This window comes from Pseudomonas sp. NBRC 111132, from assembly GCF_001320565.1.
GTDB lineage: Bacteria > Pseudomonadota > Gammaproteobacteria > Pseudomonadales > Pseudomonadaceae > Aquipseudomonas > Aquipseudomonas putida_P.
Genome location: NZ_BCBI01000029.1, coordinates 1 through 56,378, shown reverse-complemented (window position 1 = coordinate 56,378; position 56,378 = coordinate 1). Strand labels below are relative to the sequence as shown.

Annotated in this window: 56 protein-coding genes and 1 tRNA gene (1 of these 57 running past the window's edge); 9 read left to right on the top strand and 48 right to left on the bottom strand. The window is 62.1% G+C overall.

Going from position 1 to position 56,378, the window contains the following annotated elements; genetic code table 11:
* From der to trmJ, 19 genes are all read right to left on the bottom strand, one after another.
* Positions 1-462, bottom strand: partial view of a ribosome biogenesis GTPase Der gene (der, locus tag APH35_RS15410; protein WP_060515064.1) — the beginning only. Its footprint begins 1,002 nt before the window's first position; only the first 462 of its 1,464 coding nucleotides appear in the window; the start codon lies at positions 460-462; its stop codon lies beyond the left edge, outside the window.
* Positions 463-578: 116 nt separating this feature from the next.
* The gene (bamB, locus tag APH35_RS15405) at positions 579-1,721 is read right to left on the bottom strand and encodes an outer membrane protein assembly factor BamB (RefSeq protein WP_012270601.1); all 1,143 of its coding nucleotides are present in this window, start codon (positions 1,719-1,721) and stop codon (positions 579-581) included.
* Positions 1,722-2,363 carry a tetratricopeptide repeat protein gene (locus tag APH35_RS15400; protein WP_012270600.1) on the bottom strand — a complete coding sequence of 214 codons (642 nt, stop codon included), beginning with the start codon at positions 2,361-2,363 and terminating at the stop codon, positions 1,722-1,724.
* Positions 2,364-2,402: 39 nt separating this feature from the next.
* Positions 2,403-3,692, bottom strand: a complete 1,290-nt coding sequence (hisS, locus tag APH35_RS15395; protein ID WP_003248516.1) for a histidine--tRNA ligase — start codon at positions 3,690-3,692, stop codon at positions 2,403-2,405.
* 25 nt (positions 3,693-3,717) lie between these two features.
* Positions 3,718-4,827, bottom strand: coding sequence for a flavodoxin-dependent (E)-4-hydroxy-3-methylbut-2-enyl-diphosphate synthase (gene ispG, locus APH35_RS15390; protein WP_012270599.1), 1,110 nt, complete (start codon positions 4,825-4,827; stop codon positions 3,718-3,720).
* A 3-nt stretch (positions 4,828-4,830) separates the two neighbouring features.
* On the bottom strand, positions 4,831-5,856 hold the full coding sequence (locus tag APH35_RS15385; protein ID WP_060515063.1) for a RodZ domain-containing protein: 1,026 nt from the start codon (positions 5,854-5,856) through the stop codon (positions 4,831-4,833).
* On the bottom strand, positions 5,853-6,614 hold the full coding sequence (gene pilW / locus APH35_RS15380) for a type IV pilus biogenesis/stability protein PilW (RefSeq protein ID WP_060515062.1): 762 nt from the start codon (positions 6,612-6,614) through the stop codon (positions 5,853-5,855). The genes APH35_RS15385 and pilW overlap by 4 nt, the downstream gene beginning before the upstream one ends.
* A gap of 14 nt (positions 6,615-6,628) precedes the next feature.
* Positions 6,629-7,774, bottom strand: coding sequence for a 23S rRNA (adenine(2503)-C(2))-methyltransferase RlmN (rlmN, locus tag APH35_RS15375; RefSeq protein ID WP_012270596.1), 1,146 nt, complete (start codon positions 7,772-7,774; stop codon positions 6,629-6,631).
* 28 nt (positions 7,775-7,802) lie between these two features.
* A complete protein-coding gene (gene ndk, locus APH35_RS15370; protein ID WP_008092560.1) occupies positions 7,803-8,228 on the bottom strand; it encodes a nucleoside-diphosphate kinase in 426 nt (141 codons plus the stop codon).
* A gap of 88 nt (positions 8,229-8,316) precedes the next feature.
* The gene (iscX, locus tag APH35_RS15365) at positions 8,317-8,517 is read right to left on the bottom strand and encodes a Fe-S cluster assembly protein IscX (RefSeq protein ID WP_003248529.1); all 201 of its coding nucleotides are present in this window, start codon (positions 8,515-8,517) and stop codon (positions 8,317-8,319) included.
* A gap of 10 nt (positions 8,518-8,527) precedes the next feature.
* Positions 8,528-8,869, bottom strand: coding sequence for an ISC system 2Fe-2S type ferredoxin (gene fdx, locus APH35_RS15360; RefSeq protein WP_012270595.1), 342 nt, complete (start codon positions 8,867-8,869; stop codon positions 8,528-8,530).
* Between the two features lie 3 nt (positions 8,870-8,872).
* Positions 8,873-10,735: a Fe-S protein assembly chaperone HscA gene (gene hscA, locus APH35_RS15355; RefSeq protein WP_060515061.1), complete on the bottom strand. Its 1,863-nt coding sequence runs from the start codon at positions 10,733-10,735 to the stop codon at positions 8,873-8,875.
* 42 nt (positions 10,736-10,777) lie between these two features.
* On the bottom strand, positions 10,778-11,299 hold the full coding sequence (gene hscB, locus APH35_RS15350; RefSeq protein WP_060493217.1) for a co-chaperone HscB: 522 nt from the start codon (positions 11,297-11,299) through the stop codon (positions 10,778-10,780).
* A gap of 8 nt (positions 11,300-11,307) precedes the next feature.
* Positions 11,308-11,631 (bottom strand): iron-sulfur cluster assembly protein IscA, encoded by a 324-nt coding sequence (gene iscA / locus APH35_RS15345; protein WP_003248536.1) that lies wholly within the window; start codon positions 11,629-11,631, stop codon positions 11,308-11,310.
* A gap of 25 nt (positions 11,632-11,656) precedes the next feature.
* Positions 11,657-12,043, bottom strand: coding sequence for a Fe-S cluster assembly scaffold IscU (iscU, locus tag APH35_RS15340; protein WP_003248539.1), 387 nt, complete (start codon positions 12,041-12,043; stop codon positions 11,657-11,659).
* A 46-nt stretch (positions 12,044-12,089) separates the two neighbouring features.
* On the bottom strand, positions 12,090-13,304 hold the full coding sequence (locus APH35_RS15335; RefSeq protein WP_060493218.1) for an IscS subfamily cysteine desulfurase: 1,215 nt from the start codon (positions 13,302-13,304) through the stop codon (positions 12,090-12,092).
* Positions 13,305-13,350: 46 nt separating this feature from the next.
* Positions 13,351-13,842, bottom strand: coding sequence for a Fe-S cluster assembly transcriptional regulator IscR (gene iscR / locus APH35_RS15330; protein WP_008092572.1), 492 nt, complete (start codon positions 13,840-13,842; stop codon positions 13,351-13,353).
* Between the two features lie 179 nt (positions 13,843-14,021).
* Positions 14,022-14,807, bottom strand: coding sequence for a serine O-acetyltransferase (gene cysE / locus APH35_RS15325; protein ID WP_012270590.1), 786 nt, complete (start codon positions 14,805-14,807; stop codon positions 14,022-14,024).
* 3 nt (positions 14,808-14,810) lie between these two features.
* Entirely contained in the window at positions 14,811-15,566 is a 756-nt protein-coding gene (gene trmJ, locus APH35_RS15320) for a tRNA (cytosine(32)/uridine(32)-2'-O)-methyltransferase TrmJ (protein ID WP_012270589.1), read from the bottom strand.
* A gap of 151 nt (positions 15,567-15,717) precedes the next feature.
* On the opposite strand from trmJ, the gene suhB reads away from it, so the two are divergent.
* Positions 15,718-16,536 carry a type III secretion system regulator SuhB gene (gene suhB, locus APH35_RS15315; RefSeq protein WP_012270588.1) on the top strand — a complete coding sequence of 273 codons (819 nt, stop codon included), beginning with the start codon at positions 15,718-15,720 and terminating at the stop codon, positions 16,534-16,536.
* A 107-nt stretch (positions 16,537-16,643) separates the two neighbouring features.
* On the opposite strand, the gene APH35_RS15310 is transcribed toward suhB, so the two are convergent.
* The 6 genes from APH35_RS15310 to queA all read right to left on the bottom strand — a co-directional run bounded on the left by APH35_RS15310 (position 16,644) and on the right by queA (position 22,707).
* A complete protein-coding gene (locus tag APH35_RS15310; protein ID WP_041166378.1) occupies positions 16,644-17,186 on the bottom strand; it encodes a glycine zipper 2TM domain-containing protein in 543 nt (180 codons plus the stop codon).
* Positions 17,187-17,304: 118 nt separating this feature from the next.
* On the bottom strand, positions 17,305-18,213 hold the full coding sequence (gene secF, locus APH35_RS15305; RefSeq protein WP_012270586.1) for a protein translocase subunit SecF: 909 nt from the start codon (positions 18,211-18,213) through the stop codon (positions 17,305-17,307).
* Positions 18,214-18,223: 10 nt separating this feature from the next.
* On the bottom strand, positions 18,224-20,086 hold the full coding sequence (gene secD, locus APH35_RS15300) for a protein translocase subunit SecD (protein WP_012270585.1): 1,863 nt from the start codon (positions 20,084-20,086) through the stop codon (positions 18,224-18,226).
* Positions 20,087-20,149: 63 nt separating this feature from the next.
* A complete protein-coding gene (gene yajC / locus APH35_RS15295) occupies positions 20,150-20,485 on the bottom strand; it encodes a preprotein translocase subunit YajC (protein ID WP_003248556.1) in 336 nt (111 codons plus the stop codon).
* A gap of 42 nt (positions 20,486-20,527) precedes the next feature.
* Positions 20,528-21,643 (bottom strand): tRNA guanosine(34) transglycosylase Tgt, encoded by a 1,116-nt coding sequence (tgt, locus tag APH35_RS15290; RefSeq protein WP_014589748.1) that lies wholly within the window; start codon positions 21,641-21,643, stop codon positions 20,528-20,530.
* 14 nt (positions 21,644-21,657) lie between these two features.
* On the bottom strand, positions 21,658-22,707 hold the full coding sequence (gene queA / locus APH35_RS15285; protein ID WP_012270583.1) for a tRNA preQ1(34) S-adenosylmethionine ribosyltransferase-isomerase QueA: 1,050 nt from the start codon (positions 22,705-22,707) through the stop codon (positions 21,658-21,660).
* Between the two features lie 106 nt (positions 22,708-22,813).
* On the opposite strand from queA, the gene APH35_RS15280 reads away from it, so the two are divergent.
* Positions 22,814-22,898 (top strand) — tRNA-Leu (locus APH35_RS15280).
* 122 nt (positions 22,899-23,020) lie between these two features.
* Here APH35_RS15280 and APH35_RS15275 read toward each other — a convergent pair.
* The 3 genes from APH35_RS15275 to APH35_RS15265 all read right to left on the bottom strand — a co-directional run bounded on the left by APH35_RS15275 (position 23,021) and on the right by APH35_RS15265 (position 27,062).
* Entirely contained in the window at positions 23,021-25,516 is a 2,496-nt protein-coding gene (locus tag APH35_RS15275) for a TonB-dependent siderophore receptor (protein ID WP_069942234.1), read from the bottom strand.
* 101 nt (positions 25,517-25,617) lie between these two features.
* Positions 25,618-26,559: a FecR domain-containing protein gene (locus APH35_RS15270; RefSeq protein ID WP_060515059.1), complete on the bottom strand. Its 942-nt coding sequence runs from the start codon at positions 26,557-26,559 to the stop codon at positions 25,618-25,620.
* A complete protein-coding gene (locus APH35_RS15265; protein WP_041166377.1) occupies positions 26,559-27,062 on the bottom strand; it encodes a sigma-70 family RNA polymerase sigma factor in 504 nt (167 codons plus the stop codon). The genes APH35_RS15270 and APH35_RS15265 overlap by 1 nt, the downstream gene beginning before the upstream one ends.
* Positions 27,063-27,366: 304 nt before the next feature.
* Between APH35_RS15265 and APH35_RS15260 the strand changes: the two genes are divergently transcribed.
* From APH35_RS15260 to APH35_RS15250, 3 genes are all read left to right on the top strand, one after another.
* Positions 27,367-28,014 carry a trypsin-like peptidase domain-containing protein gene (locus tag APH35_RS15260; RefSeq protein WP_041166376.1) on the top strand — a complete coding sequence of 216 codons (648 nt, stop codon included), beginning with the start codon at positions 27,367-27,369 and terminating at the stop codon, positions 28,012-28,014.
* Positions 28,015-28,117: 103 nt separating this feature from the next.
* Positions 28,118-28,597, top strand: a complete 480-nt coding sequence (locus tag APH35_RS15255; protein ID WP_012270578.1) for a GNAT family N-acetyltransferase — start codon at positions 28,118-28,120, stop codon at positions 28,595-28,597.
* A 96-nt stretch (positions 28,598-28,693) separates the two neighbouring features.
* On the top strand, positions 28,694-29,581 hold the full coding sequence (locus tag APH35_RS15250; protein ID WP_012270577.1) for a bestrophin family protein: 888 nt from the start codon (positions 28,694-28,696) through the stop codon (positions 29,579-29,581).
* A gap of 14 nt (positions 29,582-29,595) precedes the next feature.
* Here APH35_RS15250 and phnE read toward each other — a convergent pair whose 3' ends face one another.
* From phnE to APH35_RS15230, 4 genes are read right to left on the bottom strand one after another with little or no spacing between them, the layout of a single operon-like run.
* On the bottom strand, positions 29,596-30,363 hold the full coding sequence (gene phnE / locus APH35_RS15245; protein WP_012270576.1) for a phosphonate ABC transporter, permease protein PhnE: 768 nt from the start codon (positions 30,361-30,363) through the stop codon (positions 29,596-29,598).
* Positions 30,360-31,187, bottom strand: coding sequence for a PhnE/PtxC family ABC transporter permease (locus tag APH35_RS15240; RefSeq protein ID WP_012270575.1), 828 nt, complete (start codon positions 31,185-31,187; stop codon positions 30,360-30,362). The genes phnE and APH35_RS15240 overlap by 4 nt, the downstream gene beginning before the upstream one ends.
* The gene (locus APH35_RS15235; RefSeq protein ID WP_060494632.1) at positions 31,181-31,990 is read right to left on the bottom strand and encodes a phosphonate ABC transporter ATP-binding protein; all 810 of its coding nucleotides are present in this window, start codon (positions 31,988-31,990) and stop codon (positions 31,181-31,183) included. Before APH35_RS15235 ends, APH35_RS15240 begins: the two co-directional genes overlap by 7 nt.
* Positions 31,987-32,841: a putative selenate ABC transporter substrate-binding protein gene (locus APH35_RS15230; protein WP_012270573.1), complete on the bottom strand. Its 855-nt coding sequence runs from the start codon at positions 32,839-32,841 to the stop codon at positions 31,987-31,989. Before APH35_RS15230 ends, APH35_RS15235 begins: the two co-directional genes overlap by 4 nt.
* A gap of 138 nt (positions 32,842-32,979) precedes the next feature.
* Here APH35_RS15230 and selD point away from each other — a divergent pair, with 138 nt between their 5' ends.
* Positions 32,980-34,014, top strand: a complete 1,035-nt coding sequence (gene selD / locus APH35_RS15225; protein ID WP_060494633.1) for a selenide, water dikinase SelD — start codon at positions 32,980-32,982, stop codon at positions 34,012-34,014.
* On the top strand, positions 34,014-35,126 hold the full coding sequence (gene mnmH / locus APH35_RS15220) for a tRNA 2-selenouridine(34) synthase MnmH (RefSeq protein ID WP_012270571.1): 1,113 nt from the start codon (positions 34,014-34,016) through the stop codon (positions 35,124-35,126). Before selD ends, mnmH begins: the two co-directional genes overlap by 1 nt.
* A gap of 138 nt (positions 35,127-35,264) precedes the next feature.
* On the opposite strand, the gene APH35_RS15215 is transcribed toward mnmH, so the two are convergent.
* From APH35_RS15215 to hmpA, 16 genes are all read right to left on the bottom strand, one after another.
* The gene (locus APH35_RS15215) at positions 35,265-35,651 is read right to left on the bottom strand and encodes a lysozyme inhibitor LprI family protein (RefSeq protein WP_012270570.1); all 387 of its coding nucleotides are present in this window, start codon (positions 35,649-35,651) and stop codon (positions 35,265-35,267) included.
* Positions 35,652-35,671: 20 nt separating this feature from the next.
* Positions 35,672-36,211, bottom strand: a complete 540-nt coding sequence (locus APH35_RS15210) for a hypothetical protein (RefSeq protein WP_012270569.1) — start codon at positions 36,209-36,211, stop codon at positions 35,672-35,674.
* Between the two features lie 66 nt (positions 36,212-36,277).
* Positions 36,278-38,803, bottom strand: coding sequence for a TonB-dependent siderophore receptor (locus tag APH35_RS15205; protein WP_060515058.1), 2,526 nt, complete (start codon positions 38,801-38,803; stop codon positions 36,278-36,280).
* A 76-nt stretch (positions 38,804-38,879) separates the two neighbouring features.
* Positions 38,880-39,851 (bottom strand): FecR family protein, encoded by a 972-nt coding sequence (locus APH35_RS15200; protein ID WP_060515057.1) that lies wholly within the window; start codon positions 39,849-39,851, stop codon positions 38,880-38,882.
* Positions 39,848-40,375 (bottom strand): sigma-70 family RNA polymerase sigma factor, encoded by a 528-nt coding sequence (locus tag APH35_RS15195; RefSeq protein ID WP_012270566.1) that lies wholly within the window; start codon positions 40,373-40,375, stop codon positions 39,848-39,850. The genes APH35_RS15200 and APH35_RS15195 overlap by 4 nt, the downstream gene beginning before the upstream one ends.
* A gap of 56 nt (positions 40,376-40,431) precedes the next feature.
* Entirely contained in the window at positions 40,432-40,995 is a 564-nt protein-coding gene (locus APH35_RS15190; RefSeq protein ID WP_012270565.1) for a GNAT family N-acetyltransferase, read from the bottom strand.
* A 180-nt stretch (positions 40,996-41,175) separates the two neighbouring features.
* Complete coding sequence (locus APH35_RS15185) at positions 41,176-41,559, bottom strand: YkgJ family cysteine cluster protein (RefSeq protein WP_012270564.1); 384 nt, start codon at positions 41,557-41,559, stop codon at positions 41,176-41,178.
* A 125-nt stretch (positions 41,560-41,684) separates the two neighbouring features.
* Positions 41,685-42,812, bottom strand: coding sequence for a hypothetical protein (locus APH35_RS15180; protein ID WP_060515056.1), 1,128 nt, complete (start codon positions 42,810-42,812; stop codon positions 41,685-41,687).
* A 113-nt stretch (positions 42,813-42,925) separates the two neighbouring features.
* A complete protein-coding gene (gene alaC, locus APH35_RS15175; protein ID WP_012270562.1) occupies positions 42,926-44,134 on the bottom strand; it encodes an alanine transaminase in 1,209 nt (402 codons plus the stop codon).
* Between the two features lie 266 nt (positions 44,135-44,400).
* Positions 44,401-45,288, bottom strand: a complete 888-nt coding sequence (cyoE, locus tag APH35_RS15170; protein WP_012270561.1) for a heme o synthase — start codon at positions 45,286-45,288, stop codon at positions 44,401-44,403.
* An 11-nt stretch (positions 45,289-45,299) separates the two neighbouring features.
* On the bottom strand, positions 45,300-45,632 hold the full coding sequence (gene cyoD, locus APH35_RS15165) for a cytochrome o ubiquinol oxidase subunit IV (protein WP_012270560.1): 333 nt from the start codon (positions 45,630-45,632) through the stop codon (positions 45,300-45,302).
* Complete coding sequence (gene cyoC, locus APH35_RS15160; protein WP_012051225.1) at positions 45,632-46,258, bottom strand: cytochrome o ubiquinol oxidase subunit III; 627 nt, start codon at positions 46,256-46,258, stop codon at positions 45,632-45,634. The genes cyoD and cyoC overlap by 1 nt, the downstream gene beginning before the upstream one ends.
* Positions 46,259-46,261: 3 nt before the next feature.
* Positions 46,262-48,280 carry a cytochrome o ubiquinol oxidase subunit I gene (cyoB, locus tag APH35_RS15155; RefSeq protein WP_012270559.1) on the bottom strand — a complete coding sequence of 673 codons (2,019 nt, stop codon included), beginning with the start codon at positions 48,278-48,280 and terminating at the stop codon, positions 46,262-46,264.
* A 3-nt stretch (positions 48,281-48,283) separates the two neighbouring features.
* A complete protein-coding gene (gene cyoA / locus APH35_RS15150; protein WP_012270558.1) occupies positions 48,284-49,225 on the bottom strand; it encodes a ubiquinol oxidase subunit II in 942 nt (313 codons plus the stop codon).
* A 559-nt stretch (positions 49,226-49,784) separates the two neighbouring features.
* The gene (locus tag APH35_RS15145) at positions 49,785-50,291 is read right to left on the bottom strand and encodes a disulfide bond formation protein B (protein ID WP_012270557.1); all 507 of its coding nucleotides are present in this window, start codon (positions 50,289-50,291) and stop codon (positions 49,785-49,787) included.
* 388 nt (positions 50,292-50,679) lie between these two features.
* Positions 50,680-51,858: an NO-inducible flavohemoprotein gene (gene hmpA, locus APH35_RS15140; protein ID WP_060515055.1), complete on the bottom strand. Its 1,179-nt coding sequence runs from the start codon at positions 51,856-51,858 to the stop codon at positions 50,680-50,682.
* A gap of 154 nt (positions 51,859-52,012) precedes the next feature.
* Between hmpA and norR the strand changes: the two genes are divergently transcribed.
* Together norR and APH35_RS15130 are read left to right on the top strand one after the other, a co-directional pair.
* Positions 52,013-53,569, top strand: coding sequence for a nitric oxide reductase transcriptional regulator NorR (norR, locus tag APH35_RS15135; protein ID WP_060494574.1), 1,557 nt, complete (start codon positions 52,013-52,015; stop codon positions 53,567-53,569).
* Between the two features lie 191 nt (positions 53,570-53,760).
* Positions 53,761-56,378: Ig-like domain-containing protein (locus APH35_RS15130; protein WP_156341220.1), on the top strand; the 2,618-nt coding region annotated here is incomplete at its 3' end.

Below are 56,378 nucleotides of genomic sequence, written 5' to 3'. Positions count from 1 at the left end.
CAGGGCATTGATACCACGGCCCTGGGAACCCGCCACCGGAATGGCGTTACCCATGCCCATTGGCGAGAATTCGGCGCGGGCAACGTCGGGGTCGATGTTGTCGATCTTGTTGGCAACCAGAATCGCCGACTTGTTCCGCTTGCGCAGGTGCTCGGCGATCATCTGGTCTGCTGCGGTCATGCCCGTACGGGCATCGACCAGAAACAGCACATAGTCGGCTTCTTCGATGGCCATGAGCGACTGCTCGGCCATTTTCTCGTCCATGCCCACTTCGTCACCGGTGATACCACCGGTGTCGATCAAAATGAAGGAACGACCCTGCCAGGTGGCGTCACCGTACTGGCGGTCACGGGTCAGGCCCGACAAGTCACCGACGATGGCATCGCGGGTTTTGGTCAGGCGGTTGAACATGGTGGATTTGCCGACGTTCGGGCGGCCCACCAGGGCTATTACGGGAACCATCGGCTCTCCACTCTCGAATTCTTGAAAATGCAAAGGCCGCTGCAAGGCAGCGGCCGGAGTACGGGCGGCGTTTCCTACGCCGCGGCTTGAAGCCCGCCAAGGCTCCAAGCATAGCTTCAGCGGACGGTCAGTGCCTCGAGCTTGCCGCTGTTGCCGAAGACGTAGATGGTGTCACCGACCACAAGTGGCCGGGCGCGCAGGCCATCGCTGTCGATACGCTCACGGCCGACGAAGCGGCCATCGACCTGGCTCAGCAGGTGCAGGTAGCCTTCGAAGTCCCCTACAGCCACGTAGCTGGAGAACACTTCCGGTGCCGACAGCTGACGGCGGGCCATGGTGTCGTTGCTCCACAGGGCGCTGGAAGAGCGCTCGTCGACACTCTCGACAGTACCCGAGGCTTCGCTGACATAGACGTTGCCGTAACCCTGGGCGACACCCACATAGCTGGAGGCATCGCGCTGCCACAGCACGCGGCCGCTTTCCAGGTCCAGGCCCGCTACGCGGCCCTGGTAGGTGCTGACGTAGAGGGTTTCACCGGACAGCAGCAGACCGCCGTCGATGTCGACCACACGGTCCAGCTCGGAACGGCCCTGCGGGATGGCCACGCGGCTTTCCCACACCGGCACGCCGTTGTTGATGTCCACCGCGACCACCTTGCCAGTGGACAGGCCGGCAATGGCCAGACGGTTGGTGGCGATCGGCGCACCGGTGCCACGCAGGGTCAGTACGGCCGGGGTGTTTTCGTAGATCCAGCGGCGGTCGCCAGTGGCGGCATCCAGGCCGATCAGGCGGTCGTCCTGGGTCTGTACCACCACCACATCACCGTTGTTGGCCGGTGGTGCCAGCACTTCGCTGGTCACGCGGGAGCGCCAGCGCTCTTCACCGGTGCTGGAGTCCAGGGCAATGACTTCACCCTTGAGGGTACCGAGCATGACCAGGCCGTAGCCCACGCCAACAGCGCCGGAAACCTGCAGCTCCAGGTCTTTCTTCCACACCACGTCACCGGTGATGCGATCAAGGGCAAAGACTTCGCCATTGACGTCGGAAGCGTAGATACGGTCGTTTTCGATGGCCGGTACCAAGGTGTTGTAGGTTTTACCCTGGCCGTCACCGATCGAACGGCTCCACTGCTTTTTCAGTACCACTTCCTCGGTGAACTTGGTCAGCTCGGCCGGGGGCAGTTCCTTCTTGCTGTTGCTGCTGCAACCTGCGGCCAGTACGGCCAGGGTCAGCACTGCTGCATGTTTCCAACCGATCACTTACGCGTCCCCTTTAGCCAGGTCATCCAGCTTCAATTGCAGGCCACCGACCGCCGCGTCATCGGACAGCGCAGCCTTGGCTTTTTCGTAAGCGCTGTGCGCGTCGTCGGCGCGACCCAGCTGTACCAGCAGGTCACCCTTCAACTCTTCACGGCTGGCCAGGAAGGCTTTGTCGGCGTCGCCGTCAAGCAGCTTCAGGGCGTCCTCGGCCTTGTTCTGGGCGGCCAGTACGCGAGCCAGACGCTGGCGCGAAATCTCGCCCAGGGTCACGTCGGCCGGCTTGTCCAGCACGCTTTTCAGCTCGGCGGCAGCGTCGTCGAGCTTGCCGGTCTCGACCGCTACCTTGGCCACGAACAGGCTGCCGTACTGGGCGTAGGCGGTGCCGCCGAACTCGCTCTTGAGCTTGCCGGACAGCTCCGCGACCTTGGTGGCGTCTGGCTGGCCAGTCGGCGTCAGGCTGGTTTCAAGCAAAGCCTGATACAGCTGCGAGGCACCTTGCGACTGGTTGTTCTGGTACTTGTGCCAGGTATTCCAGCCCAGCACCACCACGCCAGCCAGCAATGCGCCGGTCAGCAGCGGCTTGCCGTTGCGGTTCCACCAGTCCTTGACCCCTGCCAGGTCATCATCATCGGTACTCGACACCCCAATACTCCTTTTCGCCTATTCGCTTGTTGAACCGCGTTACGCCTGCGCGATCGCGGTTTCCAGGTGCTCTGCAAGAGCATCCCAGGCAATGTTCTGTTGTTCGCCCTGGCCACGCAGGGGCTTCAAGCCGATCTCTTGCTTGGCCAATTCGTCGTCGCCGAGGATCAGGGCGAACAGCGCGCCGCTCTTGTCGGCTTTCTTGAACTGGCTTTTGAAACTGCCACCGCCGGCGTTGACTGCCAGGCGCAGGCCCGGCAGGCGGTCGCGCAGGCCTTCGGAAAGGCGCAGGCCAGCCAGTTCCGCCTGCTCGCCGAAGGCGCACAGGTAAACGTCGATCTGGCGGCTGATGGACTCTGGCACCTTGCCCAGGGTTTCCAGCAGCAGGATCAGGCGCTCGATGCCCATGGCGAAACCAACACCCGTGGTTGGCTTGCCGCCCATCTGCTCGACCAGGCCATCGTAGCGGCCACCGGCACACACGGTGCCCTGGGCACCGAGCTTGTCGGTCACCCACTCGAACACGGTCTTGCTGTAGTAGTCCAGGCCACGCACCAGCTTGGTGTTGATCACGAACGGAATACCGGCGGCGTCCAGGCGGGCCTTGAGGCCTTCGAAGTGCACGCGGGATTCTTCGTCCAGGTAGTCTTCCAGCTTCGGAGCGCCAACCAGCACCGCCTGGGTGTTCTGGTCCTTGCTGTCGAGAATGCGCAGCGGGTTGCTCTTCAGGCGGCGCTGACTGTCTTCGTCCAACTGCTCCAGGCGCGCCGAGAGGAACTCGACCAACGCGTCACGGTAGCGTGCACGGGCTTCACTGGTGCCCAGGCTGTTGAGTTCGAGCTTGACCGCATCCTGGATACCCAGCAGGCCCCACAGGCGCCAGGTCAGCATGATCAGCTCGGCGTCGATGTCCGGGCCGTCCAGGTTGAACACTTCCACGCCAATCTGGTGAAACTGGCGGTAGCGGCCCTTCTGCGGGCGCTCATGGCGGAACATCTGCCCGATGTACCACAGCTTCTGCACCTGGCCGTTGCCGGTGATGCCATGTTCGAGCACAGCGCGCACGCAGGCCGCGGTGCCTTCAGGGCGCAGGGTCAGCGAATCGCCGTTGCGGTCCTCGAAGGTGTACATCTCCTTTTCGACGATGTCGGTCACTTCACCGATCGAGCGCTTGAACAGCTCGGTGAACTCGACGATCGGCGTGCGGATCTGGCTGTACCCGTAGGTGTCCAGCAGGCCGGCCACGGTGCCTTCGAAGTAGCGCCACAGTGGCGACTGTTCTGGCAGGATGTCGTTCATGCCACGGATGGCTTGCAGCGATTTGCTCACGAAAAGTCCTTACGAATTCTGTGTGTCAGCCACGGACGATCAGCGCCGCGTCGGCCTCGACCTTTTCGGCCGCTTTCTGGCGGATGAGTTTTTCCAGCTCATCGACCAGGTTGTCATTGGTCAGTTTCTGCGCAGGCTTGCCGTCGATGTAGATCAGGTTCGGCGTGCCGCCGGTCAAGCCTACATGGGCTTCCTTGGCTTCACCTGGGCCGTTGACCACGCAACCGATCACCGCCACGTCCAGCGGCACCAGCAAGTCTTCCAGGCGCCCTTCCAGCTCGTTCATGGTCTTGACCACATCGAAGTTTTGCCGCGAGCAGCTCGGGCAGGCGATGAAGTTGATGCCACGCGAACGCAGGTGCAGCGACTTGAGGATGTCGTAGCCGACTTTCACTTCTTCGACCGGGTCGGCCGCCAGCGAGATACGGATGGTATCGCCAATGCCTTCGGCCAGCAGCATACCGAGGCCGACGGCAGATTTCACCGTCCCCGAACGCAGGCCACCGGCTTCGGTGATGCCCAAGTGCAACGGCTGCACGATCTGCTTGGCCAGCAGCCGGTAGGCTTCGACGGCCATGAACACGTCGGAGGCCTTGACGCTGACCTTGAAGTCCTGGAAGTCCAGGCGGTCGAGGTGCTCGACGTGGCGCAGGGCCGACTCGACCAGCGCTGCCGGGGTTGGCTCGCCGTACTTCTTCTGCAGGTCTTTTTCCAGGGAACCGGCGTTGACCCCGATACGGATCGGGATACCACGGTCGCGGGCGGCATCGACCACGGCGCGCACACGGTCTTCACGGCCGATGTTGCCTGGGTTGATACGCAGGCAATCGACGCCCAGCTCGGCAACGCGCAGAGCGATCTTGTAGTCGAAATGGATGTCGGCGACCAGCGGCACGCTGACCAGCTGCTTAATCTTGCCGAAGGCTTCGGCGGCGTCCATGTCCGGTACCGAGACACGTACGATGTCCACGCCGGCATCGACCAGGCGCTGGATTTGCGCCACGGTGGCGGCTACATCGTTGGTATCGGTGTTGGTCATGCTCTGCACCGCGATGGGTGCGTCACCACCCACCGGCACATTGCCGACCCAAATTTTGCGGGATTCGCGACGTTTGATCGGAGATTCGCCGTGCATGACTTACTGTCCCAACTTCAGGCGAGCGGTCTCGCCACTGGTGAACGGGGCAACATCGACGGCCTGGCCGTTGTAGCTGACCTGGGCGCCACGGGCAAAGCCCAGACGCACCGCGAACGGCGGCTTGCCGGTCAGCTCGAGGTTGTCCCCCTTGCGCTTGATGGCGCTGAACAGCACCTTGCCGTTGCCGTCGCTGACCTGGGTCCAGCAATCGGCGGTGAACTGGATGGCAACCTTGGCACTGCCAGCCGGTATTGCGGCAGGCTCGGCGGCGACCACGGTAGCCGCAGGCGCAACAGCGGCAGGTGCTGGGGTAACCGGTGCTACCGGGGCAGGCGCAGCAGCAGGCGCGGGTTGCGCGGGTGCTTGCTGGCCCGCGGCCGGGGCCGGCACTGCGGCAGCGGCTGGGGCCGCGCTGGTCGGCGCCTGTTCAGCGGCGGCGGCAGGCTGCTCGGTTGCGCCCTGCTCCAGCGCCAACGGCGCGCTTTCGGCCTGCTGGCCGACGGAAACGGCCTGGTCTTCAGGCTCATCGAGCGGGTGAATCTGGGTGGTGCCGTCGGCGCTTTCGACTTCGACGTGCTCCAGGGCAATCTTGGCCAGGTCCTTGCCACGCAGGCTGCCCTGGTCCTGCCACCAAACAAAGCCGCCACCGACCACGGCCACCAGCAACAGCAGGCTGACGCCGCGCAGGATGTTATGCGACAGGCGCACCGGCTCTTCGATGCGGCCCAGCGAATGCACTTCGCTGCCCTTGGCGTGAGTACCGGTGTAGCGGTCGAAGGCCTCTACCAGGGCGGCCTGGTCGAGCTCCATCAACTTGGCATAGGCGCGAATATAGCCACGCGCGAAGGTATGCCCGGGCAGCTTGTCGAAGGCGCCGGTTTCCACGTGGTTCAACGAACTGACAGTGAGGTTGAGCTTGCGGGCCACCTCGGCTTGAGACCAGTCCCGTTTCTCACGGGCCAGGCGCAAAAGCTCACCGGGGTTCTGGCCAGGCGCTACTGCTACTTCGGGATGCGCGGCGTTCATCGTTGCTCCGACAGGTATTGCTGGTATTCCGGCGTACCGGGATAAAGTCGTTGTAATTGCTGGCCCAGTTCGGCCAGTGCGCCCTGCTCGTCGAACACCCTGGCAAGGCGGCTGCCCAGCAGCAGGCTACGGGCGTCGTGGTCGCTCAACTGGCTGAAACGATCGTAGTAGTCCCGGGCCGGCACATAATGCCTGTTTTCGTAGGACAACTCAGCCATTTCCAGCAACGCTTTCGGTTGCCGCTGGTTGAGTTGCAACGCTTTCAACAGATAGGCATGCGCCTGGTCGCGGCGCTCGAGCTTGAGGGCGGTCAGGCCCAGGTTCTCGTACACGCGTGAGCGCTCAGGATACAGGGTATCGGCACTGGCCAGGCGAAACATCTGCTCGGCCTCGGCAAATCGCCCCTGAGCATAAAGGAAACTGCCGTAATTGTTGCTAATTCGTGTGTCGCCGCTGCTGATCTGCAGGGCCTTGCGAAAGTGCGTTTCGGCCAGCGCCGGTTCGCCTTCGGCCTGAAACACCAGCGCCAGGGCAGCGTGCGCGTCGGCATCCCGCCCATCCAGCGCCAAGGCCTTGCCCAGTGGTGCCTTGGCCTGCTCGGTCAAACCCTGTTGCAAATAACCCAGGCCAAGCTGCACATAAGCTCGCGCCGCTTCCACCTTCCCCTGGCGACTGGCCAGGGGGTCGCCCACGCCACCCGACACGCAGCCGGCCAGCAGCGAAAGCGCAAGGATCGACAGCGCGGTGCGCAGGCTCATGGGCGAGGTCCCGGTCAGTGGCTGGCGGCGCTGTCTTGCAGCTCGACGTCTGCGGAAAGCTGGCGAACAGCGATATAGCGTTCACTGCGGCGGGTACGGTCGTTGACCTGGCCAACCAGCTGGCCGCAGGCAGCGTCGATGTCGTCGCCACGGGTGGTGCGGGTGGTGACGTTGAAACCACCGTGGTGCAGCAGGTCCTGGAAGCGACGAATGGCGTTGTTGCTCGGCCGCTCGTAGCCCGAATGCGGGAACGGGTTGAACGGGATCAGGTTGATCTTGCACGGTACGTCGCGCAGCAACTCGATCATTTGCGCGGCATGCTCAGGCTGGTCATTGACGTCCTTGAGCAAGGTGTACTCGACGGTGAGCACGCGCTTGCCGCCCAAGGTAGACATGTAGCCCATGCACGATTCCAGCAGCACCTTCAGCGGGTACTTCTTGTTGATCGGAACCAGCTTGTTGCGCAGTTCGTCGTTCGGCGCGTGCAGCGAAAGGGCCAGCGACACGTCGATGTGCTTGGCCAGTTCGTCGATCATCGGTACCACGCCCGAGGTGGACAGCGTGACGCGACGCTTGGAAATGCCATAGCCAAGGTCATCCATCATGATTTTCATGGCGGCGATGACGTTGTCGAAGTTCAGCAAGGGCTCGCCCATGCCCATCATCACCACGTTGGTAATCGCGCGGTCGACTTTGGCAGGGACGGTCCCGAAGGATTTGTTGGCAAGCCACACCTGGCCGATCACTTCGGCGGCGGTGAGGTTGCTGTTGAAGCCTTGCTTGCCGGTGGAGCAGAAACTGCAGTCCAGGGCACAGCCGGCTTGCGACGATACGCACAGGGTACCGCGGTCGTCGGTAGGAATGTAGACGGTCTCGACGCAACTGCCGGAGGCAACGCGGATCACCCATTTGCGGGTGCCGTCGGCGGAAATGTCTTCACTGACCACTTCCGGTGGGCGAATCTCGGCAACGGCCTCGAGCTTTTCGCGCAAGACCTTGCCTACGTTGGTCATGGCCGCAAAGTCGGACACGCCAAAATGGTGAATCCATTTCATCACCTGGCCGGCACGGAAGCGCTTCTCCCCGATAGAGTCGAAGAATTGTTCCATTTCCGGCTGGGTCAGGCCCAACAGGTTGATTTTGCCAGTAGATGTCGTCATGGATTCACCCTCACCCGTAAGCTTTCGCTTAGCGAGTGGTTACCTCGGTAGCAGCGAAGAAGTAAGCGATTTCGCGAGCAGCGGCAGCTTCGGAGTCCGAACCGTGAACGGCGTTGGCGTCGATCGACTCGGCGAAGTCAGCACGGATGGTGCCGGCAGCAGCTTCTTTAGGGTTGGTAGCGCCCATCAGCTCACGGTTCAGAGCGATGGCGTTTTCGCCTTCCAGAACCTGAACAACAACTGGACCGGAAGTCATGAAGGCAACCAGGTCACCGAAGAAGCCGCGAGCGCTGTGCTCAGCGTAGAAGCCTTCGGCTTCGGCTTTGGACAGTTGCTTGATTTTCGAGGCAACGATTTTCAGGCCAGCTTCTTCGAAGCGAGTGGTGATCTTGCCGATGACGTTTTTGGCAACGGCGTCAGGCTTGATGATCGAGAAAGTACGTTGAACAGCCATGGAAAACTCCAGAATATGAGTGTTACGAAAAATTAAACCCGCGAATTATACGCGGGTTCTGGGGGATTGCCTAACCTGCAAGTGACGCTTAGTCGGCTTCGTCGATCCAGGCAGCCTGGATGGCCTCGAGCACTTTCTCACCGCCGCGTGACGGATCGTCGCTGAATTCTGGCAATGCCAGCACCCAACGGTGCAGGTCTACGAAATTCACATAACGAGGATCGACCTCCGGCTTGCTTTCTGCAAGCTGGATTGCGATCTCAAGTACATCAACCCATTTCAGACTCATGTACAGATCCTCAGTGCGGTGCTTCGGCAGCGTGGTTGAGCGAATACTTGGGGATCTCGATGGTCAGGTCTTCGTCAGCGACGACCACCTGGCAGCCAAGGCGCGACTGCGCTTCCAGGCCCCAGGCCTTGTCCAGCATGTCCTCTTCCAGCTCGTCGGCTTCTTCAAGCGAGTCGAAACCCTTGCGTACGATGCAGTGGCAAGTGGTGCAGGCCTTGACACCGCCGCAGGCGCTTTCCATCTCGATGTGATGATCGTGGGCCAGTTCCAGGATGTTGGTCCCGGTCGGCACCTCCACGGTCAGCCCTTCCGGGCAAAACTTCTCATGCGGCAGGAATGTCACCAGCGGCATCGGTTACTCCTCGATCTCATTCAGGTTGCGCCCGGCCAGTGCGGCTTTGACCGTCGAATCAAGGCGACGGGCGGCAAAAGCATCGGTCACCTGCGACAGACGCTTGGTCTGTTGCTCGATGGCAGCGCCATCGGTGCCGGCCAGCAAATCACGTAGTTCTTGCATCTGGAATGCAATGGCGTCGCGCTCGTCACTGCTGAGCAGGCGTTCGCCATCGGCGTCCAGGGCGCCCTGTACCGCTTCGAGCAGGCGCTCGCCGTCCACCTGGTGCTCGCGCAACTGGCGGGCGTGCTTGTCGGAACCGGCATGCTCGAAGGAGTCTTTCAGCATGCGGGCAATTTCGCCGTCGGTCAGGCCATAGGACGGCTTGACCTGGATGCTGGCTTCCACGCCCGAACCCAGCTCGCGGGCGGCGACACTGAGCAGGCCATCGGCGTCCACCTGGAAGGTAACGCGAATTTTTGCCGCGCCGGCCACCATGGCCGGAATACCGCGCAGCTCGAAGCGGGCCAGCGAGCGGCAGTCGCTGATCAGCTCGCGCTCGCCCTGCAGCACATGGATCATCATGGCCGACTGGCCATCCTTGTACGTGGTGAACTCCTGGGCGCGGGCCACCGGAATGGTGGTGTTGCGCGGGATCACCTTCTCCATCAACCCGCCCATGGTTTCAAGGCCAAGCGACAACGGGATGACATCGAGCAGCAGCAGTTCACCACCTTCACGGCGGTTGCCAGCCAGGGTGTCGGCCTGGATGGCGGCGCCGATGGCCACCACCTGGTCGGGGTCGATCGACGTCAACGGAGTGCGCCCGAACAACGCGCCCACGGCTTCACGCACACGCGGGACGCGAGTCGAACCACCGACCATGGCCACGGCGCTGACTTCTTCCAGCTCGACGCCACTGTCGCGCACGGCGCGGCGGCAAGCCTTGAGGCTGCGGGCAACCAGCGGTTCGATCATGGCTTCGAAGGCGGCGCGGCTCAGCTCGCCCTGCCAGGCGCCATGGCTGACACTGACCACATCGGTGTCAGTCAACGCTTCCTTGGCCGCGCAGGCGGTTTGCAACAATGCGCGCTGGGTAGCTGGGTCCAAGTCGGACGACAAGCCAGCCTGCTCGATGATCCAGCCGGCAATGGCGTGGTCGAAATCGTCGCCACCCAAGGCGGTATCACCACCGGTGGCAAGCACTTCGAAGACACCAGCGGTCAGGCGCAGGATGGAAATATCGAAGGTGCCGCCGCCCAGGTCATAGATGGCCACCACGCCTTCGGCGTTCTGGTCCAGGCCGTAGGCCACTGCAGCCGCAGTGGGCTCGTTGAGCAGGCGCAGCACGTTCAGCCCCGCCAGGCGCGCAGCGTCCTTGGTGGCCTGGCGCTGGGCGTCATCGAAATAGGCGGGCACGGTAATCACCGCACCTACCAGTTCGCCACCCAAGGTCGCTTCGGCGCGCTCGCGCAGCACCTTGAGGATATCGGCAGACACTTCCACCGGGCTTTTCGGCCCTTGGACAGTGTCGATGAACGGCATGTGCGACTCACCACCAACAAAGCGGTACGGCAGCTGCTCGCCCAGTTGCTTGACGTCGGCCAGGCCGCGCCCCATCAGGCGCTTGACCGACAGCACGGTGTTCAGCGGGTCGCTGGAAGCGGCATCACGCGCGGCCTGCCCCACTTCGTTGCGCCCTTCGAGGTAGCGCACCGCGGACGGCAGAATGACGTTACCCTGCGCGTCAGGCAGGGGCTCGCTACGACCGCTGCGCAATGCAGCGACCAGAGAGTTGGTGGTACCCAGGTCGATCCCCACCGCCAGGCGGCGCTGGTGCGGCTGAGGGCTTTGACCGGGTTCGGCAATCTGCAGTAGGGCCATGCTTATCTGAATACCTTAGGTGCCATCACGGGCAGCACCGGGTTAATCGTCGAGGCGCTCTTCCAGTTGGCGCACTTCTTGGGCGAGCTTGTCGAGGAACTGCATGCGGCGCATCAGGCGCTCGGCCTTGTCGCGCTCGCCTGGGGCATCCCAGCAGGCGGCAAAGTCCTCGTTCAGCGTGTCCTGGGCAACCTTCAGGCGCTTCTTGAACACACCGACACCATCAAGGTCGGCTTCGTCCTGCAGCTCTTCGAGCTCTTCACGCCACTGCATCTGCTGCAGCAGGAAGTCGGGGTCGTGGACCGTGACCTCCTGGGGCACTTCGTGGCCGCTGATGGCCAGCAGGTAGCGCGCGCGACGCGGCGCACTGCGCAGCGTCTGGTAGGCGTCGTTGAGGGCCGCGGATTTTTCCAGCGCTATACGTTGCTCTCGCTCGGAGGCGTCGGCAAAGCGGTCGGGATGGACTTCGCGGGCCAGCTCGCGATAGCGAGTGGCCAGCTTGTCGAGATCCAGGCGGAAGCTTGGCTGGAGGTCAAACAATGCGTAATGACAAGGAGTACCCACAGCCAGCCTCAAACGTTGAAGCTTTCGCCGCAGCCACACTCACCGCGCACGTTGGGGTTGTTGAACTTGAAGCCTTCGTTCAACCCTTCCTTGACGAAATCCAGCTCGGTGCCGTCGAGGTAGACCAGGCTCTTGGGATCGATGATCACCTTGACGCCGTGGTTTTCGAACACCTGGTCTTCGTCCGCCAGTTCGTCGACGAACTCCAGCACGTAGGCCAGGCCCGAGCAACCGGTGGTGCGCACGCCCAGGCGAATGCCCTCACCTTTGCCGCGCCCGTCGAGGGAGCGGCGAATGTGGTTGGCGGCGGCTTCTGTCATGCTGATAGCCATCAGAACTCCTTACCTCGCAGGCGACTTAGATCAAGCCTTTCTTCTGCTTGTAATCGCGCACGGCTGCCTTGATGGCATCCTCGGCGAGTACCGAGCAGTGGATCTTGACCGGCGGCAACGCCAGTTCTTCTGCCAGCTGGGTGTTCTTGATGGTTTCGGCTTCGTCCAGGGTCTTGCCCTTCATCCACTCGGTGGCGAGGGAGCTGGAAGCGATGGCCGAACCGCAGCCGTAGGTCTTGAACTTGGCGTCTTCGATAACGCCTTGCTCGTTGACCTTGATCTGCAGACGCATCACGTCACCGCACGCCGGGGCGCCGACCATGCCGGTACCGACATCCGGGTCCTCGGCATTCATCTTGCCGACGTTGCGTGGGTTTTCGTAGTGGTCGATGACCTTTTCACTGTATGCCATGGTGCAATTCCTTCCTCATCAGGGAGCCGCTCTTGCCGGCGACTGCTTAGTGGGCGGCCCACTCGATCTTGGAGATGTCAACGCCGTCTTTGTACATGTCCCACAGCGGCGACAGCTCACGCAGTTTGTTAACGGCCTCGCAGACTTTCTGCGCGGCGTAGTCGACTTCTTCTTCGGTGGTGAAACGGCCGAAGGAGAAGCGGATCGAGCTGTGCGCCAGCTCGTCGTTGCGGCCCAGAGCACGCAGTACGTACGACGGCTCCAGCGATGCCGAGGTGCAGGCCGAACCGGACGATACGGCGATGTCCTTCAGCGACATCAGCAGCGATTCACCTTCGACGTAGTTGAAGCTCAGGTTCAGGTTGTGCGGAACACGGGCAGTCTGGCTGCCGTTGACGTACAGCTCTTCAAGGTCCGAGACCTGCTTGAAGAAGCGGTCGCTCAGGGCCTTGATGCGCGCGTTCTCCGCAACCATTTCCTGCTTGGCGATGGCGAACGCTTCGCCCATGCCGACGATCTGGTGGGTTGGCAGGGTGCCCGAACGCATGCCGCGCTCATGGCCGCCACCGTGAATGATGGCTTCCAGGCGTACACGCGGCTTGCGGCTGACGTACAGCGCACCGATGCCTTTAGGGCCGTAGACCTTGTGAGCCGAGAACGACATCAGGTCGACCTTGAGCTTTTGCAGGTCGATTTCGACCTTGCCGGCCGACTGGGCGGCGTCGACGTGGAACAGTACGCCGCGCGAGCGGGTCAGCTCACCGATGGCGGCGATGTCGTTGATCGAGCCGACTTCGTTGTTCACGTGCATCAGCGAGACCAGGATGGTGTCGTCGCGCAGCGCCGCCTCTACCATGGCCGGTGTGACGATGCCGTCTTCGCCTGGCTCAAGGTAGGTGACTTCGAAACCTTCACGCTCCAGCTGGCGAGCGGTATCCAGGACCGCCTTGTGCTCGATCTTGGAGGTGATGATGTGCTTGCCCTTGGTCTGATAGAAGTGCGCGACGCCTTTGAGTGCGAGGTTGTCGGACTCGGTAGCACCGCTGGTCCAGACGATTTCGCGCGGATCGGCATTGATCAGCTCGGCAACCTGGCGGCGACCGTTCTCGACCGCTTCTTCGGCTTTCCAGCCGAATACGTGGGAACGCGAAGCCGGGTTACCGAAGTTCCCGTCAACCAGCAGGCAGTCGGCCATCTTCTGGGCCACGCGTGGGTCGACCGGGGTGGTCGCGGAGTAATCAAGGTAGATCGGCAACTTCATTTGTCTCTCCTATCAGGCGGTGGCGTCGCTCGTCGTCCCAAAGGGATCAATCGACGGCGGACGTCTCAATCTTGTCCAACTGGGCGGTTCGGCCTGCGACACGACGCAGGTCCTGGCGCTGGGCGACTTCCTGCACCTCACGGCGCATGACGAGGTCGGCCAGGCTGATGCCGCTGAGGAATTCATGGATCTGCTGGCTGAGGTCGCACCACAAGTGGTGGGTCAGGCAGGTATCACCGGCATGGCAGTCCCCGAGACCCTGGCAGCGGGTAGCATCGACCGATTCGTTGACCGCATCGATGACCTGGGCCACCTGGATGGTTTCCATGCCTCGCGACAGCTGATAGCCACCGCCTGGACCGCGCACACTGGAAACCAGGCTGCTGCGGCGCAGCTTGGCGAACAGCTGCTCCAGATAAGAGAGGGAAATGCCCTGGCGCTCGGAAATGTCGGCCAAAGACACCGGCCCATGCTGCGCGTGCAACGCCAGGTCAAGCATGGCGGTCACGGCGTATCGGCCTTTGGTAGTCAGTCGCATGGCTATTGGGTACCACGGGAGTTTCGGGATGTGTGCGAGTATGCGATTCCCGAGCATTTAAGTCAACTATTAGACCTAGTGCTTTAGTCGGGTTTGGCATCGGGAGGCGGGCGCGATTGTAGCAGACGAGGGGCGTGAGCACACGCCCCGTATGTCACTATGATTTCAGTGCGGCGCAATCAATGCGACTGAGTGTCGCGCTTGGCCACCAGGGCGGCTTCGGTGAAGTCATCCTCCGGCAAGGCCGGCAGTTCCTTGGCACAGTAGTCACTGCCCATCTTGGTCAGGGCACCGCACATACCCTCCAACCGCTCGTCGACCGCCTGCAGATGGTCGAGCATCTGGCCGATGGCACGCGCCACCGGGTCGGGCATGTCGCCGCTGACACCGTAGGCATCGAAGCCGATCTTCTCGGCCATGGCCTTGCGCTTGGCCTCGACTTCGGTGTCTTCGCTCTTGACGATGATTCGCCCAGGAATACCCACCGCCGTGGCCCCGGCCGGCACCGCCTTGGTCACCACGGCGTTGGAGCCGATCTTGGCCCCGGCACCGACGGTGAACGGCCCCAGCACCTTGGCCCCCGCCCCTACCACCACACCGTTTTCCAGGGTGGGGTGGCGCTTGCCTTTATTCCAGCTGGTACCGCCCAGCGTCACACCCTGGTAAAGGGTGACGTCATCGCCAATTTCGGCGGTTTCGCCAATGACGATACCCATGCCGTGGTCAATGAAAAAGCGCCGACCGATGGTGGCGCCGGGATGGATCTCGATGCCGGTCAGCCAACGGCCAAAGTTCGACACCAGGCGGGCCAGCCATTTGAAATCACGCTTCCACAGGGCGTTGCCCAGCCGGTGCAGCCAGATGGCGTGCATGCCGGGGTAGCAGGTGAGCACCTCGAAGGCATTGCGCGCAGCCGGGTCACGGTGGAATACGCTTTGAATATCTTCACGCAGGCGTTCGAACATCTGTCAGTCCTTCCGTTTATGCGGCTCGCCCCGGACCACTTTCTGGGTCTCGGTCAGGATGCCGCGCAAAATGCTCATTTCCGAACGCTCGACCGCCACCCGCCCATACAGCCGGCGCAGGCGCGGCATCAGGTGCTTGGGCTTTTCAGGGTCGAGGAAGCCGATGCCCACCAGGGTTTTCTCCAGGTGGTCGTAGAACAGCTCCATTTCGTCCATGGTCGCCAGCTCGGTGGCGTCAACCTTCTCGACTTTTTCGGGTGCTTCACCGGCAGCCAGCCAGGCCATGCGCACCTCGTAAGAGAGCACCTGCACAGCAGCGGCCAGGTTCAGCGAACTAAAGTCGGGGTTGGAGGGAATGTGCACGTGGAAGTGACATCGCTGCAGTTCTTCGTTGGTCAGGCCGGCGTGCTCGCGCCCAAACACCAGGGCGATCTCCTCGCCGCCATTGGCATGCTCCACCGCCTTGGCCCCGCACTCGCGCGGGCCGATCAACGGCCAGGGAATGCTGCGCTCGCGGGCGCTGGTGCCCATCACCAGGTTGCAGCCGACCAGTGCCTGCTCGAGGCTGTCGACCACCAGGGCGTTATCCAGCACATCGTCGGCGCCCGATGCACGGGCGCTGGCATCCACGGCGGGGAATTCTTTCGGCTGCACCAGCACCAGACGCGACAAGCCCATGTTTTTCATGGCACGCGCAGCGCCGCCGATGTTGCCGGGGTGGCTGGTATTGACCAGAACAACACGAATATTTTGCAGCAAGGTGTTGTGCTCACAGATGCAGGAATCAGGGCCTTCGATCTTACAGAACCGACAGACGTAACGCCATGAAAGCAAATGTGACACTTCTGCCGCCAAAGTTTTCTGCTAGAATGATCGGCTTTCTTCTTTAACATCTCCAGGTGACCCGCCCATGCAGCCTATGCTGAATATCGCCCTGCGCGCCGCTCGCAGCGCCAGTGAACTGATTTTCCGCTCCATCGAACGCCTGGATAGCATCAAGGTGGACGAGAAAGAGGCTAAGGACTACGTTTCCGAGGTTGATCGTGCCGCCGAGCAGAAAATCGTCGACGCGCTGCGCAAGGCCTACCCGAACCACTCCATCCAGGGTGAAGAGACGGGCATGCACGCGGGCACCGGCGAAGAAGGCAAAGACTACCTGTGGATCATCGACCCACTGGACGGCACCACCAACTTCCTGCGCGGTATCCCCCACTTCGCCGTCAGCATCGCGTGCAAATACCGCGGTCGCCTTGAACACGCCGTGGTACTCGACCCAGTACGCCAGGAAGAATTCACCGCCAGCCGTGGCCGTGGCGCCCAACTCAACGGTCGTCGCCTGCGTGTCAGCTCGCGCACCAGCCTGGAAGGCGCCCTGCTCGGTACCGGTTTCCCGTTCCGTGACGGCCAGATGGCCGACATGGACAACTACCTGGGCATGTTCCGCGCCCTGACTGGCCAGACCGCCGGCATCCGCCGTGCAGGCTCCGCCAGCCTGGACCTGGCCTATGTGGCCGCTGGCCGCTTCGATGCCTTCTGGGAGTCGGGCCTGTCGGAATGGGACATGGCAGCTGGCGTACTGCTGATCCAGGAAGCCGGCGGCCTGGTGAGCGACTTCAATGGTGGCCACGACTTCCTCGACAAGGGCCACATCGTTGCAGGCAACATCAAGTGCTTCAAGGCCGTGCTGACCGCTATCCAGCCGCACCTGCCAGAAAGCATGAAGCGCTAACCGCAGATTGCCGAAACGCAAAAAGCACCCCTCGGGGTGCTTTTTTTGTGCCCGGCGCCCTCTCCCCCGGCCTTGCGCGATACTTGTGGGGGCAAACGGTGTACGGCTTACTGACCCGCTTCGCTCAGGATCAACTTGCCATTCTTGTCCAGCGGAATGGTCGAGCCCGGCTCACGGTCCATCTTCACCTTGCCTACCTGATCACCAATGGAGTAGGTGACGTTGTAGCCCACCACCTTCTCACTGATGTCGTTGACCGTGTTGCAGCGGGTTTGCGTGGTGGTGTAGGTGTCACGCTCCTGCATGCCCTCCTGCACCTTGTTACCGGCATAACCACCACCTACCGCACCAGCCACGGTGGCGATTTTCTTGCCGGTACCGCCACCAATCTGGTTACCCAGCAGGCCGCCGGCAATGGCACCCACCACGGTACCTGCAATCTGGTGCTGGTCCTTGACCGGCGCCTGGCGTGTGACGGCGACGTCCTTGCAGACCTCGCGCGGGGTTTTTACCTGCTGTTTGATCGGCTGCACGTCGGTAACCTGCGCATACTCAGGCCCCTTGTTGACCAAGCTGTAGGTCGCGACAGCACCTCCGGCAGTCACACCGACAGCACCCAGTACCGCACCCACCAGCATTGATTTGTTCACATGAACCTCCTGATCATACTTGCGGGTCCCACCCGCTTCTCCCAGCCTTGGAGCAAAAAAAAAGGCGCGAGTTCAATACTCGCGCCTTTCGGGCCGCCAAACGGCGTGGAACAGAAGCTTATGGACGCTCGTCCACGCCCTCTGCCTTGGTCGGCGGGATGAGGTCTTCGCTGTTCAGGTTCAGCCAGATCAGTACCACGTTGGCGATGTAGATCGACGAGTAGGTACCGGCCATGACGCCGATGAACAAGGCCAGCGAGAAGCCGAACAGGTTGTCACCACCAAAGAACAGCAGCGCGGCAATGGCCAACAAGGTCGAAACCGAGGTAGCGATGGTACGCAGCAGGGTCTGGGTGGTGGAAACGTTGATGTTCTCGATCAGCGAGGCCTTGCGCATGACGCGGAAGTTCTCACGCACACGGTCGAACACGACGATGGTGTCGTTCAACGAGTAGCCGATGATCGCCAGCACCGCTGCCAGCACCGTCAGGTCGAAGGTGATCTGGAAGAACGACAGGATACCCAGGGTCACCACCACGTCATGGATCAGCGAGATGATCGCACCCACGGCGAACTTCCACTGGAAGCGGAAGGCCAGGTAGATAAGGATGCCGCCCAGGGCCAGGAGCATGCCCATGCCACCCTGGTCGCGCAGCTCTTCACCCACCTGCGGGCCGACGAACTCGACACGCTTGAGGGTTGCCGGGTTGTCGCCGCCAGCCTTCTGCAGCGCGGCAGCTACCTTGTTGCCCAGCTGTGGGTCATCGCCCGGCATACGCACCAGCAGGTCGGTGGTAGCGCCAAAGCTCTGCACCACCGCCTCGTGGAAGCCCGAATCGACCAGCTCGGCCCGCACCGCCTTGAGGTCGGCCGGGCGCTCGTAGGTCAGCTCGATCAGCGTACCACCGGTGAAGTCCAGGCCGAAGTTCAGGCCTTTCTGCCACCAGCTGAACAGCGCCAGCACGGTGAGGAGCACGGTAATGGCGAACGCGACATTGCGTACGCCCATGAAATTGATGGTTTTCATCGCAGCTCCCTCAAACCCACAGCTTCTTGATGTCACGCCCGCCGCAGGTCAGGTTGACCATTGCACGGGTCACCATGACGGCGGTGAACATCGAGGTGAAAATCCCGAGAGACATGGTGACCGCAAAGCCCTTGACCGGGCCGGTCCCCATGGCGAACAGGATGCCGCCGACCAGCAGGCTGGTCAGGTTGGCGTCGATGATCGCGGTGTAGGCGCGGTTGAAACCTTCGTGGATGGCGCGCTGCACCGACATGCCGGCTTTGAGCTCTTCGCGAATACGCGAGAAGATCAGCACGTTGGCGTCCACCGCCATACCCATGGTCAACACGATACCGGCGATACCCGGCAGGGTCAGGGTGGCACCCAGCAGCGACATCAGCGCCAGCAGCAGCACCATGTTGCCCGCCAGGGCGATGGTGGCGATCACGCCGAAGCCGCGGTAGATGGCGATGATGAACAGCGAGACGAACAACATGCCCCACAGCGACGCATCGATACCCTTGGTGATGTTGTCAGCACCAAGGCTTGGGCCAATGGTACGTTCTTCAGCGAAGTACATTGGCGCGGCCAGACCACCGGCACGCAGCAGCAGGGCCAGCTCCGACGATTCGCCCTGGCCGTTCAGGCCGGTGATGCGGAACTGGCTGCCCAGCGGCGACTGGATGGTCGCCAGGCTGATGATTTTCTTCTCTTCCACGAAGCTTTGTACGGCAACGTCCTTCTCGACGCCGTCGACGGTCTGCTTCACATAGCGAGTGACCGGCTTCTGCTCGATGAAGATCACCGCCATGCTGCGACCGACGTTGCTGCGGGTAGCGCGGCTCATCAGCTCGCCACCGTGGCCATCCAGGCGGATGTTCACTTGCGGGCGGCCGTGCTCGTCAAAGCTGGCCTGGGCGTCGGTAACCTGGTCACCGGTAATGATCAGGCCGCGCTCGACCGGGGCGGAACGGCCGCCTTCACGGAACTCGAACACTTCGGTAGTGGCCTTGGAAGCGCCCGGCTCGGCACCGAAGCGGAACTCCAGGTTGGCGGTTTTACCGAGGATACGCTTGGCTTCGGCAGTGTCCTGCACGCCTGGCAGCTCGACCACGATGCGGTTGGCGCCCTGGCGCTGTACCAGCGGCTCGGCCACGCCCAGCTCGTTCACGCGGTTGCGCACGGTGGTAAGGTTCTGCTTGATCGAGTATTCGCGGATCTCGGCGACTTTCGCCTGGGTCAGCGCCAGACGCAGCACCGCAAGTTCGTTGCGCTCGGTGGTGGTCAGGTCGAAATCATTGAAATTCTTGCGGATCAGGACACGTGCCTGTTCGCGGGTAGCATCGTCAGCGAAGCCCAGCATGATGCCGCCATCCTGCTGAGGCAGGCTGCGGTAGCGGATGCGCTCTTTGCGCAGCAAGGTCTTGACCTCGCCTTCGTAGACTTTCATGCGGGCAGTCATGGCCTTGTCCATGTCCACTTCCAGCAGGAAGTGCACACCACCGGACAGGTCCAGGCCCAGCTTCATCGGGCTTGCACCCAGGTTGCGCAGCCATTGCGGGGTAGTCTGAGCCAGGTTGAGGGCCACGACGTAATCATCGCCCAGTGCCTTGCGCACGACATCTTTGGCTGGCAGTTGGTCTTCCTGATTGGTCAGGCGGATCAGCCCGCTGCCCTTCTCACCCAGGCTGGCGCCCTTGACGGTGATTTTGGCATCGACCAGCGCCTTGCTGACGCGATCGAGGTCGGCCTGGTTCACCTGCAGCGCCGAGCTGGCACCGCTGATCTGTACTGCCGGGTCATCCGGGTAAAGGTTGGGAGCGGAATAAATGAAACCGACCACCAGTACCAGCACGATCAGTGCATATTTCCACAGAGGGTATTTGTTCAGCATCACGCCGCCCGTTCAAGACGCGGGGCGCGTTGCGCGCCCCGACTGGAAAATAAAACCGGTAACTCAGATAGCCTTGAGCGTACCTTTTGGCAGGGTCGCAGCGATCGCGCCCTTCTGGAACTTCAGCTCGACGGTGTCGGACACTTCCAGTACCACGAAGTCATCGGAAACCTTGACGATCTTGCCGGCGATGCCGCCGTTGGTGACAACTTCGTCACCCTTCTGCAAGTTGCTCAGCAGGTTCTTCTGCTCTTTGGCGCGCTTGGCCTGTGGGCGCCAGATCATCAGGTAGAAGATGACCAGGAAACCGACCAGGAAGATCCACTCGAAGCCGGTACCGGCTGGGCCAGCGGCAGGTGCTGCAGCGTCCGCGTATGCGGCGGGGATGAAGAAGCTCATTGGGCACTCCTAATGTAATTTTCTAATAATGGATGCGGACAGTCAGTCCAAGGGCGGAACAGGAAGCCCGCGCTTGGCGTAGAAGGCGTCGACAAAGGCGGCCAATTTACCCTGTTGAATAGCCTCGCGTAAACCGGCCATCAAGCGCTGGTAATGGCGCAAGTTGTGGATGGTATTCAGCATGCTGCTCAGCATTTCGCCGCACTTGTCCAGGTGATGCAGATAGGCGCGCGAGAAGTTGGTGCAGGTGTAGCAGTCACAGGTCGGATCCAGCGGCGATTCATCATGGCGATGGAACGCATTGCGGATCTTGATCACCCCTGTATCGACGAACAGATGACCGTTGCGCGCGTTACGCGTCGGCATCACGCAGTCGAACATGTCGACGCCGCGGCGCACACCCTCAACGAGATCTTCCGGTTTGCCTACCCCCATAAGGTAACGAGGTTTGTCAGCAGGCATCTGGCCCGGCAGGTAGTCCAGCACCTTGATCATTTCGTGCTTGGGCTCGCCCACCGACAGGCCACCAATGGCCAGGCCATCGAAACCGATGTTTTCCAGGCCTTCGAGCGAGCGCATGCGCAGGTCCTGGTACATGCCGCCCTGAACGATGCCGAACAACGCCGCGGTGTTGTCGGCGTGAGCGTTCTTCGAACGCTGAGCCCAGCGCAGCGACAGCTCCATGGAGGTGCGCGCCACATCGTGCTCGGCCGGGTACGGGGTGCACTCGTCGAAGATCATCACCACGTCCGAGCCCAGGTCACGTTGCACCTGCATCGACTCTTCAGGGCCCATGAACACCTTCGAGCCATCGACCGGCGAGGCGAAGGTCACGCCCTCTTCCTTGATCTTGCGCATGGCACCCAGGCTGAACACCTGGAAGCCACCGGAATCGGTGAGGATCGGGCCTTTCCACTGCATGAAATCGTGCAGGCCGTTGTGCTTCTTGATCACCTCGGTACCTGGGCGCAGCCACAGGTGGAAGGTGTTGCCGAGGATCATCTCGGCACCAATGGCCTCGATATCGCGTGGCAGCATGCCCTTGACCGTGCCATAGGTGCCCACCGGCATGAACGCCGGGGTTTCCACGGTACCGCGTGGGAAGGTGATGCGACCACGACGGGCCTTGCCGTCGGTGGCCAGCAGTTCGAAGGACATTCGACAGGTGCGACTCATGCTTGATCCTCGGGGCCGCGTGGCGCCGGATTGCGGGTGATGAACATGGCATCACCGTAACTGAAGAAGCGGTACCCGTGCTCGACCGCCGCCGCGTAGGCGGCCATGGTCTCGGGGTAGCCGGCGAAGGCCGAGACCAGCATCAGCAGCGTGGACTCCGGCAGGTGGAAGTTGGTGACCAGGGCATCGACCACATGGAACGGCCGGCCCGGGTAGATGAAGATGTCGGTATCGCCACTGAAGGCCTTGAGCACGCCATCGCGCGCGGCGCTCTCCAGCGAGCGCACGCTGGTGGTGCCGACCGCAACCACTCGACCACCACGGGCCCGACAGGCCTCGATGGCATCGACCACATCCTGGCCCACTTCGAGCCACTCTTTATGCATGTGGTGGTCTTCGATCTTGTCGACCCGCACCGGCTGGAAGGTGCCGGCGCCCACGTGCAAGGTGACGAAGGCTCGCTCGACGCCCTTGGCGGCGATCTTTTCAAGCAGCGCCTCGTCGAAGTGCAGGCCTGCGGTAGGCGCGGCGACCGCACCGGCGCGCTGGGCGTACACGGTCTGGTAGCGTTCACGGTCGGCGCCCTCGTCGGGCCGGTCGATGTACGGCGGTAGCGGCATGTGGCCGACACGGTCGAGCAGCGGCAGCACTTCTTCGGTGAAGCGCAGTTCGAACAGCGTATCGTGGCGCGCGACCATCTCGGCCTCGCCACCGCCATCGATGAGGATGACCGCGCCCACTTTCGGCGCCTTGCTGGCACGCACATGGGCCAGCACCCGGTGGCTGTCGAGCACGCGCTCGACCAGCACTTCCAGCTTGCCGCCGGAGGCTTTCTGGCCAAACAACCGCGCTGGGATCACCCGGGTATTGTTGAACACCATCAGGTCGCCGGGGCGCAGGTAGTCGAGCAGGTCGGGGAATTGCCGGTGCGAAAGCGCGCCGGTCGGCCCATCGAGCACCAGCAGACGGCTGCCATGGCGCTCGGCCAACGGGTGGCGGGCGATCAGGGAATCAGGGAGTTCGAAGGAGAAATCGGCGACGCGCATGATGATGTTCGGTTCGGCAGGGCCGGGAAGTTTAGCCCAATGTGTGAAAATTGACCATGAAAGCCGATTGACCGACCAGCGGCAGCTCTCTATACTGCGCGCCACTGCCCTGATGGCGGAATTGGTAGACGCGGCGGATTCAAAATCCGTTTTCGAAAGGAGTGGGAGTTCGAGTCTCCCTCGGGGCACCAAAATCCGGAAAAAACCGACCTTATGGTCGGTTTTTTTTCGCCTGCACTTTGTTGAACTGCTGCCTCACCAAATCCCTGTAGGAGCGGGCACGCCCACTCCCACAGCTCAATCGTGGCTGGCTTTAGAAATCCGCTCGCAGGGTCAAGGTGTAATTACGCGGATCTCCGTAGTAGTTGGCCGCATACAGCCAACCGACGCTGGAGAAGTACTTCTTGTCGAACAGGTTGTTGCCGTTCAACGAAACGCTGAAGTTCTTGTTGATCTGGTAGGCCACCCGAGCGTTCCAGATGGCGTACCCCGCCTGCTCGATCTTCCCTACCCCGTCCGTACCACCAAAGTTGCCGTGGTAGTTGCGGCTCTGGATGTTGGCGCCAGCACCCACGGTCCACGGGTCCAGTTCGCCAGGCAAGTTGTAATCCGCCCAAAACCGGAACAGGTGCTTGGGCGTATAGGTGTTGAAGGTGCCGCCGGCCTCCGACTCGCCATCGGCTGGGTCGTTGCGGTACTCGGTATGGGTGTAGGTGTAGCCAGCGAACAATTGCATGCGGTCCAGCACTTCACCGCTGATTTCGGCATCGAAACCTTGGGTGCGCACCTTGCCACCCGCTACGTAGCAATTCTCGCCGCCATTATCGCCGCACAGAGTGGCCTGGGCGCGATTTTCCTGGTCGACCTGGAACAACGCGAAGCTGGTATTGACGCGGCCGTCGAACAGTTCGCCCTTCAGCCCCATCTCATAATTGGAGCCCACGATAGGTTTCAGCGGCGCGTTGTCCACGCTCAGCTCGGTCTGCGGCTTGAAGATATCGGCGTAGCTCAGATAAGCCGACCATTGCTCGTTCAGCGCATAGATCAGGCCACCATAGGGGGTGAACTCGCCGCTTTCCCGCGAATGAGCCGGGGTTGGCGACACACCGTTGAACCGGTTTAGCTCATAGTCGTAGCTGTAGTTGCTGCTACGCCCACCGAGCACCAACGTCAGCGGGTCGCTGAGTTTGTAGCGAGTCACCGCATAAATGCCGCTCTGGCGGATCTTGGCCTTGGAAGTACCGGGGTAGGTGTTGGTCCCTTCGGCACCCAATAGCTGATCCATGGTCGGGCGCTGTGGCGAAACCGGGTCGTAGATGTTCATCGGGCCCAGGTTGATGAAGCCGCCTTGCAGGTCGTCAGTCTGCAGATCGCTGGCATTGGCCCCCACCACCACTTCGTGCTCGCGGCCAAATGCACGCCACTTGCCGGTCAGGTTGATGTCGCCGCCCTTGTTGATGTTTTCGAAGTCGTACAGGTAGGCACGCGAACGCATGCCGTTACCGGTAGCCGGGTCTACAGCGCCGCGGCCAAAGCTGTAGAGGATGTAGTTGGTTTCGCGCATGTAGCTGCCAGAAGCTTTCAGGCGCCAGTCTTCGTTGAAATCGTGGGTAACATCGGCGAAGTAGGTGGTCTGTTTGTTATCCCACTTGTTCCAGTCGGCACCGGTGTAGGTGGACCGGCTGACGTTGACCGCACTGCCATCCTTGTTGCGCGGCAGGCCGCTGAAGAACGGCGTTGAGTGCAGGTCTTCCACGCTGGCGCCCGCCGCTACCGTGGTGCGGTCGCTGAGGTCGTATTCAAGGATGCCGTAGAGTACGTTCTTGCGGCTCTCGGCAGTGTCGTAGAAGTAGTTCTGGTCTTCATGGCCTGCCACCAGGCGGCCGCGTAGCGAGCCGTCGGCGTTGAGCGGGGCACTGCCGTCGATGGTCTGCCGGTAGGTGTCCCACGAACCGGCGCTGGCGGTTACTGACAACGAAGGCTCGGCTTTCGGCCGCTTGCGCACCAGGTTGATGGCCGCACCAGGGTTGCCGCTGCCCTGCAGCAGCCCATTGGCGCCGCGCAAGATTTCCACACGGTCGTACAGCAAGGTGTCGGAGGTGAAGCTGCTGCCGATTGCATAGTAGCGGCGATCGAGCGGCACGCCGTCGTACTGAATGGTTTCCACCTCGAAACCACGGGAGTAGATGTACTTGCCGCCCGACGGGCTCTGCAGGGTGGTGATGCCAGTGGTCTTTTCCAGCACTTCATCCAGCGTGTCCAGGCGCTGGTCGTCCATGGCCTTGCGCGTGACCACGCTGACCGACTGCGGAATATCCTTGAGGCGGTGGGTGCCTTTGCCGATGGTGACGGCGTTGGCGGTATAGCTGCCCGAGCCCTCGGTGGTTGCATTGTCCTGGATACCGTTGATATTCAGCGGCTCCAGGTTAAGCGCCTCGCCACCAGAAGCCGCGCTCAGCGGCAAGGGCTGCAGGCCATAGACGTTATTGCCGCGACGCACGGCTTGCAGGCCGGTGCCCGCCAACAAATGCTGGAAACCTTCCTCGATACCGTATTGCCCCTGCAACCCAGGGCTAGAAAGGCCACGGGTCAGCTCCGAGGTATATTGCAGGGTAAACCCTCCCTCACTGGCGAAGCGGGCAAGCACCTGGGCCAGGCTGCCAGAAGCGATGCTATAGGCTTGTGGCGCCTGGACGGATGCGGCCTGGGCGTGCACGCCAGCACCCAGCAAGGCGATGGCCAGCGCACTCAGGGCGAGCGCACGTCGATAACCAGGCACGCGAGCGTTGCCCATGCTGCGATCGGTCATGACGACCGCTGAAGAAGAGCGAATCATTGAGAAATTGTCCCTTTATGTGTGGCAGTTCCACAGGTAAGGACTGATGAGTTTCAAGATCGGGCCAATTCTCATTAACGTTTGTTCACGGTAACCCAGTAGCGGGTGCGGTAATCCACCTGAACCGGCAACGTGGCGGGCAGCGCAGCCAGGATGGCGTCGGTGTTTTCCAGCTGGAAAGCGCCGCTGATCAGTAGTTGCGCCACATCGGATTGGCAGCGCAGCCAACCTGGCCGATAACGCCCCAGCTCACCGAGGAACTCGCGCAGCGGCATCTCGTCGACCAGCAGTTGCCCACGAATCCATTGGCTGTCTTGTTCCCGCGCAGGGGTCACGGCACCCTGCCCTGCTGCATCGAAAGTGACTTGCTGGCCGGCGTCGAGGGTTTGCCGTGGGCCATGGCTGGGCGTGACCAGCACCGCCCCTTGAAATACGGTCAGTTGGGTCGCCCCCTCGCGCTGGCGGACCAGGAAGCGCGTACCCAAGGCCTCCAGCAACCCCTGCTCGCTGGCAACCCTAAGTGGCCGATGCTGAGGGCTGCTGCTGTCGCGCCCGCTGTCTATCAGGATCTCACCACGGCGCAGACTGATCAGGCGCTGATGCGCATCGAAATTCACATCCACCGCAGTATCGGTATTGAGGTCGAGCAATGTGCCGTCGGCCAGCGTCAGCTGTTTGTGCTGGCCCACGTCGGTTGCATAAGCGTTCTGCGGTGCAAGCTGGCGATAACCCACATAGCCAAGTGGCGCGACGATGGCCAACGCCAACAACTGTTTCATCACCTGGCGGCGCTCGCGGTTCAAAGTGCCCATGGCCAGTTGTGGCGGCAGCAGGCCCAGCTGCGCTTGCACCCGCAACGCTTTCTGCCAGGCCCGCTCATGCTCGGGCGCAGCCGAACGCCAGCGGTTGCAGGCAGCACGCTGGGCCGGGCTGACGGCGTCTTCGAGCATCAGCATGTGCCAATTGGCTGCTTGCCGAGCCACTTGCGCAGTGATTCGAGGCTGTTGGTTGGGCATCAGAAGTCTTCTTCGAACAGGATGCAGGCTTGCAGGGCGTTGGCCATGTGCCGCTTGACCGTGCGCTCGCCAATGCCCAGGCGGCGTGCCACCTCGATGTAGGTCAAGCCCTCCAACTGCACCAGCAGGAACACCGAGCGCACCACCGGTTTGAAGGTGTCGAGCAGTGCGTCCAGTTGCTGCAGGGTTTCGCGCATGGACCACTGCTCTTCGGCGGACAGCGCGAACAGCTCGGGAAGTTGCTCGAGCATTTCCAGGTAGGCGCGTTCCAGTGACTGACGGCGGAAATGGTCGTAGACCAACCGCCGGCTCACCGTTGCCAGGTAGGCGCGGGGGCGCTGCAGGCTCAGCTTGGCGCCGGCCTTCTGCTGGGCCTGAAGAATACGCAGGAAGGTATCTTGGGCCAGGTCGGCAGCTTGCGCCGAGCAGCCCAACCGGCGGTAGAGCCATTGCTTGAGCCATCCATTGTGCTCGACATAGACCTGACTCAGATCGTCGTTCATCACGGGTATCCCTCCGGGCGAGGACAGCACCTTAGATGATAACGATTATCAGATCAATTATTCATTGAATGCGCCTTCACAGCGGCCGCAGCGCCATCAGGATTTGACGCCGCACCAATGACTTCAGGGCTTGCAGCCATACCTGCAATCTATTGGTCGCACACAGGATTAGCTCTTAAGCTGTCATTCATCGGATATATGCCGAAAGTATTGTTAGCGTAATAGCACTTAGCCATAGTTGCGCTCCCATTTCTCCACCCCCGTGTGTCTCATGAAAACAATCGCGCCCTGCATGGCGGCAATGATGCTGCTCAGTGGGTGCAATGGAGTGCCAACGTCGTACGTTTCAGATCCTGTCTACAACCAGGCTTTCGTGGTCACCTCCGGTGCCCCACTGCCGATGTTGCTGATGGCCAGCGCCATCCAGTGGAACGAGGATTACGCAGTAACCGCCAAACACACCCCCTTCCTGCGCAACGTGGTCCACGAGGGCCTCGGCGATGTGGTGTTCTTCAAGCACAAGGCCAGCAGCGTGCCGCTGTGGCGGCAGTACGTGCCGGGGGAAGCGGTGACGGCGGTAGGTTTCAACAGTTTGATGATGCCGATGCAGGGCAAGGGCCATGCCCTGCCGTCGTTGGTTCGGCTGGAAGGTACACCGGGCAGCGTCTTCTACTCGGTGCATGACGGCCCGATCACCAAGGGCATGTCGGGCGGGCCGGTGTTCGCCGATGATGGCAAGGTGGTGGGCATCAACGTCGCCATCATTCCCACCCGCGAGATCGACGCCGGCAAGCGCCCGGACCTGGCCGGCAAGGCGCGCATCAGCGTATTCATGTCGTTCAACGAAATCGACAAGGAATGGCGGCGCTATCAGTACCTGCTGGCGCACAAGGCCAAGCCTCAGGCACCGGCTTCGGTCAAAGGCTACGTGGCGGTGGCGGCCAAACCTTGAGTTGAATATGCCGATGCAAAGCGGCTTATGATGCAAGGCTGATGACCTGTTCGTGGGCTTGCCCGCCAATAGGGCCTACCCGCCAGCGCACGAAGGACCTGCCATGCATCTGACCCACCGCCCTGTCCGGCCTGAGGACATCCCTGTCATCTGCGGCTTCCCGCAGAGCCCGGACGAACTGTTCTACATGTTCCCCAAAGCCACCTACCCACTCACTCCCGCACAGTTGAGCGACGCCGTCGCCCAACGCAGCGGCTCCACAGTGGTGGAAGGCAACGGCGCAATTCTGGCCTTTGCCAACTTCTACAAAGCCGAACATGGCGGCGTATGTGCATTGGGCAACGTGGTAGTGGCACCTGGCGCCCGTGGCCACGGTGTAGCACGCTACTTGGTGACCGCCATGGTCGATCTGGCTCGGGAGCAATTCGCAGCCCAAGAACTGTGGGTGTCCTGCTTCAACCACAACACAGCGGGCTTGCTGCTTTATCCACAACTGGGCTTTGTGCCGTGCGGCATCGAGCAGCGGCAAGCGTGGGACGGCACACGGGTGGCATTGGTGCAGATGAAACAAATATTCAGCTAGAAGATACGTTTGCTCACACACCTCGACGAACAGCACCGAACCATGCCCCCGCCTCGACGTCCGATCCTGCATCCCCCGCGTTTCGAGGCCCTCCGCGTGAAAGACATCATCACTCGCAAGTACCGCCTGGTCGTGAAGACCATCGGCTACATCGGCTGGTCGCTGTTCTGGCTGTTGATCTGGGATGTGCTGGTCACCATCGATTTCATGCTGTTCTTCAACAGCAAGTTCACCCTGCCGCTGATCCCGTTGACCTTGCTGGGTTCAGCGCTGGTGGTACTGGTGAGCTTTCGCAACAGCAGCGCCTACAACCGCTGGTGGGAAGCCCGCACGCTGTGGGGGGCGTTGGTGAACGGTTCGCGCAGCTTCGCCCGGCAGACATTGACCCTGATCGATGACCCGGATGAAGGCCCGAACCCGGTCAAAGCTACCCTGCTGCGCCGGCATATCGCTTATGTGAACTGCCTGGCGGCGCACTTGAAGGGCGAAAAATGCCCGGACGAACTGATGGCCTTCATACCGCCAGGGGAGTTCGAACGGCGCAACCGCTCGAACAACTTCGCCAACGACATCCTCGGCGGCTCGGCGGCCTTGCTGGCGCGGGAATACCAGGCCGGGCGGCTGGACAGCATCCGCCTGGCCCGGCTGGAATCGACCCTGGTGGACCTGTCCAATGCCCAGGGTGGCATGGAGCGGATTGCCAACACACCGCTGCCCTACCCCTATGTGTATTTCCCACGGCTTTTCATCACCCTGTTCTGCTTGATCGTGCCGGTGGGGCTCGTGGAGTCGCTGGGCTGGTTCACCCCCCTGGCGTCGACGGTAGTTGGCTTCATGCTGCTGGCTATCGAGCGGATCGGGACTGATTTGCAGAGCCCGTTCAGGTTCAGTGAGCACCAGATTCAGATGGACACCATTTGCGAAACGATCGAGCGCAACCTGGAGTCGATGCAGCGGGAGGCGCAGCATGGGGAGCTGGCTTAGGGCCCGGTTATTGGTCAGGCCCGCACGTAACGCTGGCGCAGCACATCGCTCAACGCGTCCACCAGCAACACCAGCACCAGCATCCCGATAATCACCGTGCTGGCCTGGGCCTCCTGGAAAAGGCTCAAGGTGGTGTACAACATCTGCCCCAACCCACCGGCACCGACAAACCCCAGCACGCTGGCCATGCGGATGTTGTTTTCCCAGCGGTACAAGCTGTAGGCCAGCAATTGCGGCCACAGGTTGGGCAAGGTACCAAAGCAGAACGCCGCCACCTGGCTACCGCCCTGCAGGCGGATCGCCGCCGCAGGCTCCGGCGGCGCATTTTCCAAGGCCTCGGCAAACAAGCGCCCCAGCACACCAGCGGTGTGCAGCGCCAAAGCCAGGGTACCGGCATTGGGCCCAAGGCCGGCCGCCAATACCGTCAGCGCGGCCCACACCAGCTCTGGAATGGCGCGCAGAGCATTCAGCAGCAACCGCGCGGCGCCCTGCAACGGCCAACCGAAGCGGCCAGCCGCCGGCAGCGCCAGCAACATCCCCAATACCATCGCCAACAAGGTGCCCAGGCCAGACATGGCCAGTGTCTCCAGCGCCCCACGCCATACTGCCTTCAGGTGCCCGGCAGACAGGTCCGGGTGCAGAAAACGCCCGGCGTATTCGCCCATCTGCCCCAGCCCGCCGTTGCCGACCAGGGCTTGCAGGTCCAGCTCCAGGTAAGTGAACGAAGCCACCACCGACGCCACGATTGCAGCCAGCAGCAACAGGTTGATCACCCGGTTCATGCCAGCCTCCAGCGCAACAGGCGGCTCAGCAGGTCGGCCAGAATAACCAACAGCAGGAACGTCAGCAGCATGCTGGCTACCTCCGCACCCGCGAACATGCGCATCGACAGGTCGATCTGCTGCCCCAGGCCGCCAGCGCCGACAAAGCCCATCACCACCGAAGCCCGCACCGCGCATTCCCAGCGATACACGGTGTACGACACAACTTCGGAAGCGGCATTGGGCAGGATGCCGTATAGAAACGCCGCCAGCCGGCCACTGCCCGCCTGCAACAACGCGTGGGCCGGACGCTGGTCCACCGATTCGAAAATCTCGGCGTAAACCTTGCCGAGCATGCCGCTATAGGTGATGGCGATCGCCAGAACACCCGCCGTCGGCCCCAGCCCCACGGCCCGTACGAACAACAGCGCCCAGACAATTTCCGGCACGCTACGCAGGAAAATCAACAACCCGCGCACCGGCAGGCGCAGCAGCCGCGACCACAACCCAGCGCGACCTCCACGAGAGGCGGCGCGCAACGACAAGGCGCGGCTGGCCAGCAGCCCTGTCGGGACTGCAAGCAGCAACGCCAACGCCATGCCCGCGGTGGCCACGGCCAGGGTCTGCAGCGTGGCTTCATACAACAGCGCGATAAAATCAGCATCATGTGCCGGCGGCCAGAAGGCGCTAGTGAAACTGGCGATCTGCTGACGGTTGTCCGCCTGCAACAGCACCCAAGGGTTCAGTTCGCTCAACTGGATACCCGGCCATAGCACCGCCACGGCCAGCAAGGCCAGCAGCAACCGTGGCAACGATGCCGGGTCGCGGGCGTCGGCCCTCAACATCTCGGGATCTGCACGGTCAGGGTAGGCCCCTGGGTTGGTGGCGAAGCCAGTTGTTCGTTGGCGTACAGTGCATCGAGCATGTGCTCGGTAACCGCTTGGGCCGGGCAGTCGAATACCACCTGACCTTCACGAATACCGATCACCCGCGGGAAATGCGCCAGCGCCAACTCGACGGCATGCAGGCTTGCCACCAGGGTCACGCCGTTAGCCTGGGCATGGCGATTGAGCAAGGCCAGGCTGTGATCGGCCAGCACCGGGTCCATGGCCGACACCGGCTCGTCGGTCAACAACACCTGCGGCCGCTGATACAACGCGCGGGCAATGCCCACCCGTTGCAACTGGCCACCCGACAATTGCCCACACTGCACGAACAGCTTGTCGGCCAGGCCCAGCTCGGCCAACACCTGGCGCGCACCCGGCACATCGCTGGGGTATAGCAGGTTAAGCAAACCGCGCAGCACACCCCACTGCCCCAGGCGGCCAGCCAACACCGCTGTCACCACCCGCTGACGCGGCGGCAAAGGCGGCGCCTGATGCACCAGGCCAACCCGCGCGCGCAGGCGCTGACGAGCCCTTGCCGACAACGCCCAAGGCTGCTCACCGAGCAGTTCCAGGCGCCCGCCGCTGGGCTGGATGGCCGTGGCCATCACATGCAGCAAGCTGGACTTGCCCGCCCCCGACGGCCCGATGATGGCGATGCGTTCACCCTGCCCGATGCGCAGGCTGATCGTTTCAAGCGCACGTACCTGGCCATGGCGCAGGCTGGCAGCGTGCAGATGGATTGCCACGTTCGAAGCGGTCACTTGAGCAGGCCGGCCTCGCGTGCGGCTTGTTCGGTGCCCACGTAGTTCTCAGGCTTGGTTTCGATGAAGCGGCTGGCGGCCTGCAGGTCGAGGATCGCCTTGTGCTCCGGGTTGGCCGGGTCAAGGCCAAGGAAGGCTTGCTTGATCTTCTCTTTCAACGCCGGGTCCATGTTGCCGCGCACGGTCCAGTTGTAGTCGAAGTAGGTCGGGGTGGTGGCGAACACTTTCACCTTGCTGGTATCGACCTTGCCTGCATCCACCAGCTTCTGCCACACACTGGCGTTGAGCACGCCACCATCGACCTTGCCAGCCTGTACCCAGGCCACGGTGGCGTCATGGGCGCCGGAATAGGCAACGCGGCTGAAGTACTCTTCAGGCTTGATGTTGTCTTGCTTGAGCATGAAGTAACGCGGCATCAGGCTGCCCGACGTGGACGAAATGGAACCAAAAGCAAACGACTTGCCCTTAAGGTCCGCCAGGCTTTTCACGTCGGGGTTGGCAGTGATGAACTTGGAGGTGAACTGCGCGTCCTGTTCACGCTGCACCAGCGGTGTGGCGGTTGGGTCCTTCAAGTGCACCTGGACGAACGTGAAGCCGCCCAGCCAGGCCAGGTCGAGGCGGTCCGCGGCCAGCGACTCGACCACCGCCGGGTAATCGGCCACCGGTACGAACTTCACGTCCATGCCCAACTGCTTGGCCAGGTATTCGCCCAAGGGCTTGAACTTGCGCTGCAGTTCGGTCGGTGCTTCGTCGGGTATGGCGCTGACCCGCAAGGTTTCAGCGGCCTGAACGACAACGGCGCAGCAAGACAACACAAGGCCGGCGGCGAGCGCCAGGGGGCGTTTGAGCATGGGTGTTCTCCGGTTCAATAACGGGACGATGCCAACAAATCCGCCGACAAGTCCGCCGACAGTGGGAATTATAAGAGGCAAAGGCCCAAAGGCCAGCTTTGCTACAATCGCGCAACAATTTGACCTGCTGAGGTACGTATGAGCGAGCCGATTCGCCTGACCCAGTACAGCCACGGTGCCGGCTGTGGCTGCAAGATCTCCCCCAAGGTGCTGGACGTGATCCTCGCCGAAAGCGGTGCCCAGGCCCTGGACCCGAACCTGTGGGTTGGCAACGCCTCGCGCGACGACGCGGCCGTGTACGCGCTGGACGACGAGCGCGGCGTGGTCTCGACCACCGACTTCTTCATGCCGATCGTCGATGACCCGTACGACTTCGGCCGCATCGCCGCCACCAACGCCATCAGCGACATCTACGCCATGGGCGGCGACCCGTTGATGGCCATCGCCATCCTTGGCTGGCCGGTCAACGTGCTGCCACCGGAAGTGGCGCGCGAAGTGATCCGCGGCGGCCGAGCGGTATGTGCCGAAGCCGGTATCCCGCTGGCCGGCGGCCACTCCATCGACGCCCCTGAGCCCATCTTCGGCCTGGCCGTCACCGGTGTGGTCAGCAAGCGCCATCTCAAGCGCAACGACACCGCCAGCGCCGGCTGCCAGCTGTACCTGACCAAACCGCTGGGCATCGGCATCCTCACCACCGCCGAGAAAAAGGCCAAGCTGCGCGCGCAGGACCAGGGCCTGGCCCGCGACTGGATGTGCACCCTCAACACCCCCGGCAGCCGCTTCGGCAAGCTCGACGGGGTCAAGGCCATGACCGACGTCACCGGTTTCGGCCTGCTCGGCCACCTGGTGGAACTGGCCGAAGGCAGTGGCCTCACCGCACACCTGGACTACACCGCCGTGCCGCGTCTACCCAGCGTCGAGCACTACTTGGCCGAAGGCTGCATCCCCGGCGGAACCCTGCGCAATTACGACAGTTACGGGCACAAGATCGGCGCCCTCAGCGACGAGCAGAAGCACCTGCTGTGCGACCCGCAAACCAGCGGTGGCCTGTTGGTGGCCGTTACCCCGGAGGGCGAAGCCGAGTTCCTTGCCGTGGCCGCCGAACTGGGCCTGCAGTTGTCGCCGATCGGCAAGCTGGTCGAACGACAGAGCCACGCGGTCGAGGTGATCTGATGCGCCCCGACTGCACCGACTTCCGTCAGCTATTCCTCGACGACGTGCCGATGATGGACATGCGTGCCCCCGTCGAATTCGCCAAGGGCGCCTTCCCCGGTGTCGTCAACCTGCCGCTGATGAACGACCAGGAGCGGCAAAAGGTCGGCACCTGCTACAAACAGCAGGGCCAGGCCGCCGCCATCGCCCTTGGCCACCAGTTGGTCAGCGGCACCACCAAACAGGCACGCATGGACGCCTGGGTGGCGTTCACCCAGGCCAACCCGCAAGGTTACCTGTACTGTTTCCGTGGTGGCCTGCGATCGCAGATCGTGCAAGGTTGGCTACGCGATGAGGCGGGCATTCAGTACCCCCGTGTCAAAGGTGGCTACAAGGCCATGCGCACCTTCTTGCTGGAGACCACCCAACAGGCAGTGGCGCAATGCGATTTCGTATTGCTGGGCGGCCTGACGGGTACCGGCAAGACCGATGTATTGCACCAGTTGGACAACGTGCTCGACTTGGAAGGCCACGCCAACCATCGCGGTTCCAGCTTCGGCAAGCGCGCCACTGCGCAGCCGGCGCAGATCGATTTCGAAAACCAGCTGGCCATCGATGTACTGAAAAAACGCGCCCGCGGCTGCGAGCAGTTCGTGCTGGAAGATGAAGGCCGCATCGTCGGCAGTTGCACTGTGCCGCTGGAGTTGTACCAAGGCATGCAGCAATACCCGCTGGTGTGGCTTGAGGACAGCTTTGCCAACCGCGTTGAGCGCATCTTGCGCGACTACGTGGTCAACCTGAGTGCCGAGTTTATCGCCGTGCATGGCGAGGAAGATGGCCGCCGCTTGTTCGCCGAGCGCATGCTGCAAAGCATGGCCAACATCTACAAGCGCTTGGGTGGCGAACGTTATCAGCGGCTGTCGGAGATCCTGCGCCTGGCCTTGGAAGAACAGCAGCGCAGCGGTGCTGTGGACCTGCACCGGGGCTGGATCGAAGGTTTGCTGAACGAGTACTACGACCCGATGTATGCCTACCAGCGTGCGGCGAAGGCCGAGCGCATCGAGTTTGCCGGGGATGCAGTGGAAGTGCGCGAGTACCTGAAGGCACGGGCGCGGCGACAACCTCACCATTAACACCGGTAGAGCCGAACTCATCAACCGCGTCGCCTGCTTCGCGGGTAAACCCGCTCCCACAGGGACCGCGCTGCACTTGAGAACTGCACCCTACCTGTGGGAGCGGGTTTACCCGCGAAGAGGCCGGTGCAGGCCACCTCATTGCCCCGGGCTGAGCACCCGTTCCAGCTCCGCAGCCCGGTCGCGGGTCATGCTCATCACGCAGGTACCGCCTTCGAGCTGCGCCAGGGTCCCGCCACTGGCCTGCACATGGAACTGGCAATTGCCATCGCGGTAGGCCATCCACTTGCGTTGTACCTCCCGCAGGTTCTTCTGCTGCCCGGCCTCCAGCTTGCCCATCAATTGCTTGTACACCCGGTTCAGGCGCTGGTCCTGTACTTGCGTTTCAGCGTTGATGCACGCGCTCATGGCCACCGTGCTGGAAGCCTTGTCCATGCATTGCCCGTAGGCCGCCGTATAATCTTCTGCCACGGCCAGCGGCAGCACGCAGGCCAGTGCCAGGCCTGCCAGGTAATGCTTGATCATGCTAACCCTCCTTGTGGGAATCAAAGTGACTGCGGCTGTTCTGGCGGCATCAACACCTTGCCCGGCTCGAAGCGCAGCGACGGTATCTGCGTTGCCCAGTAGAGCGCAACGGCCAGCGCCGCAATCAACGCCACATCGAGCCAGTTCCAGCCCGGCATGTCGTCGGCGCTGCGCGCCTTCCAGCAATGCCAGGCCTGGCCCAGGCAGAACACCCCCATTGCCGCCAGCCACAGGTAGAAACCGGCGCCAAAGCCGACCCGCTCATGAAACGCGTAGCTCTGGTTGTCCGGCAAGCGGTCAATTCCGAAACTACTGGCGGCCAGGTAGACAGCAGCCAGCCCTGCCAGCAAGGCCAGCCTGCGGAACCGTCGGTGGGCAAGAACCGCCAGAGCCAGCAGCGGGTTGGCGAACCATTGGTACAAACCGAAGGGCATGCCCCATGGCCCGTACAGCAGCATCTGCAAGGCCGGCATGTGGCGCTCGCCGCTCAGCAGCGCGCCATCGAAAAACAGGGCGAGCAGATACAGAAGCAGGCTGATGCTCAAGTAGAAAACGGGCAAGGGACATACCTGGGGAAGCGGGACAGGCTACGACCTTAACTCAGGCCCTGCCCCGCTTCCAAACCTTCAATAAGTGCCGCGCAGGGTCACCATGAAGTTGCGTGGCTCGCCATAGTAGTTGCCGTAGGTCGAGGTACCCACGGTTTCGTAGTACTTCTTGTCGAACAGGTTGTTGCCGTTGAGCGTGACGTTCCAATGGTCGTCGACACGGTATTCGACCAGGGCGTTCCAGATGGCGTAGCCGCTCTGGTCGAAATCGAAGGGCACATTCTGTTGCACCAGCTTGCCGCTGCTGTCGTAGCGGTTGACTTCACCAGTGGCGTAGGTAGCGCTTTGCACCTGCACACCTCCACCCACTTTGAAGTCGCTGAAGATGCCCGGTAGGCGGTAAGTGGTGTACAGCTTGAACAGGTGCTTGGGCATTACCGTGCTCAGCGGGGCGTCGGAGCTGCGGTTACGGTTGAGGTTGAAGGTGTAGCCACCCACCAGCATCCAGTCAGGCAACAGCTCGCCGGACAGCTCCATGTCGATGCCCTTGCTCACGACCTTGCCGTTGGGCACATAGCAGCAGCTACCGGAGAAGCCGGCGAAACTCGCCGGGAAGTTCGGGTCCTGGACCGCTTCGTTTTCGCGGGTGGTGTAGTACAGCGCCACGCTGGCATTGAGCGCACCATTGAACAACTCGCCCTTTAGGCCGGTCTCGTAGGTTTTTCCGGTCATAGGCTCAAGCGCCGTACCGGTTTCGGCGGGGCCGCTGATCTTGCTGGACTGCGGCCGGTAGATCTCCGAATAGCTGGCATAGGCCGACCATTGATCGTCCAGGTCGTACACCAGGCCACCGAACGGCGTGACCTTGGTGCCAATGCGCTGCTCGGGGCTGGTCCTGGACACATTAGTGGTCAAGGCATTGGTGTAGGTCTGCCAGAAGTGGAAGCGCTGGGCACGCGCCCCGACGATCAGGTGCAGCGGCTCGGCCAGCTGCAGGCGCAGGCTGCCATACAAACCATACTGGCGTTGCGAATTGGGGCTGTAGTCACGCTTGTAGTCACGCCCGTTGCCAGGGTCGTCGAACGCCGAGCTGTCGGGGTCGAACACGTTGGCCGGCGAGCCCGATGCAGCGTAGGGGGCGGTGCCCAGCCAACGGCTGTCGATCTTCTGGTAGTCGGCCCCGAAAACCACTTCGTGGTCCAGGCCAAAGGCCTGGAAGTGCCCGGACACGTTAGCGTCGTACAGGTGCTGCTCGTTCTCCTGGCGGGTCGACGTGCCGTACCAGGTCGCGCCGGTATTGGTCACCGGGTCCACCGCGTTCAGGGTGGTGGCGGTCTTGAACAGCCCGAGGTCCCAAGTGTTGGTGTAACTGAGATTGAGCTTCCAATCGTCGTTGAAGCGGTGGTCTACCTTGGCGAAGTACTCGCGCGCGGTGGCATCCAGGTAGGCCCAGTTCTTGGTCAGGCCAGTGTGCCGCGGCAGGTTCAGATCAGCACCGTTGCTATAGCGCGGCACCGCGCTGTTGCTGCCGGTTTCGTGGGACTTGTTGTAACGGGCGCCGAAGGTAAGCATGGTGTCGTCGGTAACGTCCGCCTCAAGCACGCCATACACCAGCGGCCGCTCGGTGGCGCGGTTGTCGGTGAAGTACTGTCGGTCGGTATTGGACATCACCAAGCGCCCACGTAGGCGGCCATCCCAGCCCAGCGGGCCGGACAGGTCGAACTCCTGGCGATAGTTGTCCCAACTGCCGGCCGACAGGGTCAGCTTGAGCTGGTTGTAGGCGGTGGGCCGCTTGCGTACCATGTTGATGATGCCGCCCGGGTCACCCGAGCCGCCATACAGTGCAGCGGTACCTCGCAGCACTTCGATGTGGTCGAACTCGGCCAACTCGAAGATGTTCGACGAGTAGAACGAGCCCATGGCGGTGCCCAACGCCTGCGGCGCAGCGCCGTCGATCTGCAGGTTCTGGATGCTGAAGCCGCGTGAAAGGAAGTCCTGGGTACGGAAGGTGGTGCTCTGGGTGACGATGCCCGGCGTTACTTTCATCGCCTGGTTGATGTCGGTCAGTTGCTGGTCTTCGATCAGTTGGCGGGTCACCGTCGACACCGATTGCGGCGTCTGGCGCAGGCTGGTGGGGCTCTTGGAGCCGACGCTGATCAAGCCTGGCGCATACGAGCCGGTATTCTCGGTACTCTCGCCCATGCCCTGCCCGGCCACGGTGGTCACGCCCAGTTCCAGCGCGTCACCACTCACGGCCGCCAGCGGCTCTGCCACCAGCCGGTAGCCGTTGTCGCTGCGTGCCACCCGGTAGCCGCTGCCAGCCAGCAGCACGGCAAAACCGCTGTCCACCGAATACAGGCCATGCAGGCCACTGCTTTGCAAACCGGCCAGCGCTTCGGGGGTGAAGGCCAGCGACACGGCGGCTTGCTGGGCATAGCTGCCAAGGGCCTCGGCCAGGTTGCCGGCAGGCACATCGAAGCTACGGCGGGCGGCCTCCTCGGCCACGGCCGGCAAGGCCGCAACGGAGAAGACCAGCCCGGCGCAGGACAGGCGCAAGGCCAGGGCTAGCGGGCTGAGGACGGGGTGGCCAGGAAATCGGCGCATGGTGGATCGGCTCCTTGTTCTTGATCGGTTGGCCTCTTGTTTGACGGGCCAGCGCACAGAAGCGGAACCACCTTGATCAATTTTCTCGCGGCGCTGGCTCGACCGTGGTCCACCAGCGACCAAAACCACTGATGCGAATCGGCAGCGCTTCGGCCAGCAGTCTCAGGGCGCGTTCGCTGTCATCCAGCGGCAGTACCGCCGATACCTTGATGGCCTGCATTGCCTGGCGGTCGAAGCGCAGCACGCCGCGCCTTTGCTGCGACAACGCGTCCAACACCTGATCGAGCGGCACGCCTTCGGCCACCAATTGGTGACGCTGCCAGGCTTGCTCCACACGTGCCGGATCGATAGCCGGCAGCGGGCCAAGCCCGTCGCGTGCCACCCAGGCCCGCTCACCGCGCCCCGCGACCAGTTGATCGCCGGACACGGCACTGCGCGCTTCGACACGGGATTCGAGCATGGTCAGCTCGCTGCGTTCGCGCCCTTGGCCGACCACGAAGCGAGTACCCAAGGCCTTGAAGCTGCCCTCGTCGGTTTGCACCACGAACGGCCGCGCCGGGTCATGGCTGACATCCACCAGTACCTGGCCGTGCAGCAGGCGGATACGCCGCTCGCCAGCACTGAACTCGACATCCACGGCGGAATTGCCCGCCAAAGTCAGTTGCGAGCCATCGCTCAGGGTTTGACTGTGCCACTCGGCCGGCGCGGTGTGCAGGTCGGCTAGCCAGTCTCGTGGCGACACACCGGCAAGCGGCAAGGTGCCCAGCAACGAACCCGCCAGCACCAGGCCGAGCAAGGTGCGCCGCGCCACCGAACGTGGCGCCGAGGGCTGCATGCCGGCGCGTAACCCTGCGCCAACCGGCCCGCGTTGCTGGCGCAGGGCATGCATCTGGCTGATCACCCCTTGCATGCGCCGCAAGGTCGCACCGTGGCGCGGGTCGGCCTGCAGCCAGGCCTCGAACTCACGCGCCTCGGTGGCACCCAGTTCGCCCTCCCCCAGGCACAGGGCCCACTCGGCGGCCTCCTGCTCGATACGGGACGGGTTCACGGTGCGGCAATGTCCAGCGTGCGGTGGCAATGAATCAGGGCTTGGGCCAGGTACTTGCGCACCATACGCGGGGAAATCTGCAGGCGCTGCGCGATCTGTGGCTGGGTCAGCTCGTCCAGGTAGTAACCCACGAATGCTTCGCGTGCGTTTACATGCAGGCCTTCAAGCAGGAAGGCGATCTGTTCCAGCGCCTCGAGCGTGATGAGGATGTTTTCGGGGGGCTGATGCCCTTCCAGCAACTCGGCAGTCAGGGCCAGCTCGCTGAGGTAGGCCTCTTCGATCTGCCGCCGACGGGCCTGGTCAATCAGCAGGCGGCGCGCGGTGGTACTGAGGTAGGCGCGAGGCTCGCGCATGCCCAGCAGGGCATCGCGCGAGGCCAGGATACGCACGAAGGTGTCCTGGGCAAGGTCGGCTGCGCTGTGCGAGCAGCGCAGCTTGCGCCGCAGCCAGCTGAACAGCCAGCCGTGGTGCTCGCTGTACAGCTGTTCGAGCGGGTACGGGCTCGGTGAGTCGGCTACGGGCATGGGGCACCGGGACACAAGTGAGAATTGTTCCCGAATAGTAGCTATTCGCCGTAAGACTATGCAACAGGTGGTTCGAGCAACAAGCCGTAGATACCCGAGTCGGACAGCTCGCCGGCCACGCACCAGCGCGCCCGCAGGGTGCCTTCGAGCACGAAGCCCTGGCGCTCCAGGGTGCGGGCCGAGCCCTGGTTGCGCGGGTCGATTTCGCCTTCAAGGCGGCGCATGTGCAGGGTGTGGGCAAGGTAGTCGATGAAGCAAGTCAATGCTTCGTCCATGTAGCCCCTGCCCTGCACCGCGCTGGCCAGGCAATAGCCGATTTCGCCACGGCGGGAGACGTCATCGATGTTGAACAGCTGGACCATGCCGATCAGCTCGCCGTTGTCACGGCGGTACATGCCGAGCTTGAGCTGGTCGCCATTGGCATAGGCTTCACGGTCTGCGGCCAGAGCGCTTTCGGCCTCGGCCAGGTCTTGCCAGGGGGCATGGTGCCAATAACGCATGACCTCGGGGTCGGCCATGATCGCCAGCCACTGCGCGGCATCGGCATGGCGCATGGGGCGCAATTGCAGGCGCGGGCTGTCGAGGCAGAGGTCACTGGGGAAACTGCGGGGTGGGGTCACGCCGGATCTCCTGTCCATTGCTGGGGAGATGACAGTTTAACTACATGCGGGGGTGGATGGGCATGGCTTGGGTCTTTTGGTGATGCAGAGATCGAGCGTCGCGCGGGCGGCGCTCGATTTCAAAATCCCCGCAAACGTTCCGACATGCACATGCCAGCCGTTACTGGCAACCTTGCAGTATCAGGCCACCTCAGCGCCATCATCCGGCCAATGCGGCTCGTTGGCCCCTGGCGGCGTGAGCGGTGGCAGCCCATACGCCGCCCGTGCATCGTCGCAGCTTGGGTTGTGCACCCCGCCTTCCCACGACGCCTCGAACTCACGGCAAGGGCTGGAACGGTTGGCATAAATGGTACAAGCCACTTCCTTGCCGATCTCGCCATCAAGGCTGACGCAGCGGCATGGCTTGGCATCGGTGCCGATCATGGCAACGCGGGTGGGGTTGATCTGCACCACCAGGTCATCCGGCACAACGCCCCCGGCAGACTGGCATTCGCCCCAGAAGAAGGACACACGGAAGTACCCGCAGCAGGCGCCGCAGTCAAGGCAAGGGTTATATTCAGACATGATGTCACGGAGGGAAGGTTGTTGTTATCGGGGCTGGCCCGCTGCGCCATTTTCAATCGAATCCGGGGCGGCTGGATAGAGGGCGCCTGCAAAAAAATTTGCCACTGATCCGGCCGCCCGTTCATTTATCGCAGTGCCTTGTAGGTCGTGGTATCCCAACGCTGCAGGGCTAGGCCCTCGATCGGATCGTAGTCATCACCACACACCTTGCTGAAACCCGTGCGGGTCTCGCCGCAATGTACCAACCGGTCGTGCTTGTCACCCTCGGTCAGTACGGTGTACGACTTACTTCGCATGGCTTGGTACTGCCCCTCGGCAGCGGCCATGGCCTGGTGGTACGCCATCAGTTGCGTGTCGTTCAAGGCCAGCCGCTTGCCCAGCTGAACACCCCAACGGGTCAGGCAGACTTCGGCGAGATGGCGAACGATCAGCCCCGGTTCCTTGAGCACTTTGCCGTCGCTCGCACCATCGCCGGATGCATTACCCACCAGCGTGGCATGGCGCCCCGGCATCGGGTAAACGCAGATCCGCGTGCCACTGGCAATTGACGGGATCACGCAGGCAAACCCTTTGGACCGCTCATCCCGCGAGTAGAAGCCGACGTACTCTTTGACGTTATCAGCCAAAGTGACGCGCTCGGTTTGCACATTGCCGACCCCAGGCACCGGGTCGATGGCAAATATGTTCACCGGGATGGCGCGCAGTACAGGGTCTTGCGCCATGGCATTGGCCAGCATGTGGCAACTGATTCCTCCCCTGCTCCAGCCGACCAGGTTGACCTGGGTTGGAATGCGTGGTTTGCGGAACATGCTGATGATGCGCTCTTGCAGTTCCTGCGGGGTTGGGTGGCGCTCGCCGTAGTCGTAAGTGCGCCAGAACCAGGAGGCTGTGGAGGAAGGGTCCGGGATGGGTACGCCGGCGCTCTTCAGCCGCTCGTAATCCTCTTCGCTGAGTTTGGTGCGCTGCCAGCTGCTCTCCCCTTTGATCACCTGCAGCACATGGTTGACGTTTTCTTCCCAGCCGCGACCGAACAGCTGGCCCGTCCAGTTGAAGTAGCCGCCGGGCTCGACGAACAGGTTGTCATCCTGCAGGTTGCCGCTGCCAGGGCCGTCTACGGCGATCCAGTGGGCGAATTCGCGGCCCTGGTCGTTGCTGGCCAGGGTCGAGACCAGCTCGCCGTTCCAGAAGTTGGGGTTGGTATCGTCGAAGCGGTGGGAGCCGGTGCCGCAGAAATAGGCGGTGAAGACACTCATTCGTAGATCTCTGTGGTGAGAAATGAGTGCTGAAGATAGGTAGGCAGATCGATGGAATGCAGGCGGAAAGCTCTCACCTGAAGAAAGGGGGCCGCAAAGCGGCCCCCTGAAAATTACTTGTTGGTCAGCCCGTCAGCCCGGAACATCTGCCGGATCCCGCGAATGGCCTGGCGAATACGGTCCTGGTTCTCGATCAGGGCGAAGCGCACATGGTCATCGCCATAGTCACCAAAGCCGATCCCCGGCGAGACGCAGACCTTGGCCTCGGCCAGCAGCTTCTTGGAAAACTCCAGCGAACCCAGGTGCGCGTATTGCTCGGGGATCTTCGCCCACACATACATCGATGCCTTGGGGTTCTCGACCATCCAGCCCAGCTCGTGCAGACCTTTCACCAACAGGTTGCGGCGCTGGCGGTATTGCTCGGCAATGTCGCGTACACACTGCTGGTCGCCTTCCAACGCAGCGATGGCTGCCACCTGCAGCGGGGTGAAGGTGCCGTAGTCGTGGTAACTCTTGATCCGCGCAAGGGCGTTGACCAATTCGGGGTTGCCGACCATGAAGCCGATCCGCCAGCCTGCCATGTTGTAGCTCTTGGACAGGGTGAAGAATTCCACCGCAATGTCCTTGGCACCAGGCACCTGCATGATCGACGGGGCCTTCCAACCGTCGTAGACGATGTCGGCGTAAGCCAGGTCGTGTACCACCAGCACGTTGTACTGCTTGGCCAGGGCCACCACGCGCTCGAAGAAGTCCAGCTCCACGCACTGGGCGGTGGGGTTGGACGGGAAACCGAGAATCATCATCTTCGGCTTGGGAATCGACTCGCGGATGGCCCGTTCGAGTTCGTTGAAGAAGTCCACACCCGGCACCAGTGGTACCGAACGCACCTGAGCGCCGGCAATGACCGCACCGTAGATGTGGATCGGGTAGCTGGGGTTGGGCACCAGCACCGTGTCGCCCTGGTCAAGGGTGGCCAGCATCAGGTGGGCCAGGCCTTCTTTGGAGCCAATGGTGACAATGGCTTCGCTTTCCGGGTCGATGTCGACCTCGTAGCGTTCCTTGTACCAGTTGGAAATGGCCCGACGCAGGCGCGGAATGCCACGAGAGGTGGAGTAGCCGTGGGTGTCTTCACGCTGGGCAACCTGCACCAGCTTCTCGACGATGTGCGGCGGGGTGGCGCCATCGGGGTTGCCCATGCTCAGGTCGATGATGTCCTCGCCACGGCGGCGGGCAGCCATCTTGAGTTCGGCAGTGATGTTGAAGACGTATGGGGGGAGACGATCGATGCGCGCAAAGCGGCGCGGCGAACCTGGGATGGCCATGGCTTCCTCTGAGTACGTAAGCGCCCGGAACCGTCCGAGCGACGCTGGCCGATGTGGCGGCCTGAATCAGAAGATAATGCCGAAACAGGATATCTGTAAAGGAAGATTTCCTGTTTATATATATTTTTTCAGACGTATTTTTTGAAAATACGAAATCTATGTTTCAGGACTGACCTCTGGTTCATCCGCGAAGAGGCCGACACTGGAAAACACCCATAAAAAAACCCCGGCACATGGCCGGGGTTTTCGTGAAACAGGCAGCAGTATCAGCGTGCGTAAGTCATCAGCACGTCCGCAGCGGTCTGGCTGTCCACACCCATCATCACGCTCAGGGCAGTGACGGTGAGGATGGAGAAGCCGAATACCTTACGGGCCCACTTGCTGTCGTCCTCGGCCTTGTAGCCACCCCAAGCCATGTACAGCCAGTACAGGCCCATGGCAGCCGCCACGGCCAGGTAGCCGAGGCCGGCGTAACCGCCGAGGGTAAGCATCAAGGTGGCGAGCACGAAGGCCAGCACGTACAGCACGATCTGCTTCTTCGCCGCAAGAACACCGCGCGCCACCGGCAGAACCGGAATGTTGGCAGCACTGTAATCCTTGAAGCGGAAGATCGCGATGGCAAAGCTGTGCGGCATCTGCCACAGGCTGAACATCACCAGCAGGGTTACCGCAGCCAGGTCGAAGCTGTTGCTGACGGCGCAGTAGCCGATCACCGGAGGCATGGCACCGGACAGGCTGCCGACCAAGGTGCCGTGCACCGATTTACGCTTCAGCCACAGGCTGTAGAAACCGACGTAGACGATGAAGCCGATCAGCGCGCAGAACGCCGACAGCGGGTTGGCCTGAACATACAGCAAGCTGAAACCCGCCACCCCGAGCAGGGTGGCGTAGATCAGCGCGAGGGGCAGCGACATGCCGCCCTGCACCATGACGCGGTTCTTGGTGCGCTCCATCTTGTGGTCGATGTCACGGTCGATGCAGTTGTTGAACACGCATCCGGACGCGACCACCAGCGAAGTACCGATCACCACCGCCAGGAACAGGGCGAAGTCCACATGGCCCTTCGAGGCAAGGAAGAAACCGCCTGCCACGGAAAGCACGTTACCGAAAATGATCCCCGGTTTGGTGATTTGGATAAAGTGCTTAACGGACATGCAGTCTTACCTCACTTGGCCAACATTTCGAAGTGGATGCTGAACATGATCCACAGCGACAGGCCGACAAGCAGAGCGATCACCATGGTGGTGAACAGGAACGTCGATACGTTGTTGCGTTGCTCTTTCGAGCGGTCCATGTGCAGGAAGTAAACCAGGTGAACAACTACCTGGATCACGGCCATGGCAACGATGATCAGTACGGTCAGGTTCTTCGGCAGGCTGGCGGTCATGGCCAGGCCGAACGGGATCGCAGTCAGGATAATCGACAGTACGAAGCCGATCATGTACGACTTGACGCTGCCGTGGTTACCTTCGTGATGAGTGTCGTGTGCGTTAGCCATTACAGAACTCCCAGCAGGTAAACGACGGTGAATACGCAGATCCAGACCACGTCCAGGAAGTGCCAGAACAGGCTCAGGCAGCTCATGCGGGTCTTGGCGGTCGGCGTGATGCCGTGCTTGTTGATCTGGTACATCATGATTGCCATCCAGATCAGACCAGCAGTCACGTGCAGACCGTGGGTACCTACCAGGGCGAAGAAGCCCGACAGGAAGCCACTGCGCTGCGGGCCGAAGCCTTCGCTGATCAGGTGATGGAATTCATAGATTTCCATCGCGATGAAGCCTGCACCGAACAGGAAGGTCACAGCCAACCAGCCCAGTACACCCGCTTTCTTGCCATCGAACATCTTCAGCATGGCGAAGCCGAAGGTGATCGAGGACAGCAGCAGGAACAGCGTTTCAACAGCTACGAAATCGAGCTGGAAGATGTCATGACCCGACGGGCCGCCGGCAAAACTGCCGGACAGCACCGCGTAGGTGGCGAAGAGCGACGCAAACAGGATGCAGTCGGTCATCAGGTACAGCCAGAAGCCCAGTACGGTCATCTGGCCCGAGTCGTGGTGGTGGTCGTCATGCCCATGGTCGTGACCATGAGCAGCGCCGCCGTGCATTACTTGACTGGACATTGATTACACCCGCTCAAACGATTCGACACGTGCGCCGGCAGGCAGAGCACCTGCTTTGGCCAGCGCTTTCATACGCTCGCCTTCGATGCGCGCCACTTCTTCGGCCGGAACCATGTAGCCCTGGTCGTCACGGGCAGCGTGGCGAACGAAGACAGCGATGGTTGCAACCAGGCTTGCGCCAACCAGCCACCAGATGTGCCAGATGAAGGCAAAGCCGAAGACGGTCAGGAACAGGCCCATGAACAGACCCGTCGAGGTGTTGCTTGGCATGTGGATGGCGTCGAACTTGGTCGCCGGCTTGTAAGCCTTGCCGGTTTCCTTGGTTTCGTGCCATGCATCCAGGCCAACCTGCTCAGGCATGTGGGCGAAGTTGTAGAACGGAGGTGGCGACGAAGTCGACCATTCCAGGGTACGGCCGCCCCATGGGTCGCCGGTCACGTCCAGGTTCTGGTTGCGGTCGCGAACCGATACGTACAGCTGGATCAGCTGGCAAGCGATACCGAACAGGATCAGCACGGCGCCGACAACGGCTACGTACAGGTAGGGTTCCCACAGTGGGTTGTCGGAGTGGTTCAGACGACGGGTCATGCCCATGAAGCCCAGGGCGTACAGCGGCATGAACGCAACGTAGAAGCCCGACAGCCAGAACCAGAAGGCAGCTTTGCCCCACTTCTCGTTCAGGGTGAAGCCGAAGGCTTTCGGGAACCAGAAGGCGAAACCGGCGATGTAGCCGAATACCGCGCCACCGATGATCACGTTGTGGAAGTGCGCAATAACGAACAGGCTGTTGTGCAGAACGAAGTCAGCACCCGGAACGGCCAGCAGTACGCCGGTCATGCCACCGATGGAGAAGGTGACCATGAAGCCCAGGGTCCAGAGCATCGGTGCGGTGAAGCGCACACGGCCTTGGTACATGGTGAACAGCCAGTTGAACAGCTTCACACCGGTCGGGATGGAGATCAGCATCGTCGCCAGGCCGAAGAAGGTGTTGACGCTGGCGCCGGCACCCATGGTGAAGAAGTGGTGCAGCCATACCGCAAAGCCCAGGATGGCGATCGCGCCCGATGCGTAGATCATCGAGTGGTGGCCGAACAGGCGTTTGCCAGAGAACGTCGAAGTCACTTCCGAGAACACGCCGAAGGCCGGCAGGATCAGGATGTAAACCTCAGGGTGACCCCACGCCCAGAACAGGTTGACGTACATCATCGGGTTCCCACCAAGCTCGTTGGTGAAAATGTGGAAGTCCAGATAACGGTCAACAGTCAGCAGTGCGAGTGCAGCGGTCAGAATCGGGAACGAAGCGACGATCAGTACGTTGGCCCAGGTGCAGGTCCAGGTGAAGATCGGCATGTCCATCAGCTTCATGCCAGGTGCGCGCATCTTCATCACGGTGACGAGGAAGTTCACGCCGGTAAGCGTCGTACCCAATCCGGATAGCTGTAGCGCCCAGATGTAGTAGTCGACACCCACCCCAGGGCTGTACTGAATGCCCGCGAGCGGCGGATAGGCAACCCAGCCGGTCTTGGCGAATTCACCAACGCCCAGCGAGATGTTGACCAGCAGCACGCCTGCCAGCAGCAGGTAGAAGCTCAGGGAGTTCAGGAACGGGAAGGCAACGTCACGTGCACCGATCTGCAGAGGAACCGCCAGGTTCATCAGGCCGGTGAAGAACGGCATCGCCATGAAGATGATCATGATCACACCGTGAGCGGTGAAGATCTGGTCATAGTGTTCAGGCGGCAGGTAGCCTTCGGAGCCACCGGTTGCGGCAGCCAGCTGAGTACGCATCATGATGGCGTCGGCAAAGCCGCGCAGCAGCATGATCATCGCGACGATGATGTACATCACGCCGATCTTTTTGTGGTCGACAGTAGTCAGCCACTCGCTCCACAAGTAGGTCCACTTGCGGAAATAGGTGATAAGACCGACGACAGCGATACCGCCGAGCGCGATCATGGCAAGCGTCACCATGACTATCGGCTCGTGATAGGGTATCGCCTCCAGGCTTAGTTTACCGAACATCTCTTACTCCTCTGCACCGGCAGCTGGTTGCATACTCGATTCCACACCCTTGGTTGTGGCCAGATCTTTGCTGCCTGCTTCTTCGTGGCTACGGCCGCGGTTCATGCCTTCGTACTTGTCGACGATCAGCTGGAACTGCTCAGGCGAAGCCTCGCTATACAGCGCGACTGGGTTGTTTTCGCTTGGTTTGGCCAAGGCGTCGTATTCGGCCTTGTCCAGCTTCTTCGGCGACTGCTTGACCTCGGCGACCCACTTGTCGAAGTCTTCCTGAGAGGTGGCAGTAGCCTTGAATTTCATGCCGGTGAAGCCAGCACCGCTGTAGTTGGCGCTGATACCGTCGAACTCGCCGTTTTCGTTGGCGATCAGGTGCAGCTTGGTGGTCATGCCGGCCATGGCGTAGATCTGGCCACCCAGGCCCGGGATGAAGAACGAGTTCATCACGGCGTCGGAAGTGACGCGGAAGTTGACCGGGGTGTTAGCTGGGAAGACGATCTTGTTGACCGTGGCAATGCCCTGCTCCGGGTAGATGAACAGCCACTTCCAGTCCAGCGCGACCACGTCGATCTGCACCGGCTTCACATCGGAATCCAGTGGACGGTATGGGTCCAGCTTGTGGGTGGAGTGGTAGGTGACGTAACCCAGGGCGATGATGATCAGGATCGGGATGATCCACACCGCAGCCTCGATCTTGGTCGAGTGCGACCAGTCAGGGGTGTAGGTGGCTGCCTTGTTGGAAGCACGGTACTTCCAGGCGAACGCCAAGGTCATGATGATGACAGGGATTACCACCAGCAGCATCAGGCCGGTAGCGATCAGGATCAGGTTCTTTTGCTCAATGCCGACCTGGCCCTTCGGGTCGAGCAGGGTCCAGTTGCACCCACTGAGTAAAAGCATGCCTAAAAAGGGCAATATGCCAAACAGTCTGGGGTAACGCTTTTTACTCATCTCACGACCTCTAGATCAGCTTGCTTCAATGCAATTTGTGTTTTGGTAGCCAACACTTCGTCCTGCCAAGTGAGGCATTTCGCGCCCGTACTCGCTCCTGCCTGGGGTCCGACTGCAGGACCTTGGCTTCAAGCGGGTTAGCGGTGCTTATGGTTTCGTAGGCAACAGGCCTGTACTTCAGACCAAGTCCATTTGGTGCGGGAAAACGCGGAGGGGTGTCCGCCCGGTATCGCCGTTGGGCGAAACTTGACGAAGTCAGCAAAAAGGAGCGCTGGGGCTTCCTTCAATCCTGCGACTCGCAAGCAGTGCCGAACGGAAATTGGGGGCGATTGTAGATAGGTCGCCAACCCTTGACTATGACTTATTGAGCAACAGTCTTTTACAGAATACGTAACAATGCTGCTCAATAATTCAACTTCGCGACAGTTTGTCGCACCCCGCTTGCTAGGCCTCAAAGCCGCATTCTGCAAGGCCTAGAGATTGATCTGGATCAAGCGGTGCGCAACTTTTCGCTCTTCTCATGCGGTGTAAAAGACCCCATGCAATTCGGGACTTTTGTCTAAGCCTGGCGTCGGTTGCGGTAGATCCCGAGCGGAACCAGCACAGCAGTCAGCACGAACGCCACAAGTGCCCATTGCGCCAGCGACAGGCCGAGGATCGGCGGGTACGGCGTGCTGCAGAAGCCATCGACCTGGAACGCCAGCGGCCACAGCTTGGCCAGTGGCAGGTCATCCACGATCGGCTGCAGGGTATCGATGCCGCAACTGACCATGGGGTTGGCGAGTATATACACATGGTTGCCGGCCGCAACGACTCCGCCAATGGCACTGAGCACCACCAGCGCTTCGAAGAAGCTCAAGCTGCGGCGCCCAGGCATCGCTGCGGCGATGAAGGCAAACACGGCAATGAACAGCAGCGCATAACGCTGCAGGATGCACAATGGGCAAGGTGCCTCGCCCAGCACCACTTGCATATAGAGAGCGCCGCCGATCAGCGAGAGGCAGATCAGGCCCAGCAGCACCAGAAAGCGCCGTTCCCGATTCAGGCGCGATGTTTGTTCGTTCATTACCGGTTCCTTCGATGGATAGTGGCAGCGTGGTCCGCCTGCCTGAGCGCAAGTCTACACGCTGGGCAAGGCCTGTGAGCGTGCCGAGGAAGCGGCGTGATAGCGCTGCGCAGGGCTATCCGGTGTGGCTGAGACCGGCCGCAACGACGTCGGTTCAACGCCGAGCGGCAAAAAAACGGCTGCCCGAGTGCCGCGCAGGGGCAAGCCCCTCGACACCCGGGAGTGAAGGATACCGTGATTAAAGGAGGATTAAAGATGAAAGCGCTGTGCCCGGTTTCATCTTTCCTTATATATAGGCAGGAAGGTGTAGTGCCGCAGGGATAAAGATATTTGCCTGTACCGGCCTTTTCACGGGCTTGCCCGCGAAAGGGCCGGTACAGGTTTCACATCACTCCAAGGCAGCCGCCGGCCCGAAGAACTCATAACGGCTCTGCTGCTCCGGCACACCCAGGCCCTTCAGCTGGCGCTTGACCGCGGCCATGAAAGCCTTGGGCCCCAGGAAGTAGGCATCCACATCACGCTCCTGCGGCAGCCATTCGGCCAGCAGGTCTTCGCTCAGCAAGCCCACGGCATCGGCTGCAGCGCCACCTTCTGGCTCGGCATAGCAGTAGAAGCGCTTGAGTTGCGGATGACGCGCTGCCAGCCCATCGATCCAGTCACGGAAGGCATGCACCGCGCCGTTACGCGCACAGTGAATGAAATGCACCTCACGGCGGGTTTGCAACGCTGCCTGCAGCATCGCCAAGGTCGGAGTAATGCCTACGCCACCGCTGATCAGCACCAGCGGCTTGTCGCTGGCGGCCAGGGTAAAGTCACCCGCCGGCGGGAACAGCTGCAGGGTATCGCCCACCACCAGCTCATCGTGCAGGTAATTGGAGACCTTGCCACCCGCCTCGCGCTTGACGCTGATCCGGTACTCCTTGCCATCGCACAGCGCCGACAGGGAGTAGTTACGGCGCTGCTCGGCGCCGTCGATGTCCAGCTTCACGCCGATGTACTGGCCAGGCTCGGCCTTGAGTACCGGTTTGCCGTCCACCGGGGCAAAGTAGAACGAGACGATCTCGCTGCTTTCCTGCTCGCGGCGCACCAGGCGGAATTCGCGAGTACCGCGCCAGCCGCCTTCGGCCTCTTCCTTCTCTTTATAGAGGTTCTCTTCAGCACCAATCAGGATGTCGGCCAACTGGCCATAGGCCGCACCCCAGGCATCGATCACGGCAGGGGTGGCGATGTCCTTGCCAAGCACCTCCTCGATGGCGCGCAGCAGGCAGCTGCCGACGATCGGGTAGTGCTCCGGTAGAATCTGCAGGGCAACATGCTTGTTGATGATCTGCCCGACCAGGCCACCCAGTTGTTCCAACTGGTCGATATGGCGGGCATACATCAGCACGCCGTTGGCCAGCGCACGCGGCTGGTCACCGCTGGCCTGGTGGGCTTGGTTGAACAGCGGCCGTACCTCCGGGTACTCACTGAGCATCATCTTGTAAAAGTGAGTGGTCAGTGCTTCGCCGCCGCTTTCCAGCAGGGGTACAGTGGCTTTGATGATTGCACGTTGTTCGGCATTGAGCATTGCAACAACTCCTGAGCCTGTGGCTTCAAATGACTGTCCCTGCTACTACAGCAATCGTGCCAACTTTTATCGCCCGCAAAATCAGGGGTTTGACGCAGGTCATGTCAAAACGACCTATCCCAGCGTATAGTCATATCGACCTATAGGAGTCCATATGACCACAAAGCCGTTGCTGACCGCCCTGCTGCCTCTGGTAAGCGACCTGTCCCGTGATTTGCCCGACCAGGAACGCTACCGCCGCCTGCTGCAGGCCATGCGCAGCCTGCTACCGTGCGATGCTGCCGCACTGCTGCGCCTGGATGGTGAATGGCTGGTGCCGCTGGCAGTGGATGGGCTGAGCCCGGACACCTTGGGCCGGCGCTTCCGGGTCAGCGAGCACCCACGGTTCCAGATACTGCTCAGCCGCCCGGAACCCACCCGCTTTGCCAGCGACTCCGAACTGCCCGACCCTTACGATGGCCTGGTCAACGCCACCGATGCCGACCTTGAAGTGCACGACTGCATGGGCTGCCCGTTGATGGTCGATGAGCGCCCCTGGGGCCTGGTCACCCTTGACGCCCTCACCCCCGGGCAGTTCCAGAGCCTGGAGCTGGACGCCCTGCAGGCCTTCGCCAGCCTGGCTGCCGCCACCGTTACCGTGGCCGAGCGCATCGAGCACCTGGCCCTGCGCGCCGAAGACGAACACCACCGCGCCGAGATCTACCGCCAGGCCAGCGGCCAGGATAAAGAGCTGATTGGCCAAAGCCCCGCGCACAAACGCCTGGTAGAGGAAATTCGCCTGGTCGGTGGCAGTGACCTGACCGTGCTGATTACCGGCGAAACCGGCGTCGGCAAGGAGCTGGTGGCCCAGGCCCTGCACCAGGCCAGCAGCCGCGCCGACAAGCCGTTGATCAGCCTCAACTGCGCTGCCCTGCCCGACACCCTGGTGGAAAGCGAACTGTTCGGCCATGTGCGCGGTGCCTTCACCGGCGCGCATGGCGAGCGCCGTGGCAAGTTCGAACTGGCCAACGGCGGCACGCTGTTCCTCGATGAAGTGGGCGAACTGCCCCTGACGGTGCAGGCCAAGCTGTTGCGCGTGCTGCAAAGCGGCCAGTTGCAGCGCCTGGGCTCGGACCGCGAGCACCGGGTGGACGTGCGCCTGATCGCCGCTACCAACCGCGACCTGGCTGCCGAAGTGCGTAACGGCAACTTCCGCGCCGACTTCTATCACCGCCTCAGCGTGTACCCGTTGCACGTGCCGCCGTTGCGCGAACGTGGACGGGACGTGCTGCTATTGGCTGGCTATTTCCTCGAACAGAACCGTTCACGGTTGGGTCTGAACAGCCTGCGCCTGAGCAATGAGGCCCAGGCCGCACTCATCGCCTACGACTGGCCGGGCAATGTGCGCGAGCTGGAGCACCTGATCGGCCGCTCGGCACTCAAGGCGCTGGGCCAGCACCCCGACCGGCCACGCATCCTCACCCTCGAAGCCATCGATCTGGACCTGCGCGTATCGCCGGCAATGCCAGGTTCGCCGCCCTCCCCCGCGGCCCCGTCGCCAGCGGCCACCCTGCCTGAAGGCGGCCTGCGCGAAGCGGTCGATATCTACCAGCGCCAAGTGATCGAGGCCTGCTTGCAAAAGCATCAGGACAACTGGGCAGCAGCGGCGCGTGAGCTTGGCCTGGACCGCGCCAATTTAAGCCGATTGGCCCGCCGGTTGGGGCTTCGCTGAGACCTACTCACAAAAGGATTAACCCAGAAAGCCATCTGGTTGCTTCCACCCTGGCTGCTATATCTCCCTAACCACCCCATTCTCGACTGCCTGGTCGAGGCTGTGCGTAAAAAGCCCGGAAATGGCTCTGCTACGCAGGTTGTGGCCCGAACAGTCGGGCCGGGGGATCCGGATACCAGCAGGGAGCATCCATGGACAACATCGTCGTCGCCGATAAGCAATCCGAAGTCGCCACTCAGAGCGCCTGGGGCAATATCAATCTCAAAGGGCCAGGCGTCGTGCAGATGCCGGTATCGCCCGACAAGGTGGCCACCGTTACCCAGCGCGGGCAAGACTTGATCGTGACCCTGAAATCCGGTGAAAAGGTCACCATCGGCAACTTCTTCGCCGTGGACCAGGCCGGGGTTGGCAGCGACATCGTCTTCGTCGGCGAAGACGGCACCCTGTGGCACGCCCAGTATGACGCGGCAGCGTTCACCGGTTTCACCTTCGAGGACGTGGCTTCGCTGGACGAACTGGTTGCAGGGATCGGCACCGCCGGTAGCGCCATGTCGACCTTCGCGATTGCCGGGCTCAGCCTGCTCGGTGTCGGGGGTGTGGCGGCTGCGGCCAATCACAGCGGTGGCGGCAGCAGCGGTGGCTCGGACCCTGACACCACAGCACCGGCCACGCCCATCGACCTGCTGGTTTCGCCGGATGGCCTGCGCCTGACCGGCCGCGGCGAAGCGGGCACCACGGTGAACATCCGTGACGCCGCCGGCAACCTGATTGGCAGCGGCACCGTGGCAGCCGACGGCAGTTTCAATGTGGCGTTGAACCCGCCACAGATCAACAACGAAAACCTTGAAGTCACCCTGACCGATGGCGCGGGCAATGTCTCGGCGCCCGGCACTGTCACCGCCCCGGATGTGACGGCGCCGCTGGCACCGACCGACCTGGTCATCGACGCACAGGGCACCACCCTTACCGGGCGTGCCGAACCGGGCTCGACGGTTTCGGTACGGGGCACAGGCGGCGTGCTGCTGGGCACTGGGGTGGCCGGTGCGGACGGCCAGTTCAGCATAACCCTGCAACCGCCACAAACCGACGGCCAGGCCCTTGAAGTGAGCGCGGCAGACGCGGCCGGCAATACGTCGCCTGTGGCCAGCGTCACCGCACCCGACGTCGACAACCCTGACACCACCGCCCCCGACCAGCCGACCGATCTGGCCTTGGCCAATGGTGTAACCCTCACTGGACGTGGCGAGCCCGGCGCCACCGTGCAGGTGCGTGATGCGGCCGGCAACCTCATCGGCAGCGGCCTGGTGAATGCCGACGGTAGCTTCAGCCTTACGCTTTCGCCTGCCCAGGCCAACGGTGAAGCCCTGGATATCCGCCAGGTCGACGCCGCCGGCAACAGCTCGATACCGCTGGAATTCACCGCCCCCGACATCACCCCGCCCGATGCTGTCAGCAATATTTTGGTTGGCCCGGGTGGCGCGGCGCTCAGTGGGCGTGGCGAACCGGGTGCCACCGTCGAAGTGCGCGATGCCAACGGCAACGTGATCGGCACGGGTGTGGTCGGTGCCAACGGCACTTTCCTGATCGACCTGAATCCCGCCGCGCAGCCGGGTGAACACCTGAGCCTGGTGCAGACCGACCCGAGCGGCAACGAATCCGTGGCCCTGGAGTACGACGTTCCGCTGACCACTGCCCCAACCAGCCCGAGCAACCTGGCTATCGACGCCGACGGCACCACCCTCACCGGTACCGCGCCGGCTGGCAGCCGCGTGGAAGTGCATGATGCCAACGGCACCCTGATCGGCAGCGCCATCGCCAATGCCGATGGCAGTTTCAGCATCGAACTGAATCCGGCCCAAGCCAATGGCGAACTGCTGGACGTGGTCGCTATCGATGACAGCGGGGTGTCCTCGCTGCCAGCACAAGTCACTGCACCCGATATCACTGCACCTGCGGCCCCGACCGAACTGGCCGTCAGTGCTGACGGTACGGTGCTCACCGGCCGTGCCGAACCCGGTAGCACGGTACGTATCTTGGCAGCCGATGGCACTGAACTAGGCACTGCCGTGGTCGGCCCGACCGGCGTGTTCAGCATCAACCTGACTCCGCCACAAGTAGACGGCGAAGTGCTGCAGGCCACTGCCACCGATGCCGCTGGTAACACCTCTGTGGCCAGTTCGGTCACCGCGCCGGACATCGACGGCGGTGATACCACGCCACCAGATGCCCCAACCAACCTGGTCATCGGCCTGGCCGGCAGCCAACTCAGTGGTCGCGGCGAAGCCGGCACCACCGTGCAGGTCCGCGATGCGGCAGGTAATCTACTGGCCACCGGCACTGTCGGCCCGGATGGCACGTTCGTGGTAGCCCTGAGCCCCGTGGTGAACGACGGCAGTACCCTGCAAGTCACCTTGACCGATGCTGCTGGTAACGTTTCCCAACCGGGCTCGGTCACCTCAGCCGACCTGCTGCCGCCCGCACAACCGACAGACTTGGCCCTGGCCGACGGCGTGACCTTCACCGGGCGCGGTGAGCCCGGCGCCACTGTGCAAGTGCGCGACGCTGCAGGTACGGTCATCGGCACGGGTATCGTCGGTGCCGACGGCCTGTTCAGCCTCACCCTGTCGCCTGCCCAAGCCAACGGCGAAGCGCTCGACGTGCGCCTGGTGGATGCTGCCGGCAACACCTCGGCCCCGCTGCAGTTCGATGCGCCGGACATCACCCCGCCCGATGCTGTCAGCAATATTCTGGTTGGCCCGGGTGGCGCGGCGCTCAGTGGGCGTGGCGAACCGGGTGCCACCGTCGAAGT

What these genes read in the sequence shown, in the direction of transcription:
- tgt (WP_014589748.1), bottom strand. Translation starts at nt 21,643, where the DNA reads ATGTCCTTCGAACTGCTGGCCACCGACGGCAAGGCCCGTCGTGGTCGC.
- alaC (WP_012270562.1), bottom strand. Translation starts at nt 44,134, where the DNA reads ATGGCCATCCCAGGTTCGCCGCGCCGCTTTGCGCGCATCGATCGTCTC.
- yajC (WP_003248556.1), bottom strand. Translation starts at nt 20,485, where the DNA reads ATGAGCTTCTTCATCCCCGCCGCATACGCGGACGCTGCAGCACCTGCC.
- cyoB (WP_012270559.1), bottom strand. Translation starts at nt 48,280, where the DNA reads ATGTTCGGTAAACTAAGCCTGGAGGCGATACCCTATCACGAGCCGATA.
- APH35_RS15255 (WP_012270578.1), top strand. Translation starts at nt 28,118, where the DNA reads ATGCATCTGACCCACCGCCCTGTCCGGCCTGAGGACATCCCTGTCATC.
- APH35_RS15275 (WP_069942234.1), bottom strand. Translation starts at nt 25,516, where the DNA reads ATGACCGATCGCAGCATGGGCAACGCTCGCGTGCCTGGTTATCGACGT.
- ndk (WP_008092560.1), bottom strand. Translation starts at nt 8,228, where the DNA reads ATGGCTGTTCAACGTACTTTCTCGATCATCAAGCCTGACGCCGTTGCC.
- mnmH (WP_012270571.1), top strand. Translation starts at nt 34,014, where the DNA reads ATGCGCCCCGACTGCACCGACTTCCGTCAGCTATTCCTCGACGACGTG.
- iscR (WP_008092572.1), bottom strand. Translation starts at nt 13,842, where the DNA reads ATGCGACTGACTACCAAAGGCCGATACGCCGTGACCGCCATGCTTGAC.
- secD (WP_012270585.1), bottom strand. Translation starts at nt 20,086, where the DNA reads ATGCTGAACAAATACCCTCTGTGGAAATATGCACTGATCGTGCTGGTA.
- APH35_RS15205 (WP_060515058.1), bottom strand. Translation starts at nt 38,803, where the DNA reads ATGCGCCGATTTCCTGGCCACCCCGTCCTCAGCCCGCTAGCCCTGGCC.
- norR (WP_060494574.1), top strand. Translation starts at nt 52,013, where the DNA reads ATGACCACAAAGCCGTTGCTGACCGCCCTGCTGCCTCTGGTAAGCGAC.
- APH35_RS15185 (WP_012270564.1), bottom strand. Translation starts at nt 41,559, where the DNA reads ATGTCTGAATATAACCCTTGCCTTGACTGCGGCGCCTGCTGCGGGTAC.
- APH35_RS15335 (WP_060493218.1), bottom strand. Translation starts at nt 13,304, where the DNA reads ATGAAGTTGCCGATCTACCTTGATTACTCCGCGACCACCCCGGTCGAC.
- selD (WP_060494633.1), top strand. Translation starts at nt 32,980, where the DNA reads ATGAGCGAGCCGATTCGCCTGACCCAGTACAGCCACGGTGCCGGCTGT.
- APH35_RS15270 (WP_060515059.1), bottom strand. Translation starts at nt 26,559, where the DNA reads ATGCCCAACCAACAGCCTCGAATCACTGCGCAAGTGGCTCGGCAAGCA.
- APH35_RS15180 (WP_060515056.1), bottom strand. Translation starts at nt 42,812, where the DNA reads ATGAGTGTCTTCACCGCCTATTTCTGCGGCACCGGCTCCCACCGCTTC.
- APH35_RS15195 (WP_012270566.1), bottom strand. Translation starts at nt 40,375, where the DNA reads ATGCCCGTAGCCGACTCACCGAGCCCGTACCCGCTCGAACAGCTGTAC.
- phnE (WP_012270576.1), bottom strand. Translation starts at nt 30,363, where the DNA reads ATGAACCGGGTGATCAACCTGTTGCTGCTGGCTGCAATCGTGGCGTCG.
- APH35_RS15385 (WP_060515063.1), bottom strand. Translation starts at nt 5,856, where the DNA reads ATGAACGCCGCGCATCCCGAAGTAGCAGTAGCGCCTGGCCAGAACCCC.
- cyoC (WP_012051225.1), bottom strand. Translation starts at nt 46,258, where the DNA reads ATGTCCAGTCAAGTAATGCACGGCGGCGCTGCTCATGGTCACGACCAT.
- cyoA (WP_012270558.1), bottom strand. Translation starts at nt 49,225, where the DNA reads ATGAGTAAAAAGCGTTACCCCAGACTGTTTGGCATATTGCCCTTTTTA.
- fdx (WP_012270595.1), bottom strand. Translation starts at nt 8,869, where the DNA reads ATGCCGCTGGTGACATTCCTGCCGCATGAGAAGTTTTGCCCGGAAGGG.
- queA (WP_012270583.1), bottom strand. Translation starts at nt 22,707, where the DNA reads ATGCGCGTCGCCGATTTCTCCTTCGAACTCCCTGATTCCCTGATCGCC.
- iscX (WP_003248529.1), bottom strand. Translation starts at nt 8,517, where the DNA reads ATGAGTCTGAAATGGGTTGATGTACTTGAGATCGCAATCCAGCTTGCA.
- ispG (WP_012270599.1), bottom strand. Translation starts at nt 4,827, where the DNA reads ATGCACGGCGAATCTCCGATCAAACGTCGCGAATCCCGCAAAATTTGG.
- APH35_RS15215 (WP_012270570.1), bottom strand. Translation starts at nt 35,651, where the DNA reads ATGATCAAGCATTACCTGGCAGGCCTGGCACTGGCCTGCGTGCTGCCG.
- cyoD (WP_012270560.1), bottom strand. Translation starts at nt 45,632, where the DNA reads ATGGCTAACGCACACGACACTCATCACGAAGGTAACCACGGCAGCGTC.
- APH35_RS15145 (WP_012270557.1), bottom strand. Translation starts at nt 50,291, where the DNA reads ATGAACGAACAAACATCGCGCCTGAATCGGGAACGGCGCTTTCTGGTG.
- APH35_RS15265 (WP_041166377.1), bottom strand. Translation starts at nt 27,062, where the DNA reads ATGAACGACGATCTGAGTCAGGTCTATGTCGAGCACAATGGATGGCTC.
- APH35_RS15260 (WP_041166376.1), top strand. Translation starts at nt 27,367, where the DNA reads ATGCTGCTCAGTGGGTGCAATGGAGTGCCAACGTCGTACGTTTCAGAT.
- suhB (WP_012270588.1), top strand. Translation starts at nt 15,718, where the DNA reads ATGCAGCCTATGCTGAATATCGCCCTGCGCGCCGCTCGCAGCGCCAGT.
- iscA (WP_003248536.1), bottom strand. Translation starts at nt 11,631, where the DNA reads ATGGCTATCAGCATGACAGAAGCCGCCGCCAACCACATTCGCCGCTCC.
- secF (WP_012270586.1), bottom strand. Translation starts at nt 18,213, where the DNA reads ATGAAAACCATCAATTTCATGGGCGTACGCAATGTCGCGTTCGCCATT.
- hmpA (WP_060515055.1), bottom strand. Translation starts at nt 51,858, where the DNA reads ATGCTCAATGCCGAACAACGTGCAATCATCAAAGCCACTGTACCCCTG.
- APH35_RS15230 (WP_012270573.1), bottom strand. Translation starts at nt 32,841, where the DNA reads ATGCTCAAACGCCCCCTGGCGCTCGCCGCCGGCCTTGTGTTGTCTTGC.
- rlmN (WP_012270596.1), bottom strand. Translation starts at nt 7,774, where the DNA reads ATGACGACATCTACTGGCAAAATCAACCTGTTGGGCCTGACCCAGCCG.
- cysE (WP_012270590.1), bottom strand. Translation starts at nt 14,807, where the DNA reads ATGTTCGAACGCCTGCGTGAAGATATTCAAAGCGTATTCCACCGTGAC.
- pilW (WP_060515062.1), bottom strand. Translation starts at nt 6,614, where the DNA reads ATGAGCCTGCGCACCGCGCTGTCGATCCTTGCGCTTTCGCTGCTGGCC.
- hscA (WP_060515061.1), bottom strand. Translation starts at nt 10,735, where the DNA reads ATGGCCCTACTGCAGATTGCCGAACCCGGTCAAAGCCCTCAGCCGCAC.
- iscU (WP_003248539.1), bottom strand. Translation starts at nt 12,043, where the DNA reads ATGGCATACAGTGAAAAGGTCATCGACCACTACGAAAACCCACGCAAC.
- cyoE (WP_012270561.1), bottom strand. Translation starts at nt 45,288, where the DNA reads ATGTCCGTTAAGCACTTTATCCAAATCACCAAACCGGGGATCATTTTC.
- APH35_RS15240 (WP_012270575.1), bottom strand. Translation starts at nt 31,187, where the DNA reads ATGTTGAGGGCCGACGCCCGCGACCCGGCATCGTTGCCACGGTTGCTG.